60 protein-coding genes (1 of these 60 cut by a window edge) are annotated in these 54184 nt (G+C 63.4%); 34 read left to right on the top strand and 26 right to left on the bottom strand.

Features of this window, described 5'->3' with window-relative positions; all coding sequences use genetic code 11:
- From addA to NKI18_RS22350, 3 genes are all read left to right on the top strand, one after another.
- Window positions 1-1874: the 3' portion of a double-strand break repair helicase AddA gene (gene addA / locus NKI18_RS22360; RefSeq protein WP_352619368.1), read on the top strand. The gene continues 1639 nt to the left of window position 1, outside the view; only the last 1874 of its 3513 coding nucleotides appear in the window; its start codon lies beyond the left edge, outside the window; the stop codon is at window positions 1872-1874.
- Between the two features lie 74 nt (window positions 1875-1948).
- Window positions 1949-2272, top strand: coding sequence for a thioredoxin (trxA, locus tag NKI18_RS22355; RefSeq protein ID WP_023677558.1), 324 nt, complete (start codon window positions 1949-1951; stop codon window positions 2270-2272).
- A gap of 132 nt (window positions 2273-2404) precedes the next feature.
- Entirely contained in the window at window positions 2405-2686 is a 282-nt protein-coding gene (locus NKI18_RS22350) for a cupin domain-containing protein (RefSeq protein WP_254815949.1), read from the top strand.
- Between the two features lie 48 nt (window positions 2687-2734).
- On the opposite strand, the gene NKI18_RS22345 is transcribed toward NKI18_RS22350, so the two are convergent.
- The 6 genes from NKI18_RS22345 to NKI18_RS22320 form a co-directional block, all read right to left on the bottom strand.
- Complete coding sequence (locus NKI18_RS22345; RefSeq protein ID WP_352619369.1) at window positions 2735-3154, bottom strand: VOC family protein; 420 nt, start codon at window positions 3152-3154, stop codon at window positions 2735-2737.
- A 61-nt stretch (window positions 3155-3215) separates the two neighbouring features.
- Window positions 3216-4541, bottom strand: a complete 1326-nt coding sequence (locus NKI18_RS22340; protein WP_023677561.1) for a bifunctional folylpolyglutamate synthase/dihydrofolate synthase — start codon at window positions 4539-4541, stop codon at window positions 3216-3218.
- A 62-nt stretch (window positions 4542-4603) separates the two neighbouring features.
- Entirely contained in the window at window positions 4604-5530 is a 927-nt protein-coding gene (gene accD, locus NKI18_RS22335) for an acetyl-CoA carboxylase, carboxyltransferase subunit beta (RefSeq protein WP_023677562.1), read from the bottom strand.
- A 37-nt stretch (window positions 5531-5567) separates the two neighbouring features.
- Window positions 5568-6407: a tryptophan synthase subunit alpha gene (gene trpA / locus NKI18_RS22330; protein ID WP_023677563.1), complete on the bottom strand. Its 840-nt coding sequence runs from the start codon at window positions 6405-6407 to the stop codon at window positions 5568-5570.
- 2 nt (window positions 6408-6409) lie between these two features.
- Window positions 6410-7660, bottom strand: a complete 1251-nt coding sequence (gene trpB / locus NKI18_RS22325) for a tryptophan synthase subunit beta (RefSeq protein ID WP_352568477.1) — start codon at window positions 7658-7660, stop codon at window positions 6410-6412.
- A 33-nt stretch (window positions 7661-7693) separates the two neighbouring features.
- Window positions 7694-8353, bottom strand: coding sequence for a phosphoribosylanthranilate isomerase (locus NKI18_RS22320; protein ID WP_352619405.1), 660 nt, complete (start codon window positions 8351-8353; stop codon window positions 7694-7696).
- Window positions 8354-8520: 167 nt separating this feature from the next.
- On the opposite strand from NKI18_RS22320, the gene NKI18_RS22315 reads away from it, so the two are divergent.
- Together NKI18_RS22315 and NKI18_RS22310 are read left to right on the top strand one after the other, a co-directional pair.
- Complete coding sequence (locus NKI18_RS22315; protein WP_023677566.1) at window positions 8521-8739, top strand: hypothetical protein; 219 nt, start codon at window positions 8521-8523, stop codon at window positions 8737-8739.
- Window positions 8736-9131: a hypothetical protein gene (locus NKI18_RS22310; protein ID WP_352619370.1), complete on the top strand. Its 396-nt coding sequence runs from the start codon at window positions 8736-8738 to the stop codon at window positions 9129-9131. Before NKI18_RS22315 ends, NKI18_RS22310 begins: the two co-directional genes overlap by 4 nt.
- A 70-nt stretch (window positions 9132-9201) precedes the next feature.
- Here NKI18_RS22310 and NKI18_RS22305 read toward each other — a convergent pair whose 3' ends face one another.
- The 4 genes from NKI18_RS22305 to NKI18_RS22290 all read right to left on the bottom strand — a co-directional run bounded on the left by NKI18_RS22305 (window position 9202) and on the right by NKI18_RS22290 (window position 11268).
- Entirely contained in the window at window positions 9202-9960 is a 759-nt protein-coding gene (locus NKI18_RS22305) for a M48 family metallopeptidase (RefSeq protein WP_352451640.1), read from the bottom strand.
- 97 nt (window positions 9961-10057) lie between these two features.
- Window positions 10058-10546: a DUF2852 domain-containing protein gene (locus tag NKI18_RS22300; protein ID WP_023677569.1), complete on the bottom strand. Its 489-nt coding sequence runs from the start codon at window positions 10544-10546 to the stop codon at window positions 10058-10060.
- A gap of 13 nt (window positions 10547-10559) precedes the next feature.
- Window positions 10560-10823, bottom strand: coding sequence for a hypothetical protein (locus tag NKI18_RS22295; RefSeq protein WP_352568475.1), 264 nt, complete (start codon window positions 10821-10823; stop codon window positions 10560-10562).
- The gene (locus NKI18_RS22290) at window positions 10804-11268 is read right to left on the bottom strand and encodes an Lrp/AsnC ligand binding domain-containing protein (RefSeq protein WP_352619371.1); all 465 of its coding nucleotides are present in this window, start codon (window positions 11266-11268) and stop codon (window positions 10804-10806) included. The genes NKI18_RS22295 and NKI18_RS22290 overlap by 20 nt, the downstream gene beginning before the upstream one ends.
- Window positions 11269-11438: 170 nt before the next feature.
- On the opposite strand from NKI18_RS22290, the gene NKI18_RS22285 reads away from it, so the two are divergent.
- On the top strand, window positions 11439-12452 hold the full coding sequence (locus tag NKI18_RS22285) for a 1-aminocyclopropane-1-carboxylate deaminase (RefSeq protein ID WP_352568473.1): 1014 nt from the start codon (window positions 11439-11441) through the stop codon (window positions 12450-12452).
- A 2-nt stretch (window positions 12453-12454) separates the two neighbouring features.
- Here the strand turns inward: NKI18_RS22285 and NKI18_RS22280 are convergent, their stop codons facing one another.
- Window positions 12455-13222, bottom strand: coding sequence for an alpha/beta hydrolase (locus tag NKI18_RS22280; RefSeq protein ID WP_352619372.1), 768 nt, complete (start codon window positions 13220-13222; stop codon window positions 12455-12457).
- A gap of 215 nt (window positions 13223-13437) precedes the next feature.
- On the opposite strand from NKI18_RS22280, the gene infC reads away from it, so the two are divergent.
- The 7 genes from infC to NKI18_RS22245 all read left to right on the top strand — a co-directional run bounded on the left by infC (window position 13438) and on the right by NKI18_RS22245 (window position 20100).
- On the top strand, window positions 13438-13974 hold the full coding sequence (gene infC, locus NKI18_RS22275) for a translation initiation factor IF-3 (protein WP_023677573.1): 537 nt from the start codon (window positions 13438-13440) through the stop codon (window positions 13972-13974).
- A 202-nt stretch (window positions 13975-14176) separates the two neighbouring features.
- Entirely contained in the window at window positions 14177-14818 is a 642-nt protein-coding gene (locus NKI18_RS22270) for a methyltransferase family protein (protein WP_352619373.1), read from the top strand.
- A gap of 191 nt (window positions 14819-15009) precedes the next feature.
- Window positions 15010-15213, top strand: coding sequence for a 50S ribosomal protein L35 (gene rpmI / locus NKI18_RS22265; protein ID WP_006201248.1), 204 nt, complete (start codon window positions 15010-15012; stop codon window positions 15211-15213).
- Between the two features lie 148 nt (window positions 15214-15361).
- Window positions 15362-15763, top strand: coding sequence for a 50S ribosomal protein L20 (rplT, locus tag NKI18_RS22260; RefSeq protein WP_006201247.1), 402 nt, complete (start codon window positions 15362-15364; stop codon window positions 15761-15763).
- A 96-nt stretch (window positions 15764-15859) separates the two neighbouring features.
- Window positions 15860-16945 carry a phenylalanine--tRNA ligase subunit alpha gene (pheS, locus tag NKI18_RS22255; protein ID WP_353020477.1) on the top strand — a complete coding sequence of 362 codons (1086 nt, stop codon included), beginning with the start codon at window positions 15860-15862 and terminating at the stop codon, window positions 16943-16945.
- A gap of 106 nt (window positions 16946-17051) precedes the next feature.
- Window positions 17052-19460 carry a phenylalanine--tRNA ligase subunit beta gene (gene pheT / locus NKI18_RS22250; RefSeq protein ID WP_352619374.1) on the top strand — a complete coding sequence of 803 codons (2409 nt, stop codon included), beginning with the start codon at window positions 17052-17054 and terminating at the stop codon, window positions 19458-19460.
- A 37-nt stretch (window positions 19461-19497) separates the two neighbouring features.
- Window positions 19498-20100, top strand: coding sequence for a nucleotidyltransferase family protein (locus NKI18_RS22245; protein ID WP_352619375.1), 603 nt, complete (start codon window positions 19498-19500; stop codon window positions 20098-20100).
- Window positions 20101-20367: 267 nt separating this feature from the next.
- Here the strand turns inward: NKI18_RS22245 and NKI18_RS22240 are convergent, their stop codons facing one another.
- On the bottom strand, window positions 20368-21363 hold the full coding sequence (locus NKI18_RS22240; RefSeq protein ID WP_352619376.1) for an aldo/keto reductase: 996 nt from the start codon (window positions 21361-21363) through the stop codon (window positions 20368-20370).
- 105 nt (window positions 21364-21468) lie between these two features.
- Between NKI18_RS22240 and NKI18_RS22235 the strand changes: the two genes are divergently transcribed.
- The 5 genes from NKI18_RS22235 (at window position 21469) to NKI18_RS22215 (ending at window position 26524) form a co-directional block, all read left to right on the top strand.
- On the top strand, window positions 21469-22359 hold the full coding sequence (locus tag NKI18_RS22235) for a LysR family transcriptional regulator (RefSeq protein ID WP_352619377.1): 891 nt from the start codon (window positions 21469-21471) through the stop codon (window positions 22357-22359).
- Window positions 22360-22419: 60 nt separating this feature from the next.
- Window positions 22420-22998 (top strand): cytochrome b, encoded by a 579-nt coding sequence (locus tag NKI18_RS22230; protein WP_352619378.1) that lies wholly within the window; start codon window positions 22420-22422, stop codon window positions 22996-22998.
- Window positions 22999-23066: 68 nt separating this feature from the next.
- Window positions 23067-23642, top strand: a complete 576-nt coding sequence (locus NKI18_RS22225) for a YceI family protein (protein WP_352619379.1) — start codon at window positions 23067-23069, stop codon at window positions 23640-23642.
- 181 nt (window positions 23643-23823) lie between these two features.
- Window positions 23824-24810 (top strand): Gfo/Idh/MocA family protein, encoded by a 987-nt coding sequence (locus tag NKI18_RS22220; RefSeq protein ID WP_353020473.1) that lies wholly within the window; start codon window positions 23824-23826, stop codon window positions 24808-24810.
- Between the two features lie 55 nt (window positions 24811-24865).
- Window positions 24866-26524, top strand: coding sequence for an FAD-binding dehydrogenase (locus tag NKI18_RS22215; RefSeq protein ID WP_352619381.1), 1659 nt, complete (start codon window positions 24866-24868; stop codon window positions 26522-26524).
- Between the two features lie 165 nt (window positions 26525-26689).
- Here the strand turns inward: NKI18_RS22215 and NKI18_RS22210 are convergent, their stop codons facing one another.
- Window positions 26690-27436, bottom strand: coding sequence for a GntR family transcriptional regulator (locus NKI18_RS22210; protein WP_352619382.1), 747 nt, complete (start codon window positions 27434-27436; stop codon window positions 26690-26692).
- Window positions 27437-27535: 99 nt separating this feature from the next.
- Between NKI18_RS22210 and NKI18_RS22205 the strand changes: the two genes are divergently transcribed.
- The 3 genes from NKI18_RS22205 (at window position 27536) to NKI18_RS22195 (ending at window position 29394) form a co-directional block, all read left to right on the top strand.
- On the top strand, window positions 27536-28090 hold the full coding sequence (locus tag NKI18_RS22205; RefSeq protein WP_352576296.1) for an autotransporter: 555 nt from the start codon (window positions 27536-27538) through the stop codon (window positions 28088-28090).
- Window positions 28091-28247: 157 nt separating this feature from the next.
- A complete protein-coding gene (locus NKI18_RS22200; protein ID WP_023677589.1) occupies window positions 28248-29033 on the top strand; it encodes a DUF899 domain-containing protein in 786 nt (261 codons plus the stop codon).
- 94 nt (window positions 29034-29127) lie between these two features.
- Window positions 29128-29394, top strand: coding sequence for a hypothetical protein (locus NKI18_RS22195; protein WP_352619383.1), 267 nt, complete (start codon window positions 29128-29130; stop codon window positions 29392-29394).
- A gap of 46 nt (window positions 29395-29440) precedes the next feature.
- Here the strand turns inward: NKI18_RS22195 and NKI18_RS22190 are convergent, their stop codons facing one another.
- The 7 genes from NKI18_RS22190 to bcoG all read right to left on the bottom strand — a co-directional run bounded on the left by NKI18_RS22190 (window position 29441) and on the right by bcoG (window position 37447).
- Window positions 29441-30379 carry an alpha/beta hydrolase gene (locus NKI18_RS22190; protein WP_352619384.1) on the bottom strand — a complete coding sequence of 313 codons (939 nt, stop codon included), beginning with the start codon at window positions 30377-30379 and terminating at the stop codon, window positions 29441-29443.
- A gap of 217 nt (window positions 30380-30596) precedes the next feature.
- Window positions 30597-31379 (bottom strand): carnitinyl-CoA dehydratase, encoded by a 783-nt coding sequence (locus NKI18_RS22185; protein ID WP_352451620.1) that lies wholly within the window; start codon window positions 31377-31379, stop codon window positions 30597-30599.
- On the bottom strand, window positions 31372-33450 hold the full coding sequence (locus NKI18_RS22180) for an acetate--CoA ligase family protein (protein ID WP_352619385.1): 2079 nt from the start codon (window positions 33448-33450) through the stop codon (window positions 31372-31374). Before NKI18_RS22180 ends, NKI18_RS22185 begins: the two co-directional genes overlap by 8 nt.
- 186 nt (window positions 33451-33636) lie before the next feature.
- Window positions 33637-34800, bottom strand: coding sequence for an acyl-CoA dehydrogenase family protein (locus NKI18_RS22175; RefSeq protein ID WP_352619386.1), 1164 nt, complete (start codon window positions 34798-34800; stop codon window positions 33637-33639).
- Between the two features lie 4 nt (window positions 34801-34804).
- Window positions 34805-35878, bottom strand: coding sequence for a carnitine 3-dehydrogenase (locus tag NKI18_RS22170; protein WP_352619387.1), 1074 nt, complete (start codon window positions 35876-35878; stop codon window positions 34805-34807).
- Entirely contained in the window at window positions 35875-36504 is a 630-nt protein-coding gene (locus tag NKI18_RS22165; RefSeq protein ID WP_352619388.1) for an HD domain-containing protein, read from the bottom strand. Before NKI18_RS22165 ends, NKI18_RS22170 begins: the two co-directional genes overlap by 4 nt.
- A 31-nt stretch (window positions 36505-36535) precedes the next feature.
- Complete coding sequence (gene bcoG / locus NKI18_RS22160; protein ID WP_352619389.1) at window positions 36536-37447, bottom strand: 3-dehydrocarnitine:acetyl-CoA trimethylamine transferase BcoG; 912 nt, start codon at window positions 37445-37447, stop codon at window positions 36536-36538.
- A 76-nt stretch (window positions 37448-37523) separates the two neighbouring features.
- On the opposite strand from bcoG, the gene NKI18_RS22155 reads away from it, so the two are divergent.
- Window positions 37524-38504, top strand: coding sequence for a GlxA family transcriptional regulator (locus NKI18_RS22155; RefSeq protein ID WP_352619390.1), 981 nt, complete (start codon window positions 37524-37526; stop codon window positions 38502-38504).
- An 87-nt stretch (window positions 38505-38591) separates the two neighbouring features.
- Here NKI18_RS22155 and NKI18_RS22150 read toward each other — a convergent pair whose 3' ends face one another.
- Together NKI18_RS22150 and NKI18_RS22145 are read right to left on the bottom strand one after the other, a co-directional pair.
- The gene (locus tag NKI18_RS22150; RefSeq protein ID WP_023680243.1) at window positions 38592-38801 is read right to left on the bottom strand and encodes a hypothetical protein; all 210 of its coding nucleotides are present in this window, start codon (window positions 38799-38801) and stop codon (window positions 38592-38594) included.
- A gap of 166 nt (window positions 38802-38967) precedes the next feature.
- On the bottom strand, window positions 38968-39624 hold the full coding sequence (locus tag NKI18_RS22145) for an O-methyltransferase (RefSeq protein WP_352619391.1): 657 nt from the start codon (window positions 39622-39624) through the stop codon (window positions 38968-38970).
- A 93-nt stretch (window positions 39625-39717) separates the two neighbouring features.
- On the opposite strand from NKI18_RS22145, the gene NKI18_RS22140 reads away from it, so the two are divergent.
- Window positions 39718-40350: a TetR/AcrR family transcriptional regulator gene (locus NKI18_RS22140; RefSeq protein WP_352619392.1), complete on the top strand. Its 633-nt coding sequence runs from the start codon at window positions 39718-39720 to the stop codon at window positions 40348-40350.
- A gap of 131 nt (window positions 40351-40481) precedes the next feature.
- Here the strand turns inward: NKI18_RS22140 and xylA are convergent, their stop codons facing one another.
- A complete protein-coding gene (gene xylA, locus NKI18_RS22135) occupies window positions 40482-41807 on the bottom strand; it encodes a xylose isomerase (protein ID WP_352619393.1) in 1326 nt (441 codons plus the stop codon).
- Window positions 41808-41917: 110 nt separating this feature from the next.
- Here xylA and NKI18_RS22130 point away from each other — a divergent pair, with 110 nt between their 5' ends.
- The gene (locus tag NKI18_RS22130) at window positions 41918-42280 is read left to right on the top strand and encodes a nuclear transport factor 2 family protein (protein ID WP_352619394.1); all 363 of its coding nucleotides are present in this window, start codon (window positions 41918-41920) and stop codon (window positions 42278-42280) included.
- Window positions 42281-42318: 38 nt separating this feature from the next.
- Here the strand turns inward: NKI18_RS22130 and xylB are convergent, their stop codons facing one another.
- From xylB to NKI18_RS22115, 3 genes are all read right to left on the bottom strand, one after another.
- Window positions 42319-43773: a xylulokinase gene (gene xylB, locus NKI18_RS22125; protein ID WP_352619406.1), complete on the bottom strand. Its 1455-nt coding sequence runs from the start codon at window positions 43771-43773 to the stop codon at window positions 42319-42321.
- A gap of 191 nt (window positions 43774-43964) precedes the next feature.
- On the bottom strand, window positions 43965-45290 hold the full coding sequence (locus NKI18_RS22120) for a tetratricopeptide repeat protein (RefSeq protein ID WP_352619395.1): 1326 nt from the start codon (window positions 45288-45290) through the stop codon (window positions 43965-43967).
- Window positions 45291-45299: 9 nt separating this feature from the next.
- Window positions 45300-45923: a LysE family translocator gene (locus NKI18_RS22115; RefSeq protein WP_023718327.1), complete on the bottom strand. Its 624-nt coding sequence runs from the start codon at window positions 45921-45923 to the stop codon at window positions 45300-45302.
- Window positions 45924-46111: 188 nt separating this feature from the next.
- On the opposite strand from NKI18_RS22115, the gene NKI18_RS22110 reads away from it, so the two are divergent.
- The 10 genes from NKI18_RS22110 to NKI18_RS22065 all read left to right on the top strand — a co-directional run bounded on the left by NKI18_RS22110 (window position 46112) and on the right by NKI18_RS22065 (window position 54018).
- A complete protein-coding gene (locus NKI18_RS22110) occupies window positions 46112-46876 on the top strand; it encodes a L,D-transpeptidase (RefSeq protein ID WP_352619396.1) in 765 nt (254 codons plus the stop codon).
- 217 nt (window positions 46877-47093) lie between these two features.
- The gene (locus NKI18_RS22105) at window positions 47094-47414 is read left to right on the top strand and encodes a putative quinol monooxygenase (protein WP_023680233.1); all 321 of its coding nucleotides are present in this window, start codon (window positions 47094-47096) and stop codon (window positions 47412-47414) included.
- 79 nt (window positions 47415-47493) lie between these two features.
- Entirely contained in the window at window positions 47494-48660 is a 1167-nt protein-coding gene (locus tag NKI18_RS22100) for a diphosphate--fructose-6-phosphate 1-phosphotransferase (protein ID WP_352619397.1), read from the top strand.
- A gap of 16 nt (window positions 48661-48676) precedes the next feature.
- Window positions 48677-49417, top strand: a complete 741-nt coding sequence (locus NKI18_RS22095; RefSeq protein ID WP_353020463.1) for an MBL fold metallo-hydrolase — start codon at window positions 48677-48679, stop codon at window positions 49415-49417.
- Between the two features lie 343 nt (window positions 49418-49760).
- Window positions 49761-51299: a DegQ family serine endoprotease gene (locus tag NKI18_RS22090; RefSeq protein ID WP_353020461.1), complete on the top strand. Its 1539-nt coding sequence runs from the start codon at window positions 49761-49763 to the stop codon at window positions 51297-51299.
- 133 nt (window positions 51300-51432) lie between these two features.
- Window positions 51433-52044 (top strand): molybdopterin-dependent oxidoreductase, encoded by a 612-nt coding sequence (locus NKI18_RS22085; protein ID WP_023680229.1) that lies wholly within the window; start codon window positions 51433-51435, stop codon window positions 52042-52044.
- Entirely contained in the window at window positions 52041-52787 is a 747-nt protein-coding gene (locus NKI18_RS22080; protein ID WP_023680228.1) for an FAD-binding oxidoreductase, read from the top strand. The genes NKI18_RS22085 and NKI18_RS22080 overlap by 4 nt, the downstream gene beginning before the upstream one ends.
- A gap of 441 nt (window positions 52788-53228) precedes the next feature.
- On the top strand, window positions 53229-53432 hold the full coding sequence (locus tag NKI18_RS22075; protein WP_023680227.1) for a DUF680 domain-containing protein: 204 nt from the start codon (window positions 53229-53231) through the stop codon (window positions 53430-53432).
- A 71-nt stretch (window positions 53433-53503) separates the two neighbouring features.
- The gene (locus tag NKI18_RS22070; protein ID WP_352568421.1) at window positions 53504-53710 is read left to right on the top strand and encodes a DUF680 domain-containing protein; all 207 of its coding nucleotides are present in this window, start codon (window positions 53504-53506) and stop codon (window positions 53708-53710) included.
- A gap of 68 nt (window positions 53711-53778) precedes the next feature.
- The gene (locus NKI18_RS22065; RefSeq protein WP_352619400.1) at window positions 53779-54018 is read left to right on the top strand and encodes a DUF680 domain-containing protein; all 240 of its coding nucleotides are present in this window, start codon (window positions 53779-53781) and stop codon (window positions 54016-54018) included.
- The last annotated feature ends 166 nt before the right edge of the window (window positions 54019-54184 follow it).

Raw genomic sequence — 54184 nt, 5'->3', positions numbered from 1 at the left:
CAGACGATTGGACGCAAGCGGTCGACCATGCCCACGCGCCGGCAGTCCGCGTCGCTGAAAACGTCGCCGCAACGATTGCCGGCTGGATCGGCAACGGTGAGGTCATCGAAGGCCGCGGCAAGAAACTCCGCCCCGGCGACGTGCTGGTGCTGGTGCGCAAGCGCGATCGCTTCGTCCATGCGCTGACGCGGGCGCTGAAGCGCCGCGACATTCCGGTGGCCGGCGCCGACCGGCTCAGCCTGCCCGGCCACGTCGCGGTGAAAGACCTGATCGCACTTGGCCATTTTCTCATCCAGCCCGAGGACGATCTGTCGCTGGCCGCCGTGCTGCGCAGCCCGATCTTCGATGTTTCGGAAGAGCAGCTTTTCGCGCTTGCTGCCGAGAGGCCGTCGGGCGTCTCGCTGATCGCCTCGCTGCGCCGGCATGCCGGCGAAAGCGAGGCGTTGGCCGCCGTCGTCAGCCGGCTCGACAAATGGTCGAACGAGGCCGCATTCAAGCCGGTGTTCGAATTCTATGCCGCAGCTCTCGCCTGCGACGGCCTGCGCAAGAAGATGATCGCGCGGCTCGGTCCGGAGGCCGGCGATATCCTCGACGAATTCCTGAATTTCTGCCTGGCCGAGGAGCGAACCGGCCTGCCAGGGCTGGAATCCTTCCTGTCGACGCTGGAAAACGCCGGCCCCGAGATCAAGCGCGAAATGGACCAGACCCGCGACGAGGTTCGCGTCATGACCGTGCATGCCGCCAAAGGCCTGGAAGCGCCGGTGGTATTCCTTGTCGATGGCGGCTCCGCGCCGTTCAGCGACCAGCATCTGCCGAGATTGATGCCGTTCGAAGGCTCGGGCGACTACTGGGAGGGCAAGGGCTATCTCTGGCGTTCGGCCAGCGATGTCGCCAATGGGTTTTCACGCGCCGCATCGGCCCGCGCCCGCGAGCTCGCCGACGACGAATACCGCCGGCTGCTCTATGTCGGCATGACCCGCGCCGAGGATCGGCTGATCGTCTGCGGCTACCATGGCAAGCGGGCGCCGAATACCGGCACCTGGCATTCGATCGTCAGCCGCGCAATGGTCGGTGCCGCGGAGAGCGAAGAACGCCGGCATCCCGCCACTGGCGAGACCGTGCATCGTTTCCAGGTGACAAAACTGCCGCCCATGCCACTGGCGGCAGTGAATGAGGCACGACAGGCGGAACGCTTTGCACCACTGCCTGAAACCCTGTTCCGGCCTCTGCCGCCCTTCGAGGAATTGCCGCGGCCGCTCTCGCCGTCCGGCGCCTCGGTGCTGATCGATGAGGCGCGGCAAGCGGTGGCCGACACGCGTTCGTCGGTACTGGATGCCGACGCCGAGCCCGGCTTTGCCGTCATGCGCGGGCTGGCGCTGCACAAATTGCTGCAGATGCTGCCCGGCATCGCCGAGGGAAAACGCCGGGATGCCGCCGAACGCTATCTGGCAAGAGCCGGCGCGGAATGGCCCGACGACGAGCACGACAAGGCCTTGGCTGGCGTTTTCAGAATTCTTGCCGACAGCCGCTTCGCGCCGCTGTTTGCGCCAAACTCGCGCGCCGAAGTCGCCATCATGGGCAGCCTGGAGGTAAGGGGCAAACTGCGCTCGATTTCCGGCAAGATCGACCGGTTGGCAGTAACGCCGGACAAGGTTTCGATCGTCGACTACAAGACCAATCGGCCAGCGCCAGCTACGCTCGCCGAAGTGCCGCAAGCCTATGTTCTGCAGCTCGCACTTTATCGCGCGCTGCTTCAGCCGCTCTATCCGGGACGCGAGGTCTCGGCGGCGCTGCTGTTCACCGAGGCGCCACGGCTGATCGAGCTGCCGGCGGCGGCCATGGACGATGCGCTTGCTAGACTCACGGGAGCGTGACACAACACTTGCTTGAAGACGGACGCGATCACCACCACATTTGGTGCGACGAACAAAATCGAAAGGATCTCAGCATGGCCACCGTCAAGGTCGACAAGAGCAATTTCCAGGCCGACGTGCTCAACGCCAAGGAGCCGGTCGTGGTCGATTTCTGGGCGGAATGGTGCGGCCCGTGCAAGATGATCGCCCCGGCGCTCGAGGACATCGCCATCGAACTCGGCAGTAAGATAAAGATCGCCAAGCTCAACATCGACGAGAATCCTGAGCTGGCCGCGCAGTTCGGCGTACGCTCGATCCCGACGCTGATGATCTTCAAGGGCGGCGAAGTCGCCGACATGAAGGTCGGTGCTGCGCCGAAAACGGCATTGTCGCACTGGATCAACGGCAGCCTCGCCTGATCCGATCAAAATTTTGCAGAAAAGCCCGGCCTCGCGCCGGGCCTTCTTTTGCTGGCGTCATTGGTGGGCCGCTCTGGCACTCGCGGCTTGCCGCCCGGTATTCTTCTCTTCTGAATTCAAAGGAGAAGCGATATGACCGGATCCGCCAAGGCCACCGTCTTCATCGACAATGAGCGCGTCATCGTCACCGAATACCGCTTCGCCCCGGGAGACAACACCGGCTGGCACCGCCATGGCCACGACTATGTGATCGTGCCGTTGACCGACGGCAAGGTGAAGCTCCTGACCAAGGATGGGGAATCCTTTGCCGAAATGAAGAAGGGCTCGCCGTATTTCCGCAACGAGGGCGTCGAACATGACGTCATCAGCGCAAACGATGGCGAATTCGCCTTCATCGAGGTCGAGCTGAAGTAGTCCACCAACGCATCGGCTGCGCCGCCACAATTGTCCGGCGAGACGCGATCACCAATCCGCGATACGATCGCCGCCGACGAATTGTGCGCTTTTCTCAGTATATTCAAACAGTTCGATCTTCACGCCGTTGGGGTCGCGGATCCAAGCCTGGTAGGTGTCATCGCACGCGCGTTTCTTTGAAGTGACATCAACGCCCTTTGACCTCAGATGGGCGATCGCGGCATCGATGTTTTCCACTTCGAGGCAGAAGTGGTTGATCTGGTTCCAGTCGCTATAGCTCGCGCCGTCTTTCTGGAACACCTCGACATGGCTGCGGCTGCCGCAATTGAGGTAGAAGCCGAAAATCTTCCCGTCGCGCAGGAAATTGAACTGGGTGTCTATGCCGAGGACGTCCCGATAGAAGCTTCGCGTCATCTCCAGGTCATTCGCGAAAATGCAAACGTGAGCGAGCTGCTTTACCTTGATCATGATTGGCTCCTGGCGGTGGTCTGATAAGTGTGGCGTCACCGTGGCCCGGCTGAAGCACGCCTCAAGCCGGCGGAGTGCCGTTTTCGGCCAATACCGCGCCGGCCAGGTAAAGTGACCCGCCAATCAGGATGCGCGGCGGCGGTCCGTCCCATGTGTCGCGCAGCAGCATCAGTGCGTTTGCAACGGAACTAACCGGTTCGGCCGACAAGCCTGCCTCGATGGCGCGGGTCGCCAGTTCGTCGTTCGGCACGCCGGCGTCGCTCAGGCTCACCGGCACGGTGTAGACGTGCCGCACCAGCCCTTTGAAGGCGCGGAAATAGCCGCTTTGGTCCTTGGTGTTGATCATGCCCGAGATCAGGAACAGCGGCCGCGGGTTCTTTTCCTCCTGCTCGGCCAGGGCCTCAGCGACGACCACGCCGGCGCCGGGATTATGGCCGCCGTCGAGCCAGATGTCGGCGCCCTTCGGCGCCAGTTCGCTCAGCCGTCCTTGCGGCAGCTTTTGCATGCGGCCCGGCCAGGCAACATTCGCCATCGCCTTCTCGGCAGCGCGGTGGCTGATCTCGAAGCCCGCCGCCTTGACCGCCGCGATCGCCGCCGCCGCATTGGCGAATTGATGGCGCCCCGGCAGGCGCGGCGGCGGCAGGTCCATCAATCCGTCTTCGTCCTGATAGACCATGCGGCCGTTTTCCTCATAGGCAAGGAAATCCTGGCCATAGACGAAGGCGGGGCAGTCGAGCCGCTCGGCGGTTTCGATGAGCACCTGCTGGGCCGTCTCGCTTTCCTGCGCGCCGATGACGACCGGGCATCCGCGCTTGATGATGCCGGCCTTTTCGGCGGCGATCAGCTCGACGCGGTCGCCGAGATAGGCTTCGTGGTCGAGCGACACCGGCATGATCACCGACACGGCCGGCTCGGCGATGACATTGGTGGCGTCGAAGCGGCCGCCAAGGCCAACCTCGAGGATGACGGCATCGGCCGGATGTTCGGAAAACAGCAGGAAGGTGACGGCGGTGAGGATTTCGAAGACGGTGATCTTCTGGCCTTGATTGGCTTTGGCGACGCGGGCGATGGCTTCGGCGAAGACCTTGTCGTCCACCAGCCTGCCGCCGCCATCTGCGGCCAGCCGGTAGCGCTCGTGCCAGTTCACCAGATGTGGCGAGGTGTGGACGTGGACGCGGTAGCCGGCGGCTTCGAGCAGCGCCCGTGAAAAAGCAGCACAGGAGCCCTTGCCGTTGGTGCCGGCGATGTGGATGACCGGCGGCAACTGGTCTTGCGGATTGCCGAGGCGCTCGAGCAGCCGCGAAATGCGGTCGAGCGAAAGGTCGAAGCCCTTCGGGTGAAGCGCCATCAGGCTTTCGATTTCGCGGTCGGCGGCAAGCGTGGTCATGAAGGAATCCTACGCGCGCGCACAACGGCACACAACAGCCGCTCGCGCCGCGTGATGTCGCGTCAGGCTTGCGGCCGGGCTTCGGCCGGTATCGCCACCGGCGGCAGGATTTCCGGCTCCCGCGGGTTTTGCTCTTCCGGCAGCTTGAGCAGCATTCTCAGCAGCCGCGCAACCGTCTGGCGCATCTCCAGCCGCGACACCACCATGTCGACCATGCCGTGTTCCATCAGATATTCGGCGCGCTGGAAGCCGTCGGGCAGCTTTTCGCGGATGGTCTGCTCGATGACGCGCGGTCCGGCAAAGCCGATCAGCGCCCCGGGCTCGGCAATGTGCACGTCGCCCAGCATGGCGTAGGAGGCGGTGACGCCGCCGGTCGTCGGGTTGGTCAGGACGACGATGTAGGGAAGGCCGGCCTCCTTCAGCCTGTCGACGCCAATCGTGGTCCGCGGCAGCTGCATGAGCGACAGGATGCCTTCCTGCATGCGGGCGCCGCCGGAGGCCGCAAACAGGATCAGCGGCCGCTTGCGCTGCAAGGCGACCTCGAAACCATGCACGATGGCGTCGCCGGCCGCCATGCCGAGCGAGCCGCCCATGAAGGCAAAATCCTGCACCGTCACCACCACCGGCAGGCCCTCGACCGTGCCCAGCGCATTGATGATGGCATCTTCCATGCCGGTCTTGGCCTTGGCATCCTTCAGCCGGTCAATGTAGCGCTTTTCGTCGCGGAACTTGAGTGGATCCTGAACGACCTTGGGGTTTTCCAGCGTCTCGTATTTGCCGTCGTCGAGGAAGAATTTCAGCCGTTCCTTTGCCGATATCTTCATATGATGGCCGGAGGACGGAATGACGAACTGGTTCTGCTCCAGATCCTTATGGAACACCATTTCACCGGTCTCGGGATCCTTGATCCACAGGTTTTCCGGCATGTCGGTGCGGCGGCCGAGCATCGAATTGATCTTCGGACGGACGTAATTGGTGATCCAGTTCATCGCTTCGGCTCCTGTCCCTTAAGAAGACGTAGGAAGATTATTCGGCGGCAGCAAGGCGAGCCGCGCGAACCCCTTGCGAAAGCCCGCTGACCAGCGTGGCGACGGCCTCGGCCGGATCGGCGGTCTTTTCGCCCTTCGGCCCGAGCACGTTGGCGACGGCATTGACAATCGCGGTGCCGACAACGACGCCGTCGGCCGACGCGCCGATGGTGCGCGCCTGCTCGGCGGTCTTGACGCCGAAGCCGACGCAGACCGGCAGGTCGGTATGGCTCTTGATGCGCTTGACCGCTGCCGCCACCTTGCCGGTGTCGGCCAGCGCCGAACCGGTAATGCCGGTCATCGAGACGTAGTAGACGAAACCCGACGTGTTCTGCAGCACCTTGGGCAGGCGCTTGTCGTCGGTGGTCGGCGTCGCCAGCCGGATGAAATTGATGCCGGCCTTGAGTGCCGGGATGCAAAGCTCCTCGTCCATCTCAGGCGGCAGGTCGACGACGATCAGCCCGTCTATACCGCTGGCCAGCGCATCGCTCAGGAAGCGCTCGACGCCGTAGATGTAGATCGGATTGTAATAGCCCATCAAGACGATCGGGGTTTCACTGTCGCCGGCGCGGAATTCCGAGGCCATCTTCAGCGTTTTGACCAGTGTCTGGCCGCCCTTCAGCGCCCGCAGGCCGGCCGCCTGGATCGCCGGGCCGTCGGCCATTGGATCGGAAAACGGCATGCCGAGCTCGATGATGTCGCTGCCGGCGCCGGGCAGCGCCTTCATGATCGACAGGGAGGTGTCGTAGTCCGGGTCGCCGCCCATGAAATAGGTGACGAGTGCCGGTCGACCTTCGGCCTTCAGCTTTGCCATGCGGCGGTCGATGCGAGTGGCCATGATCAGATCTCCATGCCCAGCATATTGGCCACTGTGTGCACGTCCTTGTCGCCACGGCCGGACAGGTTGACGATGACGATCTGGTCCTTGTCCATATCAGGCACGATCTTCACCGCCTGCGCGATGGCATGGGCCGATTCCAGCGCCGGAATGATGCCCTCGACGCGTGTCGTCAGCTGGAACGCCTCCAGCGCCTCGTCGTCGAGGATCGGCACATAGTCGACGCGGCCGGAATCGCGCAGCCATGAGTGCTCCGGCCCGACGCCGGGATAGTCGAGGCCGGCCGAGATCGAGTGGCCGTCCATGATCTGGCCGTCGGCGTTCTGCAGGAGGTAGGTGCGGTTGCCATGCAGCACGCCGGGCGCGCCGGCACTCATCGAGGCGCAATGCTCGATGCCGTCGAGCCCGCGGCCGCCGGCTTCGACGCCGATGATGCGCACCTGCCTGTCATCCAGGAAGGGATGGAACAGGCCGATGGCGTTCGAGCCGCCGCCGACACAAGCGATGATGGTGTCCGGCAGCCGGCCTTCCTGCTCGAGGATCTGGGCACGCGCCTCGGTGCCGATCACCGACTGGAAGTCGCGCACCAGCTCCGGATAGGGGTGCGGGCCGGCGGCGGTGCCGATCAGGTAATAGGTATCCTCGACATTGGTCACCCAATCGCGCAGCGCCTCGTTCATGGCGTCCTTCAGCGTGCCGTGGCCGGCGGTCACCGGCCGCACCTCGGCGCCTAGAAGCTTCATGCGAAAGACGTTGGGGCTTTGCCGGGCGACATCGGTTGCACCCATATAGACGATACAAGGAAGCCCGAAGCGCGCCGCCACTGTAGCGGACGCGACGCCATGCTGGCCGGCGCCGGTCTCTGCGATGATCCGCGTCTTGCCCATGCGCTTGGCGAGCAGGATCTGGCCGAGGCAGTTGTTGATCTTGTGCGAGCCGGTGTGGTTCAGGTCCTCGCGCTTGAAATAGACTTTTGCGCCGCCCCGGAGGCCCTTCGCCGAGGAAACCTCGCGAAGATGCCTGGTCAGGCCTTCGGCGAAATAGAGCTTCGACGGTCGCCCGGCATAGTGCGTCGAGAGATCGGTCAGCTCGGCCTTGAAATCCGGGTCGTTCTTGACCTCGTTCCAGTGCCGCTCCAGCTCGAGGATCAGCGGCATCAGCGTTTCGGCAACGAAACGACCGCCAAAAATGCCGAACATGCCCTGCTCGTCGGGGCCGGTGCGGAAGGAATTCGGTATCGCCGGCTTATCCATCGCCGATCTCCTGGTCTGCGGTTTGAAGCGTGGTCAGGCGGCGCGGTTGTCGCGTGCTGCCCCGACGGCCCGGAAAAATTGTTCGATCAGCGCCGGTTCCTTGACGCCCGGCGCGCTTTCCACGCCCGAAGAAATATCTATTCCGGGCGGGTTCACGAGCCGAAGGGCGTCGCCGATATTGCCGGCATTGAGCCCACCGGAAAGCATGTAATCGACGCCGGCGTCAAGGCCGGCAAGAATGCGCCAGTCGAAGGCAAGACCGTTGCCGCCCGGCAATTCCGAACCCTTAGGCGGCTTGGCATCGAACAGGAAGCGGTCGGCAATGCCGATGAAGGCTTTGACCCGCCCGAGATCGGCGGCCTCGCTGACCGGCAGCGCCTTCATCACCGGCAAGCCGTAGCGCGACTTCACCTCGGCCACCCGCTCGGGGGTTTCGGCGCCGTGAAGCTGCAGCATGTCGGGCTGCATTTTTTCGACGATCTCATCCAGAAACGCGTCGCCGGCGTCGACCGTCACCGCAACCGCCTTGGCCCTGCCGCGCGCCGCTTCGCGCAGGCGGCCGGCTTCCGCCGGCTCGACATAGCGCGGGCTTTTGGCAAAGAAAATGAAGCCGACATGGCTGGCGCCGCCGGCCAATGCCGCGGCCAGTGCCTTGTCGGTCTTCAACCCGCATATCTTGATGTCGAGCGCCATGGCGCGGGATTGGCACGAAACGGCCAAAGAGTCGAGAAAAAGCATCCTGTTTGCCGCCAGCGCGGAACGCGCTACCTTGCTAATGTAAGAGCGCAACGCGCTACCTTGCTAATCTAAGAGCGCAACGCGCTGCCTTGCTCAGGCACTAAGGCGGGAGAACAAAGATCATGCCGGAAAAGACCGTCGCGGAACTCAGGCAAAAGCTGGCGCAGGCCCATGAGGTCATCGCTCATTTGATGGACAAGGCAGCCTTCAACGGCGCCGAGGCGCACCGGGCGCTGGCTTATTTCAGCAACGATGGCTTCGAGAAGGATTTCTTGCCCTGGCCGCGCCACGCCGACGAGGGGCTGCGGCCGGAGGAGTTGAACGCCGCGAATGACGATTGATCCTCACCGTCCAGGGCGAGTGTACCGACATGGCCAACGCTGCGATCAAATGTGAAGACATCGACTGCTCTCGATTGTTTGACGACTGGTCCTGGCTTGTGCCGGCCAGCCATACTCCACTGATTATAGGTCATTTCGGGGACACGGTTTTTGCAGCACCGGACGGATTGCATTGGCTGTTATCGACGCTGGACGGGGAGTATGAACGGATTGCCAAGGACAGCGCAGAGTTCAACAGGCTGAAAGGTGATCCAGAAAATGTCGATATCTGGTTTCAGTGGGGCTGGGCCAATATTGCGCTGCAAAGCGGGATCGTCCCCCCAAAGATGATGAGTGTCTGGGCTGGAAAATCGCCCCAATCTTTGGCGGGCGCTTCGGCGTGGAAGAAATAATGACTTTCCCAAGGTGGGCGCATCTAAGTATTCAAGGCCAGTTGCACCGGCAAATTCGTGGACAATAAACTCACTCGAACGCGATCGCCTGCAGCGCGCCGCCGTTGCGCTTGAGCCAGTCCTTGCAGCGCTCGGTATCCGGGCAAAGCTGCTCGCATAGTTTCCAGAATTTCGGGCCGTGGTTCATCTCCTTGAGATGCGCCACCTCATGCGCGACGAGGTAGTTTATCACCGGCCGCGGCGCCATCATGATGCGCCAGGAAAACGACAGATTGCCGTCCGACGTGCACGATCCCCAGCGGCTCGACGTATCCTTGAAGCGGATCGCCTTGGCGCGCTTGCCGACCGCAGCACTGTGCTTGGTCACCAGCGCTTCGATCTCGCGCTTGGCTTCGCGCTTGAGGAAATCGGCGATGCGGCGCGGCAGATGCACGCGTTCGCCATGCACGATCATCAGCGGCCCGCGCTCGTCGCGCGACAGCGTGACGGTGCCGCGTTTCGACGGTTCATGGACGATGCGATGCGGCACGCCGCGCACCGGCACCTTGATGCCGGGCCGCACCTGCGGCCGGTTGGGTACCTTGGCCAGCCTTTGCTCCAGCCAGTCCTGATGGCGGTCGAGGAATTTTTCCACCTCGCCGCGGCGCAGCCCCGGCGGCACGGTGATGCGCAAACCGCGGCCGCCGGAATCGATGCGCAGCGTCAGGCGGCGGGCGCGGTCGTTCTCGACGATCTTGAGCGGCAGCGTGCGGCCGGCAACGCAATGCTCGCGCTCCACGACGGGCGTGGGCTTGGGTTTCGTCGGGGTGCGAAAGAAGCCGAAGGACATTCCGGGACGATACGTGATTCGAGGGAAACGACTAGAACAAAAAAGAAACGGCGCCGCTGACGCGACGCCGTTGGATTATCTATCTGGGCACGGGACCTTACTCGTCGAGCAGGCCTGGCGTGGAGTTGCCGCCGCGTTTGTTGTTCGTCGTCGAGCCGGTTGACCCGCCGGTCGTGGGCGATGTCGACTTGTTGCGGTTGGCCATGAAGCGGTCGAACTCTTCCTGGTCCTTGGCGCGGCGCAATTCGCGGGCATATTCATCGAACTCGCTCAGCATCTCGTCGAGCTTGCGGCGTTCCTCGGCAAGCCGCTCGAGTTCCTTTTCGCGCCAGTCGTCGAAAGCGACGTTGCCGGTGCGGGCGGAGCCATGGCCCCAGCGCGCGGCCTTGTCGGAGCCGCGGCGGCAGCCGGCGAAGATGCCGTCGGTCGCGCGGTTGACGTCGCGCTTGAAGCCCTCGAGCCGGTCGCCCCAGATGATGTAGGCGAGCATGGCGAAGCCGAGCGGCCAGAACACCATGAACCCGATCACCATCAACGCGATGGTCGCCGGCGTCCAGGCCGGACGGATCAATGCAGATGTGTTCATTTCTCCCAATCCTTCAGTTGGAGACAGCCAATTCCGGCTGCGTGGAATCGAAATGGGATGAAGAAAACGGCGATTCAAGACAGCAACCGCCAAAACCGGACAAGCGGCTGAAATGATTATCGCTTTTTGAGCATTTCGAGGAAAAGAGCAGCCAAGCCCCGTAAGGGGGCAATGCCGCCGACGGTTCGTAGTGAAAATCCAGCGCCGATCGCGTCTGCTGGCTTAGTGCAATGGTTTGACGCTTCGAAGCCGTCCGTTCAAAAATCCAGAGGCGCATTGTCGACGACCTCTTTCATCACGAAGAAGGTTCTCGTCTGGCGAACGCCAGGCAGTGCGATCAATTGATCCCCGTGGATTCGGTTGAAATCCGCCATGTCACCAACCCTGATCTTCAGAAAATAATCGAAGTCGCCTGCCACCAGATGGCAGTCGAGGATGAATTTCAGTTTGGCGACGGCCTTTTCGAATTCCGCGAAACTCTCCGGGGTCGAACGGTCGAGTACGACGCCAACCATCACCAACGCGCCTCTGTCGACCTTCTGCGGGGTCACCATCGCCCTGACATGGCTGATGTAGCCGTCATCGATCAGGCGTTGCGTCCGGCGGTGGCACGTCGCCGGGCTAACAGCGACCGACTGCGCCAGCTCCGCGTTGGTCAGTCGCCCATTGCCCTGGAGCAGGCGCAACATTTTCAGGTCGATCCGGTCGAGCGCTGCGCGCATGAAAGATTCTTCCGTTATTCGGATTAAGAATCGAATATATATGACATTTCAACGCCATGAAGCGATATTTTGGATATTGTGGGCTCGATCTTTGAGAGCACATTTCAAGGCAGAGCTGATAGTGTTCATCGCACCACACCGCAATGAATGGAACAAGCGAGGGCACTCTCATGCTCGAGAAATTCGAACGTTATCCGCTCACATTCGGGCCGACCCATATCGAGAAACTGGAGCGGCTTGGTGGTCATCTCGGCGGGAAGGTCGATCTCTATGCCAAGCGGGAGGATTGCAATTCCGGCCTTGCCTTCGGTGGCAATAAACTGCGCAAGCTCGAATACATCGTCCCGGACGCGATCGCCTCAAACGCCGATACGCTGGTGTCGATCGGTGGCGTCCAATCCAACCATACGCGCATGGTGGCGGCCGTCGCGGCGAAGATCGGCATGAAATGCCGCCTCGTGCAGGAAAGCTGGGTGCCCCACGAGGACGCCGTCTACGATCGCGTCGGCAATATCCTTTTGAGCCGGATCATGGGCGCTGATGTCCAGATGGTCGATGAGGGTTTCGACATCGGGATTAGGGAAAGCTGGGAACAGGCAATCGCGGATGTGAAGGCCACGGGTGGCAAACCCTATCCAATTCCGGCCGGGGCTTCGGTACACAAATATGGCGGCCTGGGCTATGTCGGCTTTGCCGAGGAGGTCCGCGCGCAGGAGAAGGAGCTCGGCTTTGCCTTCGACTACATCGTCGTTTGTACCGTCACCGGTTCGACTCACGCCGGCATGCTGGTCGGCTTCGCCAAGGACGGCCGCGAGCGCAAGGTGATCGGCATCGACGCATCCTGCACCCCGGCGCAGACCAAGGCGCAAGTGCTCAAGATCGCGCAGAGCACCGCGACGCTGGTCGAACTCGGCAAGGAGCTCGATGAGAACGATGTCGTCCTGATCGAAGATTATGCCTATCCGGTCTACGGCGTCCCCTCGCAGGAGACGAAGGAAGCAATCCGTCTCTGCGCGCGTCTTGAAGGCATGATCACGGATCCGGTCTATGAGGGAAAATCCATGCAGGGCATGATCGATCTCGTGAGCAAGGGTTATTTTCCCAAGGGATCGAAAGTGCTCTACGCCCACCTTGGCGGCGCTCCGGCCATCAACGGATATGCTTATACGTTCCGCAACGGCTGAATCTATCCCGCCTGCAGCACTATCGCGTCCACTACCCGCACCAGCATGTCGAGATCTTGAGGCCGCGACAGGCGGTGGTCGCCGTCCGGAATGAGCGACAGCGTGACGTCGTCGGCCGGCAGCAGGCTGACCAGCTTCAGCGCATGGCTCGACGGCACGTCGGGATCGGCCAGGCCTTGCAGGATGTGGACCGGACAGTGCGTGTCGATCGGCCCGGTCATCACCCGGTTGTTGCGGCCGTCCTCGATCAGTGCGCGCGTGTAGATGTACGGTTCGGCGGAATAGTCCGACGGCTCCTCGAAAAAGCCCTTTTTCCTGAGGTTGCGCTTCTGCGCCCCGGTCAGCACCGGCTCCACCAGTTCGAATGTGAAATCGGGCGCCGGGGCCAGCAGCACAAGACCTGCGATGCTGTTTTCGCCCGCCTTGCGCAATTCCTGCACCATGCGCAGCGCGATCCAGGCGCCCATCGAGGAGCCGACCAGGATCTGCCTGCCCTGGGTGAAGCGGCGGAAAACCGCCAGGCTCTCGCCCAGCCATTTCGAGATGGTGCCGTCGGCAAAGGCGCCACCCGATTCGCCGTGGCCGGAATAATCGTGGCGCAGAAAGGCGCGACCTTCTTTGCGCGCCCATTCCGACAACGTTTCGGCCTTGGTGCCCAGCATGTCCGATTTGTAGCCGCCGAGCCAGACGATGCCGGGCTCGGCACCTGTCGCATGCCTGACGGCGATGCTCGTCCCGTCGACGTCCAGAAAGATCGGGGTGGTGGTCATGGTGTATTCCCTCTCGCCGGTCTTTTGACACAGCAAGGCATTCAACGAAAAGTGCTCCGCCACTTTCTTCGCTTGGTGCAGAGGAGCATTCCATCGAGCAGGTGATTTCCTGAGAATGCTGTGCTATTGACTCCGACCGCGCGCTCACCACATTGCGCGTTCGCAATTCTGAACTGAAGAACCCCTTAACGAAACGGCTCAAGGAGACCACGACCATTCGCAGACCTTTCAAAGCAGCGGCGCCCACCAAGGAAGGCCCGCGCTCCAACCGTGACATCCGGGTTCCCCGGGTCCAGCTAATCGACGCCGAAGGCCAGAACCGCGGCGATGTCTCCATCAACGATGCATTGCTGCTCGCCGAAGAGGCGGGGCTCGATCTGGTCGAGATATCGCCCAATGCAGTGCCGCCCGTCGTAAAGATCCTCGATCTCGGCAAGCTGAAATACGCCAATCAGAAGAAGGCGGCCGAGGCGCGCAAGAACCAGAAGGTCATCGAGATCAAGGAGATCAAGATGCGCCCGAACATCGACAGCCACGACTATGAGACCAAGATGAAGGCCGTCCGGCGCTTTTTCGAGGAAGGCGACAAGGTCAAGCTGACATTGCGCTTCCGCGGTCGCGAGATGGCGCATATGGAACTCGGCATGCAACTTCTGAACAAGGTTCGCGAGGAAGTGGCGCCCATCGCCAAGGTCGAAGCCGAACCGAAGCTCGAAGGCCGTCAGATGATGATGGTGCTGGCGCCCCGCTAAAGCGCGTTGCGCTTTAGTTCTGTTTTGTGCATGTCGTTGTCGCAAAACCGCTGCGCACTTTTGGGCGAGGTGCATAAAATCCGCCTGAATCATGTTGCAAGGCGTCCCGGCGATCGGCGGGGCGCCTGTTTTCTTGGCCACACGCTGCGATCGCCGGCGAGAGCAAAGACGCTCTGGTTCCCTCGACGATCGGATTCCCGACATGGTCAATGACGTCAAGCATTCGGAAGCCAAATATGGGCTGGGCAGCTACCAGCACACGCGCAGGATGGTGCTTGCCGTCGTCGTCGTCGTCCTTTTCGCGATGCTTTTGTTCGGGCAGTCGGTTTTTCCGCCCGATACGCCTGTGCATGAAACGATCGAAATGGTCGGCGTCGTGCTGATCTTTCTCGGCATCGTCGGACGCTTGTGGTCGACGCTCTATATTGGTGGACGCAAATCCTCCGAAGTGGTGACCGGCGGACCCTATTCGATCACCCGCAACCCGCTCTATGTCTTCTCGACTTTAGCTGCCGCCGGTGTCGGCGCACAGATCGGCTCCATCTCGGCCACGATCGGCTTTGGAGCGCTCTGCGCGGGTGCCTTTTACATCGTTATCCTGCGCGAGGAGAAATTCCTCAAAGAGGTTCTTGGCGCGCCATACCAGGCCTACCTGGCGAAAGTGCCGCGCTTCTTCCCGAAACTGTCGCTGTATCAGGAAGGCGACACCGGCAGCTTCAAGCCGCGCCTGCTGCGAACCACGCTGCTGGACGGTCTGGTCTTCCTGGTTGCCTTGCCGGCTTTCGAACTGATCGACGGCGCCCAGCAGTCCGGCATATTGCCGGTGCTGTTCCGTTTCCCCTGAGTGCAGTGTTGCTGAGTACAGTGTTGCTCGGCACGGGGTGTTGCGCGCCAGCCCGCTTTGACGTATAGGACCGCCGTTCCCAAAAAACCGCCCGGCAGGGCATGCCGTGGCGGTTTCATTTGCTTTTCGGGCTTTGGTCGGCCTGAAGCGAACAAAAGGCGCATTGGTGCGCATATAAACGGAGTAGCAAAATGCCCAAGATGAAGACCAAGTCGGCCGCCAAGAAGCGGTTCAAGATCACAGGTACGGGTAAAGTTCTGTCGGCTGCGGCCGGCAAGCGTCACGGCATGATCAAGCGTTCCAACAAGTTCATTCGAAATGCCCGCGGCACGATGGTTCTGGCTGAGCCGGATGGCAAGAAGGTCATCAAGAATTTTCTGCCGAACGGCCTCTAGGGCATGATGCCAAAAAGTTGCAGACTTTTTGGAAAACATCATGCGCCAAAATAAGGGCATTCGGTCTGGGCACGCATTTGTTTTACGCAATTCCGAACGGAAAACCGCCAGGCACTTTTCCTGGAATTGCTTTTAAGGAGATCATGACATGGCACGCGTAAAGAGAGGCGTCACCTCGCACGCCAAGCACAAGAAGGTCCTGAAAGCCGCCAAGGGTTTTTACGGCCGCCGCAAGAACACCATTCGCATCGCCAAGCAGGCGGTGGAAAAGTCGCTGCAGTACGCCTATCGCGACCGCAAGAATCGCAAGCGTTCGTTCCGCGCGCTGTGGATCCAGCGCATCAATGCGGCGACGCATGAGCATGGCCTGACCTATGGCCGTTTCATCGACGGTCTCAACAAGGCCGGGATCGAGATCGATCGCAAGATCCTGTCGGACATGGCCATCCACGAGCCGCAGGCCTTCGCCGCACTCGTGGCCAAGGCCAAGGTCGCGCTCGAATACCTGAAGAATACCACGCCGAATGCTTTTGAAAGCGCTGTCGCTTAAGACCAGCGCTTCCCAAGCTATTCGACACTTGATTTGGGAAACCCGCGCTGGCAGGGCTGGCGCGGGTTTTTCTTTGCTTCCAATCGGATCTGGAACATGAGTGACATGGAAACTCTCGAAAATTCCCTGATGGCCGAGATCGCCTCGGCCGCCGACGAGCAGGCGATCGAGGCGGTGCGTGTCTCTGCCCTTGGCAAGAAGGGCTCGGTTTCCGAGATGCTGAAGACACTCGGCTCGATGAGCGCCGAGGAGCGCCAGGTCAAGGGCCCGGCGATCAACGGCCTCAAGAACCGCGTCACCGAGGCACTTTCGGCGCGCCGCGCCGAGCTGAAAGATGTGGCGATCACGGCACGGCTTGCCGCCGAGAAGGTCGACGTCAGCTTGCCGGTCAGGCAATCGCCGGCCGAGCGCGGCCGCATCCATCCGATCAGCCAGGTTATCGACGAGATCGCGGCGATTTTCGGCGATCTCGGCTTTGCCATCGCCGAAGGTCCGGACATCGAGACCGACTATTACAATTTCACCTCGCTGAACTTCCCGGAAGGCCACCCGGCGCGCGAGATGCACGACACGTTCTTCTTCCAGCCGGACGAGCAGGGGGAGCGCAAGCTTTTGCGCACCCACACCTCGCCGGTGCAGATCCGCACCATGGAGATGCAGAAACCGCCGATCCGCATCGTCATCCCTGGCAAGACCTACCGGCAGGATTCCGATGCCACCCACTCGCCGATGTTCCATCAGGTCGAGGGGCTGGTGATCGACAAGTCGGCCAACGTCGCCAACATGAAATGGGTGCTGGAGGAGTTCTGCAAGGCCTTCTTCGAAGTGCCGAGCGTCAAGATGCGCTTCCGGCCGTCCTTCTTCCCGTTCACCGAGCCCAGCCTCGAGGTTGACATCCAGTGCGACCGTTCGCGGCCCGGCGAGGTGCGCTTCGGCGCGGGGTCGGACTGGATGGAGATTCTCGGCTGCGGCATGGTCCACCCCAATGTGCTCCGTTACGGCGGGCTCGATCCCGACGAATACCAGGGCTTCGCCTGGGGCATGGGCATCGACCGTATCGCCATGCTGAAATACGGCATGCCGGATCTGCGCGCCTTCTTCGACGCCGATGTGCGCTGGCTGTCGCATTACGGTTTTAGGCCGCTTGACATGCCGACGCTGTTCGGGGGCTTGAGCGCGTGACGACCGGGCCGCAGCAAATCCGCGGGCAGCTCGCCTTCCTGCACATGTCCGACGCGCGGCCGCATAGCTTCAAGTGCAGCGTGCCCAGACCAGACGGAACACAGTCATGAAACTCACCCTCTCCTGGCTCAAGGATCATCTCGAGACCGACGCCTCGCTGGCGGAAATCGTCGAGCGTCTCACCTCGATCGGCCTCGAGGTCGAGCATGTCGACGACCGGGCGAGGCTGGCTCCCTTCGTCATCGCCAAGGTGGTGACGGCGGTCCAGCATCCCGACGCCGACCGGCTTCGCGTGCTGACCGTCGACACCGGCGACGGCAAGCCGCCGGTGCAGGTCGTGTGTGGAGCGCCGAACGCCCGCGCGGGCCTGATCGGCGCCTTTGCAGCACCGGGCACCTATATTCCCGGCATCGACGTGACACTGACCGTCGGCAAGATCCGCGGCGTTGAAAGCCACGGCATGATGTGCTCCGAGCGCGAGCTCGAATTGTCCGAGGAGCATGACGGCATCATCGACCTTCCGGCCGATGCGCCGGTCGGTACCAGCTTCGCCGCCTATGCCCATCTCGACGACCCGCTGATCGAGATCAATCTGACGCCGAACCGGCCGGATGCGACCAGTGTCCATGGCATCGCCCGCGATCTGGCGGCGAGCGGGCTCGGCACGCTGAAGAGCGCGCCGATAGAGCCGATCCCCGGCAAGGGCGAGACGCCGGTCAAGGTGACGATCGAAGCGCCGGAGCTCTGTCCCGGCTTTGCGCTGCGCCTGGTGCGCGGCGTCAAGAACGGACCGTCGCCGAAATGGCTGCAGCAAAGGCTTCTCGCCATCGGCTTGAGGCCGATCAGCGCGCTGGTCGACATCACCAATTACGTCACCTTCGACCGCGGCCGGCCGCTGCACGTCTTCGACGCTGCGAAGGTCACCGGCAATCTCGCCGTGCGCCGGGCACGCGATGGCGAAAAGGTGCTGTCGCTCGACGGCCGCGAATACACGCTGACGACGGAGATGTGCGTCATCGCCGACCAGGACGGCATCGAATCGATTGCCGGCATCATGGGCGGCGAGCATTCCGGCTGCGACGAGAACACCACCGACGTGCTGATCGAGTCGGCGCTTTGGGATCCGATCGCGACTGCCCGCACCGGCCGCACGCTCGGCATCATCACCGATGCACGCTACCGCTTCGAGCGTGGCGTCGACCCGGAAATGATGATTCCCGGCTTGGAGCTGGCAACGAAGCTGGTGCTCGATTTCTGCGGCGGTACGCCGGCGCAACGCGAAGTCGTCGGCTATGCCGGCCATCAGCCGAAGATCGTCTCGTTCCCATTGTCGGAAGTGAAGCGGCTGACCGGCATCGAAGTGCCGCGCTCGACAAGCCTCGACATTCTTGCCCGCCTCGGCTTCAGGCCGGAGGGCACGGGCGATGTCGTCAATGTGGCGGTCCCGTCCTGGCGGCCGGATGTCGACGGCAAGGCCGACCTGGTCGAGGAGGTCATGCGCATCCACGGCGTCGACAACATCGCGCCGCAGCCGCTCGGTTCGCACGATGCGGTCAACGCCAGGATCCTGACTGTGCTGCAGATCCGCACCCGCGCCGCCAAGCGGGCACTTGCCGTGCGCGGCATGATGGAGGCCGTCACCTGGTCGTTCATTCCGGCAAAACACGCCGAATTGTTCGGCGGCGGCGAGCAGGCGCTGAAGCTTGCCAACCCGATCGCCGCCGATATGTCGGACATGCGGCCGTCGCTGCTGCCGGGGCTGATTGCGGCAGCACAGCGCAATGCCGACAGGGGCATCGGCGATGTCGCGCTGTTCGAAGTGTCGGGCACTTACGAGGGCGACGGCGCCGACCAGCAGCGGCGTGTTGCCGCCGGCGTGCGGCGCGGCACCGCCAGGCTCGAGGGCTCCGGCCGCCATTGGGCCGGCAATGCCGGCGCCGTCGGCGTCTTCGATGCCAAGGCCGATGCGATCGCAGCACTCGAAGCCTGCGGCGCGCCGGTCGAGCGGCTGCAGATCGAGGCCGGCGGTCCGGCCTGGTATCATCCCGGCCGCTCCGGCACGATCAAGCTTGGGCCGAAGGTAATCCTTGGCACGTTTGGCGAGTTCCACCCGAAGACGCTGGAGGGGCTGGACGTCTCCGGCCCGCTCTGCGGCTTCGAAGTGTTCATCGATGCGGTGCCCGAGCCGAAGGCCAAGCCGACGCGGACGAAGCCGAGGCTTGATCTGTCCGCCTTCCAGGCGGTCAAGCGCGATTTCGCCTTCGTCGTCGACAAGGCGGTCGAAGCCGGCACACTCGTTCGCGCCGCCCTTGCCGCCGACCGAAAGCTGATTTCCGGCGTCTCGGTGTTCGATGTTTTCGAGGGTGCAGCGCTCGGCGCGGCGAAAAAATCGATCGCCATTGAAGTGTCGATCCAGCCGGTCGAAAAGACGCTGACCGATGAGGATTTCGAGGCGCTGGCCAAGCGCATCGTCGAGAATGTCGGCAAGCAGACCGGCGGCGTGCTGCGCGGCTGAGCTTGCGGACATATGGCGAATCGCCGTCCAAAGGGCGATGGACCATTTGCGCTATTCAGGGCTGCCCTTTGAGGAACAGCGTGCAGCCTTTCTCGATATCGTCTCGGCCGATTCGCTGATTGGCGAGACGCTGTCGCGAGTGCGGGCGCTTGACCTGCGGGACTGGCTGGTCGTGTCCGGCGCGCTTTACAACAGCGTCTGGAATCATCTGACCGGAAAGCCCTCGGGGTACGGCATCCGGGATGTCGACCTGTTCTATTTCGATGAGAGCGATCTGTCCTATGAAGCCGAGGACACGGTCATCCGCCGGGCGGCGAAGCAGTTCGAAGGACTGACGCTGCCGGTCGAAGTGCGCAACCAGGCGCGGGTGCATCTGTGGTTTGAGGCGCGCTTTGGCGGTTCCTATCCCAGACTGTCGTCGTCCGCCGAGGCGCTGTCCTATTTCGCTTCGAAAACCCATGCGGTCGGCGTTAGATTTGGCACCGATGGGCAACTCGCGCTCGTGGCGCCGTTCGGGCTCGACGACATCTTCTCGTTTCGCGTTACCCCGAACCGTGCACTGGATAATCGGCAGACGCACGAGATGAAGGGCGCGCGTGCCAGGGAGAACTGGCCGGAGATCAGTGTCGTGCCTTGGTAGGAAATGTCGGCGCGAGGCACCCCCTCTGCCCTGCCGGGCATCTCCCCCTCAAGGGGGAAGATCGGATGTCGCCTCGGCTTTCGCCAATCACCGGCGCCGGAAGGGCGGGCAGGGCGCGGGAACAGCCAATCTCCCCCTTGAGGGGGAGATGTCCGGCAGGACAGAGGCGGGTATCTCGCGCCCACGTCTCGCAATTATTTTGCATGGCGCGGCGCACGAAAAAGGGGTGCCGAAACGCCCCGTTTCGATTACGCCGTCGATTGCCGTTCACCCGTTGACCAGCGCCAGCAGCTCCTCGGTATAGCGCTTGCCGACCACCTTTTCCGGCGACAGGGCGTCGCCGATGGATGCCACCTCGGCCTGGCTTAGCACGATATCGGCTGCCGCCGTATTCTGCTCCAGATGGCGCATTTTTCGCGCACCGGGGATCGGCACAATGAAGTCGCCCTGATGCAGCACCCAGGCGAGCGCCAGCTGCGCCGGCGTCACGCCCTTCCCGGCGGCCATCTTTTCCAGCACGGCGACGACCGCCGCATTGGCCGCCATGGCGTCGGCCTGGAAGCGCGGCAACCCGCGGCGCCAGTCGTCGGCGCCGAGAACGTCGGGCTTGGCGATCGTGCCGGTGAGCAGGCCGCGGCCGAGCGGGCTATAGGGGACAAAGCCGATGCCGAGCTCACGGCAGACAGCAAATATCCCTTCCTCCGGATCGCGGCTCCACAGTGAATACTCGCTCTGCACCGCGGCGATCGGATGCACGGCATGCGCCCGGCGGATGGTCGCCGCACTCGCCTCCGACAGGCCGAGCGCCCGCACCTTGCCCTCGCGCACCAGCTCGGCCATGGCGCCGACCGTATCCTCGATCGGCACGTTGGGGTCGACGCGGTGCTGGTAATAGAGATCGATCACCTCCGTATCCAACCGCTTCAATGACGCTTCGGCCACGGCCTTGACATGCTCCGGCCGGCTATCGACACCGGCCATGCGCTCCATGCCGCTGCCTTCTTCGAGGATCTTGAAGCCGAATTTGGTTGCGATCGTCACCTTGTCACGCACCGGCTTCAGCGCCTTGCCGACCAGGATCTCGTTCTCGTAAGGGCCATAGACCTCGGCCGTGTCGAAGAAATTGACCCCGATCTCGACGGCATGGCGCAGCGTGGCAATCGCCTCCGCCTCCGGCTGGCCACCATAGGCAAAGCTCATCCCCATGCAGCCGAGGCCGACCGGGTAGACGTCAAGTTCATTGCCAAGCTTGCGGGTTTGCATCACGTGTCTCCTTGTTGTGATGGTTGTGATGCCGCAGAGATAGCGTCTTGCCCTGCGTTCGATAATCGGCTCTCATTTGCACGGGCTGTTCCAAGAAATAGATCAATGAAGCGAACCCATCTTTCACAGCTCGCTGTGCTGGCAACGGTCGCCCAATGCGGCAGTTTTCGCGGCGCCGCCAAGGAACTGGCAATCGCGCCATCGGCGGTCAGCCACGCGGTGTCCAGCCTCGAAGCGCGCCTTGGCGTTCGCCTGCTGGCGCGCAGCACGCGCAGCGTCGCTCCGACCGAGGAGGGCGCGCAACTGCTCGAGCGCCTCAGGCCGGCGCTGTCGGAAATCGACCTAGCGCTGGAATCGGCGATCGAGGCGCGCCACCGGCCGGCCGGCAATCTCCGGCTGACCGTGCCGCGCACCGCGGCCCACCTGGCGCTGACGCCGAGGCTCAGCGCCTTTGCGGCTGCCTATCCCGACATCGTGCTGGAGATCGTCATCGAGGACCGCTTCACCGACGTCGTCGAGGGCGGCTTCGATGCCGGTGTGCGGCTGGGCGAGAGCCTGCAGCGCGACATGATCGCGGTGCGCATCGGACCAGACCTTCGCGGCGCCGTGGTCGGCGCGCCAGCCTACTTCGAGACCATGCCAAAACCGCAGCATCCGCGCGATCTCGCCGCTCACCGCTGCATCCGCTTCCGCTTCTCCAGCGGCATTCTCTACCGCTGGGAATTCGAGCAAAACGGCGAGGAGATCGAGATAGCGGTGCAGGGGCCGCTGATCCTCGACGAGGACCATCTGATCGCCAATGCGGCGGTCGACGGCGCCGGGCTCGCCTTCGTGTTTGAGGATTATGTCTGCGACGCAATTGCCGCCGGCAAGCTCATTCGCGTGCTGGAGGACTGGTGCCCGCGCTTCGACGGCTTCTTCGTCTATTACCCCAGCCGCCGCCAGATGCGGCCGGCGCTCAGGGCCTTTGTCGATTTTTTCAAGGTCGGCGAGTAAGCCAACCCTCCCCACAAGGGAGAGGTGGAAGAAAGCCGACCTGGCATTCGTTCACCGACCATGTCAGCACTGCCCAAAAACCAGACGGCCGGCTACGGCTGGACGGCGATCATCCTTCACTGGCTGATCGCGGCGCTCTTTATCGGCCAGTTCGTGCTCGGCTTCGTCATGGTGCGGCTGTCCAGCCAGCGCACCGCCTTCGAGCTGATCCAGCTGCATAAATCCTTCGGCTTCCTGCTGCTTGGACTGGTCATCCTGCGCATCGCCTGGCGCCTAGGCAGACCGGCCCCATCGCTGCCGCGCTCGGTCGGGCCTTTCGAGCGCCGTGCGGCGCCGCTGGTCCATCTCGCGCTTTATGCGTTTCAGCTCGCTCTGCCGTTGTCCGGCTGGGCGCTGGTCTCGGTCTCGGTGCTGGAGATCCCGAGCGTGCCGTTCAATCTGTTCGTCATGCCCAATCTGCCGCTCGGTGAATCGGACACGGCAGAAAGCTTCTGGGCAGCGACGCACTGGTATCTCGCCTATGCCGGCATCGGACTTGTCGCTTTGCATCTGGCCGCAGCGCTGCGTCATCATTTCTGGCTGAGGGATACCGTGCTGACGCGCATGATCACGGCTTCGTCACATCACGACAGGGAATAGAGCGGACGGCTCATTCGTTGATGGGGCGAGGACGCAAGAAGGCGTTGCCTGCCAAGAGGACCATTTCCATGTACGCGCGCATCTTCGGATTTGCGGCAGCCGCCGCTTGTTTTGCCATGCCTGTTTTCGCCGCCGTTGCCCTTGGCGAGGCGGCCGGCAGCTACACGATCAGCCCGGGGAGTTCCAGCATCCATTTCTCCATCGGCAAGCTCGGCGGCGGCGGGCTCGACGGTGCTTTCTCCCGCTTCAAGGGCAGTATCCTTATCGACAACAGCGACGTCGGCCGGTCCCAGGTCAATTTCACCATCTTCCCCGAAAGCGTCGGTACCGGCCAAAGTCGCATCGATGCCTTTCTCCGCTCGGACGCGGTCTTCGACGCCGCCGACAACCCGGAGATCCAGTTCCGTTCGACCAGCGTCAAACGCACCAGCGACACGTCAGCCCTGGTTACCGGCAGGCTGACGGCGCGCGGCAAGACCTTTCAGGAAAAGTTCACGGCCGAGCTCGGCGGCCTCAGGGCGGGCGCGATAAAATTCCACGTCACCGGCAAGGTGCTGCGGTCGCGCTACGGCATGGATGTCGGCACGCCGATTTACTCCAACGTCGTCGATTTCGACATGACGCTGACCGGCAAGCGGGGATAGTCTTTGCAGGACCGAGCCACCTCTCCCCACTTCGTGGGGCGAGGAACCCAGGTTCCGCAAGGGCAGCGCCGGCATCCGGACAAGCCGCAGATGATCGCCCTGTTCGCCGCCATGCTCCCGCATTGGCTTTTCTCCTGAATTAGGGCAAACCTCCAGGCCTGCAATCGAGAGGAGAAACCTGATGTTCCGATGGGGTGTTTTGTCGACGGCCAAGATCGGCCGCGAGCAGCTTTTGCCGGCAATCGTCGAGGCGGAGAAAGGCGTGCTGTCGGCGATTGCCAGCCGCGATCTGTCGAAAGCGCGGGCGCTGGGCGAACGCTTCGGTGCGCGCCACGCGTTCGGCTCCTATGAGGAGCTGCTCGCCTCCAGCGACATCGACGGCGTCTACATTCCGCTGCCGACCTCGCAGCATGTCGAATGGACAGCCAAGGCGATCGAGGCCGGCAAGCATGTTCTGGTCGAAAAGCCACTGGCGCTCGATGCCAGGGACATTCCGCCGCTGATCAAGCTGCGCGATGCCAGGAAGGTGCTGGTCTGCGAAGCCTTCATGGTCGTCTACCATCCGCAATGGATCAAGGTGCGCGAGCTGATCGCCAGCGGCGCCATCGGCCGGCTGCGCCATGTCCAGGGCGCATTCTCCTATTACAATGTCGACCCCAACAACATGCGCAACAAGCTCGATCTCGGCGGCGGCGCGCTGCCCGACATCGGCGTCTATCCGACGGTATCGACACGCTTTTCGACCGGCAAGGAGCCGCTGCGCGTCCAGGCGACGATCGAGCGCGACAAGACGTTCGGCACCGACATCTATTCCTCGATCCGCGCCGATTTCGGCGACTTCGAGCTGTCGTTTTACCTGTCGACGCAGATGGCGGCACGCCAGGTGATGGTCTTTCACGGCGAGAAGGGCTTCATCGAGGTGTTCTCACCGTTCAACGCCGGACTCTACGACCATCATCGCGTCGAACTGCACAACCAGAACCACAGCGAGGCGCAGGTGTTCCGCTTTCCCGGCACGCAGCAATACCGGCTGGAAGTCGAGGCCTTCGCGCGGGCTGCGCAGGGCGGCAAGGACCGCGTCTTCACCCTGGAAGAATCGGTGCTCAACCAGAAGGTCATCGATGCCATCTTCCGCGCCGGCGAGAAGGAAGGCTGGGAGGCAGTCTAGGCAGGCCGTGATCCCACAACTGGACCGGTTTTTGTACAAGATCATGGCCAAATAGATGTCCGACGATGCGGATGTGATCATTGTCGGCGCCGGTCTTGCCGGCCTTGTCGCGGCGGCCGAACTGTCTGCGGCCGGCAAGAAGACCATCATCGTCGAGCAGGAGTCGGAACAGTCGCTTGGCGGCCAGGCATTCTGGTCGCTCGGCGGCATCTTCCTTGTCGATTCGCCCGAACAACGGCGCATGCGCATCCGCGATTCGTATGAGCTGGCGCTCGAGGATTGGCTGGGCACCGCAGCCTTTGACCGCACGGAAGATCTCTGGCCGCGCCGCTGGGCCGAGGCCTATCTCGGCTTCGCCGCCGGCGAGAAGCGCTCCTGGCTCATGCAGCGCGGCCTGAAATTTTTTCCGGTGGTCGGCTGGGCCGAGCGCGGCGGCGGCAATGCCGTCGGCCACGGCAATTCGGTGCCGCGCTTCCACATCACCTGGGGCACCGGCCCTGGCGTGCTCGAGCCGTTCGTGCAGCGCGTGCGCGAGGCCGAGAAACGCGGGCTGATCCGCTTCAAATTCCGTCACCGGGTAAACGAATTGACGCGGACGGGCGGCGTCGTCGACGGCGTGCGCGGCGACCTATTGGCGGCGAGCGATGCCGAGCGCGGCCGCAAGAGCTCGCGCGAGATCACCGGCGATTTCGAGCTGAAGGCGCAGGCCGTCATCGTCGCCTCCGGCGGCATCGGCGCCAATCACCAGCTGGTCCGGGAGAATTGGCCGAAGCGGATGGGCGCGCCGCCGAAACGCATGATCACTGGCGTTCCCGATCATGTCGACGGCCGCATGCTGGCGATCGCCGAAGCCGCCGGCGGCCGGCTGATCAACCGCGACCGCATGTGGCACTATGTCGAGGGCGTCAGGAACTGGGCACCGATCTGGACCGATCATGCGATCCGCATCCTGCCCGGCCCGTCATCGCTGTGGCTCGATGCGCGCGGCAAGCGCCTGCCGGTCCCGCTCTATCCCGGCTTCGACACGTTGGCCACGCTCAGCCACATCATGAGCACCGGCTTCGATCATTCCTGGTTCATCCTGACCAAAAAGATCATCCAGAAGGAGTTCGCGCTGTCGGGCTCCGAGCAGAACCCCGATCTGACGGGGAAGAGCTGGCGCCAGGTGCTCGGCCGCGCCACCAGCGGCGTGCCCGCGCCGGTCAAGGCGTTCATGGAGAAGGGCGAGGATTTCATCGTCGAGCCTGATTTGCCGGCGCTGGTCGCCCGCATGAACGCAGCGGCCGGCGGCGAGCCGCTGCTCGAACTGGCGCAGGTTGAGCGCGAAATCCGCGCCCGCGACCGGCAGCTCGACAATCCGTTCTCCAAGGACATGCAGATTACTGCGTTGCGCGGTGCGCGAGCCTATCTCGGCGACCGGCTGATCCGCACCGCAAGACCGCACAAGCTGCTCGATCCCGCCAATGGCCCACTGATTGCCGTCAGGCTCAGCGTCCTGACCCGCAAGACGCTCGGTGGGCTGGAAACTGACCTCGACAGCCGCGTGCTGGGCGCCGGCGGCCAACCAGTCGAGGGGCTGTACGCGGCGGGCGAGACCGCCGGTTTCGGCGGCGGCGGCATGCACGGCTATGCAGCGCTCGAAGGCACGTTTCTCGGCGGCTGCATCTTTTCCGGCCGCAGTGCCGGACGGGCGGCGGCACGCGCGGTGGGGTGAAACAAGGCCCGCCGGCGGCCGTTGCGCCAAGGTGGCGGGTCGCACCGAGTGGCCAACTTCCCTTAGAGCATTTTGCAGCCAAATGGAATCATTTGGCGTCCGCATAAATGCGGCAAAACAGATAGTTAGAGCGGGTTACCGGTTCCAGGAGAACCGGAACCGGCTCTAGGCGAAGGGCTGCAAATTGACGTCTTGAAGCTTGGAACCGGCAAGCAAAGCCTCGAGCACCTGCTTCTTGAGAGACAGGCACTGCGAACGGGCAAGTTTGACGATGGCGGAAACCTCGCCTGCCTCGCAGGCAAGGACCAGCTCCTTTTGCTGGGCGATGATCAGCTGGGTGAAGTCGCGGGATTTGAAGCCGAGGTGGAGAACCCGCGCCGACTGGTCGAGTATCTGGTCCAGGAGATGCGCCAGTCGTAAATTTCCCGAGAGCTCCGCAAGGGCCAGACGAAAGGCACGGTCGGCCGCAAGGAAGGCGACGTGGCTGCGTAGCGTCTCCGGCTTCAGCACTTTTTGCGCTGCCAGCCTGACATCCTCGAGCCCGCGCTCGGTCATGTTCGATGCCGCCACCCTGAACACTTCCGGCTCGATCAAGCTGCGGACATCGAAGATCTCGTGGACATCCCGCAGGCTGAGCGTAGCAACGACGTAGCCGCGGCGCGGCTCGCTCCTGACCAGCCCTTCCTGCATCAGGCGGGCCAAGGCCGCGCGGATCGTCGCCTTTTTGATCTGGTATCGATCGCCGATCTGCTTCTCCGTCAGCGCTTCACCAGGGCGCAGAACGCAGGCAATGATGTCGTTCCTCAGCTGCTCATATGCCTGTTCCCTGCGAAGGACGTCGGCGGCCGACAGTGCTGTCGCCTCGACCGTGGCCGATCTTGCCGGTTCGGCGGTCAACTTCGTCGTTTTCATATTTTGTCCGTCTGGCTGTCCGATTGACGCTGGCCTCAGCATTCGCTAGCGTGAGCATCTCAGATAAGCAATCTGAGCATCTCAGGGAGGATAACTGATATGCCTTTACCCGCCAACTCGCCTCTCTACGCCGTTGCCGATGATATCGTCAATGCCGCGAAGGGGCCAGATCCCCTCGAAGCGGTAAGGACGGTCCTGGGCGACTACACCAACCGCTTTCACGCATCGGGAACACTCGCTCACGAAGAAGACGACGACGAGGTGCTTCTGCATGCGAGTCCGAACCTGACGATCTATCACATCACTCTGTCGCCCGGCCTGCAGTACCCGCCTCACAACCACCTGATGGATGCCTTGATCGGCATCTACAAGGGCAGCGAGACGAACTTCATCTATCCCGTTGCCGGCAGCGAACTCGATGTTCCCGAAAGGCAGGACATCGCAGCGCCTGCCGTGGTGCACATGGCGTCAAATACCGTTCATGCGGTTGCGAATACGGGCGGTGCGCGATCGGGTGCGCTGCATGTCTACCTCGGCGATCTCACACGAACCCACCGGCAGCTGTGGAGTCCGGATAGCAACCAGGCCGAGCCGTTTGACAATGACCGCTATCTGGCCGGCGCTCGGCCCATTCAGCAGTCCGGGCACGAATGAGCGCAGGGGCGTCGCGGGCGGCGAAATTGGCCGTGATCAGCGAACCCGTCGGAATCGCGTCACACTTGTCACTCTCGCCAATCCGCTATCGCCCCTATCCTGGCTCACGACCCAACACGTCGCGCCTGCGGCGACAAACCAGCAAGGGAGATGCACAATGACGGCACATCAGAATGGCACAGGCGAGCAGACGACGCGGCTCGCGATGAAGACACCACCGGTCGTTTCGCCTGACGCGTGGGAGGCCGCGCGCCAGCAGCTGCTCGTGAAAGAGAAGACCGTGACCCGCGCTCGCGACGCACTGGCCGCCGAGCGTCGGCGGATGCCGTGGATGGCGGTGGAGAAGACCTATACGTTCGAGGGCCCCGACGGAAAGGTGAGCCTGCTCGACCTGTTCGAGGGCCGCCGTCAGCTGATCGTCTACCGCGCCTTCTTCGAGCCCGGCGTATTCGGCTGGCCCGACCACGCTTGCCGCGGCTGCTCGCTGGGGGCAGACCAGGTCGGCAATCTTGCCCATCTGAACGCCCGCGATACCACGCTTGCCTACGCCTCGCGCGCACCGCAGGCCGACATTGCGCGGCTGAAGGCGCGGATGGACTGGAAGATGCCCTGGTACACCATCACCGACAGCTTCGATGCCGATTTCGGCGTTGACGAATGGCACGGCCACAACGTGTTCATCCGCGACGGTGATCGCGTGTTCCGTACCTACTTCATCAACAACCGCGGCGACGAGGCGATGGGGACCGTATGGAGCTATCTCGACCTGTCGCCGCTCGGCCGCCAGGAGGTTTGGGAGGATTCGCCCGAGGGCTATCCGCAGACGCCGACGTACAAGTGGTGGAACTGGCACGACAATTACGGCGCCGAAGCCGTTCCCGACAAAAAGTGGGTCGAGGTGTCGGACGCCGGAGAGGCCGCGTTCCGGAACCGCACCGAATAGAACGTCTTTGGCGTCGCGCAAATGCGGCCAGGACAATTGGAGGAGCGGGATGCACGGTTCGACCGCATCCCGCTCGCTATGTAGGACTACGGACATGAGTGAGATTCATGCAGGCGGATCCACCGGCGATGCGAGCCCGGCCGCCCTTGGCGCAGCCGACTGGCTGTCCTTAGCGGCCGCGCCGACCTTCGCAACCATGGCGCTGCTGACGCTTCTCGGCGGAGCGCCGGACATGATGTGCTCGACCGGGCAAGAGGCGTCACCGCTGGGCGGCATGGTCCCGATGTACCTGCTGATGAGCGGCTTTCATTTAGGACCTTGGCTGAAGCAGGTTTCCGGCCGGCGACGCCGCCGCAAATAGAGCTGTACCGGCCGACAAAGGCCCGTTCTGGTCGGGAAGACATCCCTCACCAGATCCACTCGCCCCTTCCCAAAACCGCTACCGCATCGACAATCCGGGTAAAGCTCGAGCGGGCGCGGCCGGCCGTGTGCCTGGCGCGCAAATAGCCATGCACCAGCCCCGGCTCCTCGAGCCACCAGGCGCGCCCGCCCGCGGCAACGATGCGGTCGCGATAGGCTTCGCCGTCCGACGACAGCGGGTCGCATTCAGCGGTGATCACGACGGTGGGCGGCAGATTGGCGAACTCGGCGTCGGCGAGCGGCCACAGAGTGAGATCGCCGGTGCGATCCTCGCCACCGGTCCTGATGTCCCTGTAGAAAACGAGGTCGCGCGCGGTAAGCATCGGCGCTTCCGCGTGGGTGACGTAGGAACCGGCGGAGCTGTCGCCGCCAAGGCCGGGATAGACCAGAATCTGGCCGATCGGCTTGCGCGCATGGCCGCGCGTTGCGTGACTGACGGCGGCGGCGAGATTGCCGCCGGCACTGTCGCCGCAGAGCAGGACAGGACGCTCGTAAGTCGCCGCCGCCCATTCGAAGGCGCTGATGGCGTCGTCGAAGGCGGCCGGATGAAGGTGCTCAGGCGCCAGCCGGTAGTCGACCGAAACCACTTCGTAGCCAGTGCGGCTGCAAAGCTCGGCGCAGAGGTCGTCATGGCTGTCGAGCCCGCCGAGGATAAAACCGCCGCCATGGAAATAAAGCACCATCGCCGAAGCTTCCGGCGCCGGGGCGCGGTAGACGCGGATCGGAATGTGCCAGGGTGTGGCAATGGCGGTGGTTTCCGCCGTGACGCCTTGGGGATAGCCGGCAAAGAACTCGCGGCACATCCGGTTGTAGATCTGGCGCTGCTCGGCGACGGTGTAGTCGATCGTATCGGGCGGATAATAAGAATTAGTCCGCTCGATGAAGGCCCAGGTCTCGGCGTCGATGAGGGTTTTGTAGTCGGTCATGGGCGCTGAATGGATCGCAATGAATCCGCCTGAACACCCCCCTCTGGCCTGCCGGCCATCTCCCCCTCAAGTGGGGGAGATCGGCAGCTTCGGCGAAACCGCCTTTTCTCCGGCGTCGACAATTCGCGAAAGCGATGATGACATCCAATCTCCCCCCTTGAGGGGGAGATGTCCGGCAGGACAGAGGGGGGTGAGCGCCATCATTCCTGCAATACCACTACTTCCCCTTCCACACCGGATCGCGCTTCTCGGCAAAGGCGCGAAAGCCCTCGAGATTGTCCTCCGAGCCGTAGAGTGCGTCAACCGTCGACAGTTGCCGGCGCGTCACCCGGTTCATCGCGTCCTGGAAAGTCAGCGATTCTGCGACCCGGGCCGTCTCCTTGATCGCCGCGAAGACCAGCGGCGGGCCGCTGGCGAGCAGCCGCGCGATCTCCCAGACGCGGTCCTCCAGTCTTTCCTTGGGCAGCACCTCGTTGACCAGCCCCCATCGATGCGCCTCGGCGACATCCATCCAGCGGCCGGTGAGCAGAAGGTCCATGGCGACATGGTAGGGGATGCGCTTCGGCAGCTTGATCGTCGCCGCATCGGCAAGCGTGCCGGCGCGGATTTCGGGCAGCGCGAAGGAGGAGTGATCCGATGCATAGATGAGATCGCAGGATAGCGCCAGTTCGAAGCCGCCGCCGACCGCCATGCCGTTGACGCAGGCGATCACCGGCTTGTTGAGGTCGCGCAGTTCCTGCAGCCCGCCGAAGCCGCCGACGCCGTAGTCGCCGTCGACCGCGTCGCCGCCGGCCGCGGCCTTCAGGTCCCAGCCGGCGCAGAAGAACTTGTCACCGGCGGTCTTGACGATGGCGACGCGCAAGTCGGGATCGTCGCGAAACGCCTTGAAAGTCTCGCCCATCAGCCGCGACGTCTTCAGGTCGATGGCATTGGCCTTGGGCCGGTCGAGCGTGACTTCGAGGACAGCGCCTTCGCGGCGGGTCGAAATGATTTCAGACATTCTTCTTGTCTCCAAGCACCAGCAGCGCATCGGCGATCCAGGCGCCCTTGCCTTCGGTGCAGACGATCAGCGGATTGATGTCGAGTTCCTCGATCTCGCCGGCGTTTTGCTGCACGAAAGCGGCAATGCCCGATATCGCATCGATTGCCGCTGCGACATCGGCCTTCGGCCGACCGCGATAGCCGTCGAGCAGCGGGAACAGTTTCAGCCCGCGCAAAGCGGCCTCGATATCGTCGCGGGTCGCCGGCAGCATCAGCGTGACGCTGTCGCGCAACAGCTCGACCAGCACGCCGCCGGTGCCGAGCGTCATCACCGCGCCGAACATCGGGTCGCGGGTGAAGCCGACGAGCAGCTCGGCGACGCCGTCGCGCACCATGCGCTCGACATAAAGGCCCGTGCCGAGCGGGCCGAGATCGTGGGCGGCGGTGCTGACGGATTCGGCATCCCTCAAATTGAGCCGGACCGCGTCGAGCTCGGACTTGTGGATGACGCCAAGGGCCTTCAGCGCCACCGGGAAGCCGAGCGCCATCGAGGAGATGACAGCTTCGACCGCGTTGCCGGCGCGCTCGCCCTTCGGCACGGGGAGCCCGGCCTCGATGAGCCGCGCCTTCGCCTCGGCCTCGTCCGGCGTGACATGGTCGCCGGCCGGCGCGCCGGACGCCGAAGTGTCGATCGGCTGCGCCTGCGGCTCGCGCCAGGCCCAGCCGATGAAGGCCGCCGCCTGGGCGGCGTCCATGGCTTCGGAGATGCCGAACAGCGGCACCATGCCCCGCGCCATCAGGCCGGCAGTGTATTCCTCGGGCAGGTTCTCCGGCAGCGAGGAGACGATCGCGCCTTGCGCGCTGTTGGTCTTCAGCGCCACTTCGAAGGCGCGCAGCGTCGCCCACCAGTCGGTGTCCGAGCAGCGGTCGGGGCGCGGGAAATCGAGCACCAGCATGTTGAGGTCGAAGCCGCCCGACACCATCGCGGTGAAGGTGGCGGTCATCGCCGGCTCGTTGTTCCAGATGAAGGTGTGGTAGTCGAGCGGGTTGGCCACCGCGACCAGCGGCCCGAGCGTCGATTTGACATGCGCGCGGTGCTCGGGGGTGAGTGGCGGAAACGTCACCCAGCGGTCTTCGGCGCTGTCGGCCATCACCGACGCCTCGCCGCCCGAACAGCTCATCGACGACAGCCGGTAGCCGGGCAGGGGGCCGGTGACGTGCAGCAGCTTGAGCGCCTCGATGAAGGCCGGGATCGAATCGATGCGGGCGATGCCGAGCCGCTTCAGGAAGGCGCCGGACGCTGCGTCCGAGCCGGCCAGCGACGCGGTATGGGAAACGGTCGCCTGCCGCGCCTGCTCGGAGCGGCCGACCTTCATGGCGATGACAGGCTTTTTCAGCTCGCGCGCCCGTGCCGCCAGCCTTTCGAAGCCGGCTACCGAATCGAAAGCCTCGATATGCAAGCCTAGCGCGGTGACACGGTCGTCCTCGATCAGGCCGAGCGCCATTTCGGAAAGCCCGGTCTGCGCCTGGTTGCCGGCGGTCATCAGAAAGGCGATCGGCAGGCCGCGCTTCTGCATCGTCATATTGATGGCGATGTTCGACGACTGGGTGATGATGGCAACGCCGCGACCGCCTTCTGGCAGCCTGATGCCGCCATGCTGGTCGGGCCACAAAAGCGCGCCGTCGGCATAGTTGATGAGCCCGTAGCAGTTCGGCCCGATGATTGGCATTTGGCCCGCCGCCGCGACCAGCTCGGCCTGCAGCCGCTCGCCGTCCTCGTCATAGGCCTCGGTTTCGAGGAAGCCGGCGGCGAAGCAGACCGCACCGCCGGCGCCGCGCTCGGCCAGTGCCTTGACCACTTCGATGGTCAAGTGCCGGTTGACGCCGACGAAAGCGGCATCCGGCGCACCGGGCAATTCGGCCACCGAGCGATAGGCCTTGCGGCCGGCGACCTCGGCCTTGCTCGGATGCACCGGCCAGATCTCGCCGGCAAAGCCCATCTTGATCGATTGCGCGACGACGGCGGCAGCCTGCGCGCCACCGAAGACCGCGATCGTTCGTGGGCGCAAAAGACGTTCAAGTTTGTGCATGAAGACCCCCCTCTGCCCTGCCGGGCATCTCCCCCTCAAGGGGGGAGATTGGCAGTTGGGCCGCCGGCCCGAGGCATGCAACGGTAATAACCGGCGAAATCAGGAATGGCGGCCGATCTCTCCCCTTGAGGGGGAGATGTCCGATAGGACAGAGGGGGGCGCGAAGGAATGCAAACATTGCGCTGTTCAGCCCCCGAACGGGCGCAGCAGCGCCCGCGAGATGATGTGGCGCTGGATTTCCGAGGTGCCTTCCCAGATGCGCTCGACGCGGGCGTCGCGCCAGATGCGCTCGAGCGGCAAATCGTCCATCAGCCCCATGCCGCCATGGATCTGGATCGCCTCGTCGGCGACGAAGGCAAGCATCTCGGTGGCCTTCAGCTTGGCCATGGCCATGTCCTGGTCGGTGACGGTACCCTGATCGTACTTCCAGCCGGCTTCGAACACCATCAGGTCGGCGGCCTTCAGCTCGGTCGCCATGTCGGCGAGCTTGAACGACACGCCCTGGAACTTGCCGATCGGCTGGCCGAACTGCTGGCGCTGCGCGGCGTATTCGATGGCGTGGCCAAGCGCCCGCTCGGCGCGGCCGAGGCAGGTGGCGCCGACCTGCAGGCGCGTCGCGCCAAGCCATGAATTGGCGACGTCGAAGCCTTTGTGGACCTCGCCCAGAACCTGACTGGCCGGCAACCGGCAATCGTCGAATTCGAGGATGGCATTGGTGTAGCCGCGATGTGAGACGTTGCGGTAGCCGTCGCGCACCGTAAAACCCGTGGTGCCCTTGTCGACAAAGAAGGCGGTGATCTTCTTGCGTTTTCCACGTGAAGACTCTTCCTCACCCGAGGCCATGAAGACGATGGCGAAATCGGCGAGGTCCGCATGGCTGATGAAATGCTTGGTGCCGTTCAGCACCCAGTCGTCGCCGTCTTGCACGGCGGTTGCCTTCATGCCGCGCAGATCGGAGCCGGCGCCCGGCTCGGTCATTGCCAGGCAATCCCATTTCTCGCCGCGAATGCAGGGAAACAGATATTTTTCGCGCTGCTCCGGCGTGCCGGCAAGAAGGATGTTGGAGGGCCGCGCCACGCAGGTCCAGTGCAGCGCGTAATTGGCGCGGCCGAGTTCCTTTTCATAGAGCAGCCAGGTCACCGTATCGAGCCCGGCGCCGCCGACATCGGCCGGCATGTTGGCGGCATAGAGGCCGGCTTCGATCGCCTTGGCCTTGATCTCCTCGATCAGCTCGCGGCGCAGCACGCCGGTACGTTCCACTTCGCGCTCGTGTGGGTAAAGTTCGTTCTCTACGAAGGCCCGCGTCGTCTCGACGATGAGCTTCTGCTCCTCCGAAAGACCAAAATCCATAATATCAGCCTTTCTTCTTTTTCTTCGGCTTTTCAGCCTTGGCCTTTTCGGCCGCCGTGGAGGTGGTGGGCTTCTTCGCCGCAAGCTTGGCCAGCTGCCTGGTGTAGTCCTTATGCAGGGCGCCGGCACCCCAGCCTTTGCCTTTGTTCTGCTTCGACAGTGCCTCCATGATGGCGACCAGATTGTCGTCGCGGATCTTTTCAAGCTCGCGGATCGACAGACCGTGCGCCTGGTCGTCCGACTGCGTGGCGATCAGCTCGACCAGCTCATCGTTGAACTCCGGCACGTCCATCAGCTTGGTCCACGGCCATTTCAGGCACGGGCCGAACTGCGCCATGAAGTGGCGCATGCCGGCCTCGCCGCCGGCGACGCGATAGACCTGGAACATGCCCATCTGCGCCCAGCGCAGGCCGAAGCCGTAGCGCATGATGTCGTCGAGCTCCTCGACCGTGCAGATGCCGTCCTTGACCAGCCACAGCGCCTCGCGCCAGGCCGCTTCGAGCAGCCGGTCGCCGACGAATGCTTCGATCTCCTTGCGGATCACCACCGGCTTCATGCCGATCGAGGCATATATCTCCTTGGCGACTTCGATCGCCTCGGGAAAGGTCTGTTCGCCGCCGACGATTTCGACCAGCGGCAGCAGATAGACGGGGTTGAACGGATGGCCGACGACCAGGCGCTCCGGGTGCTTCTTCATCGCCACCTGCATGTCGGTCGGTTTGATGCCGGAGGTGGAGGAGCCGACAATGGCGTTGGCCGGTGCATAAAGGTCGATCTCGGCCAGCACGCGGTGCTTCAGGTCGAGCCGCTCAGGCACGCTTTCCTGGATGAAGTCGGCGTCGGCCACCGCCTCGGTGATCGTCTTGGCGAAGGTAAGCTTGCCCTCTTTCGGCAGGCCGCCGGGCAGCATCTGCTTGTAGGCGCGGCGTGCGCCCTTCATCACCTCGCCGACCTTGCGTGACGCCTCGGGATCGGGATCGAAGATCGACACGTCGATGCCGTTGAGCAGCAGCCGCGCCACCCAGCCGGCGCCGATGACGCCGCCGCCGATGGCGGCCGCCTTGTTAATGATGCTCATGCGGAAGCTCCGGTTCTTGTGCTGGCTGTTGCGGGGTCGGTGAGGGCGACGCGTTCGCCGGCACGGATCACGGATGCGTCATAGGCCTTGCGCGCGAACACTTCGAGCACGAAGGGCCGGAAGAAATCGATCGGCAATGTCTCGTAGTCGGGATCGAAGCTCGACTGATCCCAGCGTTCGCAAAACTCATCGCAATCGTCGAAGTAGATGTGCCCGGCGAAACGGTCGCGGGCGTGCGGATTGCCGCCGAGGTGGTGGGCGTAATAGAGGCGCTGGAAATCGCCGTGCTTTTCCACCACCCAGGTGCATTGCTCGCGCACAAAAGGCTTCAGGATGGCGGCTGCATACTCGTCGTGGTTATAGGGCGCGTAGATGTCGCCGATATCGTGCAGCAAGGCGCAGGCAATCCAGTCGGTGTCGGCGCCGTCGCGCCAGGCCCGGGTTGCCGCTTGCAGTGAATGGCCGAGCCGGGTGATCTTGTAGCCCGAGAGGCCCGCATCAAGCTGGACGAGCGCGTCGAGCAGCCGCTCGCCGGTCTTTGCCGCATAGTCGATCTCGTGCTCGGTGAGGAAGGCATAGTCCTCGCGGTCGCCGTCCTTCATGGCGGTGAATTTCACGGTCTTCATCGGCGGCTCCTCCCAACCGGCTACCGGCTTTTCAAAGCGGTGCGCGCTTCGTCAGGTTCAGCTTCTTGCGGACTTCGTCCGGGCCGATGACCCTGGCGCCCATATTCGACACGATGCTGACCGCCCGCTCGACCAGCTGCGCATTGGTCGCCAGCACGCCCTTGTCGAGCCAGAGATTATCCTCCAGTCCGACGCGGACATTGCCGCCGGCCAGCACCGCGGCCGCGACATAGGCCATCTGGTTGCGGCCAATGGCAAAGGCCGACCAGTTCCAGGTCGGCGGTACATTGTTGACCATGGCCATGAAGGTGTTGAGGTCGTCCGGCGCGCCCCACGGCACGCCCATGCACAATTGCACCAGCGCGTCCGGCTTCAGCACTTCTTCCTCGACCAATTGCTTGGCGAACCACAGATGCCCGGTGTCGAAGGCCTCGATCTCCGGCTTGACGCCGAGCGCCGTCATCATGCCGCCCATGGCACGCAGCATGCCGGGCGTATTGGTCATGACATAATCGGCCTCGGCGAAATTCATGGTGCCGCAATCGAGCGTGCAGATTTCCGGCAGGCACTGGCGCACATGTTCCATGCGGTTGCTCGCGCCGCCCATGTCCGTGCCTTTTTCGTTCAGCGGCAGCGGCTTCTCCGGCGGGCCGAATACCATGTCACCCCCCATGCCGGCGGTCAGGTTCAGCACCACGTCGACGTCTGCCGCGCGGATGCGCTCGGTTACTTCGCGATAGAGATGCACGTCGCGCCTAGGCTTGCCGGTCTCGGGATGGCGCACATGGCAGTGCACGATTGCAGCCCCTGCCTTTGCCGCCTCGATGGCCGAATCGGCGATCTCTCTGGGCGAGCGCGGCACATGCGGGCTGCGGTCCTGCGAACCGCCGGACCCGGTCACGGCACAGGTAATGAAAACCTCACGGTTCATCGCTAACGGCATCGGACTCTCTCCCAATAGAACGTAGGGCAAGAATGCCTGACTTGCCGGAAACTGTTTTGCGTTTTACGAAGATCGTGTGACAAAAAACGAAAAATCGACGATCTTTCGGGCCGAGCGTTTGCCGCTCAAGGTGACGCTGCTGGTATTCTCCGGCTCGTCGATCATGTGCGTCGCGTCGGCCGTCGATCCGTTGCGCGCCGCCAACCGCATTGCCGGTGAGACGCTGTTCGATTTCAGGCTGGTCTCGGTGACAGGCGAGGCGCCGGTCACCACATGCGGCCTGCCGGTGGCGGTCGGCGGCCGCTTCGATGCGGCTGACACAACCGACATGCTGGTCGTCGTCGCCGGCTTCGGCACGCAGAACTATGCCACATCGGCCCTGCTGTCCGGACTGCGCCGGGCGGCGCGCGCGGCACGCGCCTGCGGCGGCGTCGAGGCCGGCACCTGGCTGGTTGCCCGCGCGGGTCTGCTGGAGGGGCGCAGCGCCACCACCCACTGGGAGGACATGGAGGATTTCTCGTCGGCTTTTCCCGGCGTCGACGTGCGGCCCGACCGCTACGTCATCGATGGCCCGGTGTTCACCACCGGCGGCGCCTCGCCGACCTTCGACCTGATGCTGCATCTGATCCGCACGCGGCTCGGCATGGCCGTGGCGCTCGATGTCGCGAGCGTCTTCATCTACGACCAGGCGCGCGCCGCGACGGACGCGCAACCGCTGGTCTCGCTCGGCCGTCTCGACGGCTACGATCCCAGGCTGGCGCAAGCCATTCGGCTGATGGAAGCGCATGTCGACCAGCCGCTGACTATCGCCGCCGTGGCAAAGCGCGCCGGGGTGACGGCACGGACGCTGGAAAGCATCTTTCGCAAGTCGATCGGCGAAACGCCCGGCGCTTATTACCTCAGGCTGCGCCTCGGCGCCGCGCGCCGGCTGGTGGTCGACACGCGCATCGCCATGGCGGACATTGCCGGGCGAACGGGGTTTTCGTCCGCCGCGGCATTTTCCAGAGCGTTTTCAAGAGCGTTCGGCGAAGCGCCGGTCAGGCTGCGTCGGGGATAATGCATGTCGCCCAAAAGCTTGGCCACGGGCTTGACCCGAGGGTGCGTAGCGGTTTTGGGATCACGACATGCATAGGCAAAGGTAGAATCAGGCAGCGTCCTGGCGGTCGCTGCTGCCGTCGATCTGCGAGCGCATCTGTCTCGCAAGATGGGTCTCGAAGCGGCTGGCGACCGCGCGATCCCATTCGTTTGCACTCAGCGCACCTTGTTTCGGGTGCGGCAGCGCCATCAGCCGGTCGATGATCGATCCAGCCTCGCCAGATGAGAGCAGGGCGTCGATTTCGCGTTCGTGCTGCATATCGTTTCGCCTCCTTCTTACTGAATCCCGCCACGAACCACACTATAGGAGGTTCGTGACGGCTGTTTGAAGGCAAGAGCGGGGCGATTGATGGGCGATGCCGGGCAAAGTTTTGTCCGCCGCCGCCCATCTTGGGCACGATCGTTCCGGCAGGTCAGGCAGTGCTTCAGCCAAGCCGCATCGACAGTTCAACATCCTCGCCGAACGGCGTGGACATGTAGCCACTCCCGGTCGAGCGCACCCGCTCGAGGTATTCGGGGCAAAGATCTGCGTTGTCGGCAACGACGAAGGCGCCCGGCCTGAGGCGGCTTTCAACCAGACTCAAGACCTCGGGATAGAGCGCTTTGGCGCCGTCGAGCAGAAGCAGGTCGACCGTTTCGGGAAGATCGACGCTTAATGTTTGCAGCGCGTCTCCTTCGCGGATTTCCACCATGTCGATGAGACCGCCTGCTGTCAGGTTACTCCTCGCGCGCGCCACCTTGGATGGCTCGAACTCGCTGGTTATCAGGCGGCCGCCGCCATTGTCCCGCAAGGCTGCGGCAAGGTGCAGGGTCGAGATGCCGAACGAGGTTCCAAATTCAACGATCGTCCGTGCATCGCTGCCTCGTGCCAGCATGTAGAGCAGCGTGCCGGTCTCTCGCGAGACGGGAAGCCAGAGGTCCTTTAGCCGCCCATAGAAATCGAGGTATTCGGTCTTGCTCCGAACTAGGCGGCTCCGCTCCTCGGCGGAGAGTTCCGCCACCGCGGGGCTCGTTGCCGCAGCGGCTTCCTCGAACAGGCGGTCCAGCAGGGGCCCGAGCGGCGTTGTCGTCAGTATGGTCATATCGGTCTCCAGTCGGAATGGAATGCGTTCTTGTGCGGCATTCAAAATACGACTAATCATTCGCATTCACTAATCGCATTGGCGCGGCTCTCAATGAGCGATCACCGAAATCCGCGGATTTCCTCGCGAAAACAGCCCAAGCAGGCCCGCTCGGCGGAGCTCGTCGCTGCGATTTTGCAGGCTGCTGTTCAGGTTTTGGTGAGGGAAGGCGCGCAGCGCTTCACCACGGCGCGGGTGGCCGAGAAGGCCGGCGTCAGCGTCGGATCGCTGTATCAGTATTTTCCGAACAAGGCGGCGATCCTGTTCCGGCTCCAAAGCGACGAATGGCGGCAGACGACCGATTTGCTGCGCGATATCCTCGAGGATATCAGGAAACCGCCGCTTGAACGGCTGCGCGCCTTGGTCCACGCCTTTCTCCGCTCGGAGTGTGAGGAGGCCGCGGTGCGTGTGGCGCTCGACGACGCCGCACCGCTTTACCGCGACGCGCCCGAGGCGCAGACGGCAAGGGCGTCCGGAGACCGCACCATCCAGCTCTTCATGCAGGAGGCGTTGCCAAACGCCGCGCAAGTGACTCGCGAATTGGCCGGCGACCTGGTCATGACGACGCTCAGCACGGTGGGGAAGCAGTTCTCGGAGACGCCTCGAACGCCCAAGGAGATTGAAGTCTACGCCAACGCCATGGCCGACATGTTTTGCGCCTACCTGAGAGGCCTCGATCACGGCTAAGACGCGCCAGACCCAGTCAGCGAACAGGCCACGCGAGTTTCACACGGGGCAAACCTTGTTGGTTTCAGCCCCGCGGAAAGCCGCCTTTATCCGCGGCCGTTCGAACAATGCGGCCGCGAACCGGGTACGCCTCAGACGTACCGGTTGACGATGTTCTCGAGTAGCTCTTGGCGGCCGGATCTGGGCTGCGGCTCGATCTTCTCGTTGACGACGCGCTCGGCGATTTCCTCCAGCGTGCGCTTGCCGGCAAGCATCGCCTTGGCCTCGGCCGAATCCCAGCCGGCATAGCGCTCGGCGAGCGGGGCGGACAGCGCCTTGTCCTCGACCATGCGCGCTGCCGCCTTGAGGCCGCGGGCGCAACAATCCATGCCCCCGATATGGCCGATCAGCAGATCCTGCGGATCGAGCGACTGGCGCCTGAGCTTGGCGTCGAAATTGGTGCCGCCGGTCTTGAAGCCGCCGGCCTGCAGCACCTGGTAGTAGGCCAGAGCCATCTCCGGCACATTATTGGGGAACTGGTCGGTGTCCCAGCCCGACTGGTAGTCGTTGCGGTTCATGTCGATCGAACCGAAAATGCCGAGCGCGTTGGCCAGCGCCAGTTCATGCTCGAACGAATGGCCGGCCAGGATGGCGTGGCCCTGCTCGATGTTGAGCTTGACCTCGTTCTCCAGTCCGAAACGCTTGAGGAAGCCATAGACGGTGGCGACGTCGTAATCATACTGGTGCTTGGTTGGCTCCTGCGGCTTCGGCTCGATCAGGATGGTGCCTTCGAAGCCGATCCTGTGCTTGTAATCGACGACCAGATTGAGGAAACGGCCGGCCTGTTCCTGCTCGCGGGCAAGGTCGGTGTTGAGCAGCGTCTCATAGCCCTCGCGGCCGCCCCACAGCACGTAGTTCTCGCCGTTCAGACGCTTGGTGACGTCGATGCAGTGTTTCACCGTCGCCGCCGAATAGGCAAAGACGTCCGGATCGGGATTGGTGGCGGCGCCCGACATGAAGCGGCGGTTGGAGAACAGGTTGGCCGTGCCCCACAGCAGCTTGACGCCGGTCTGCTTCATCTTTCCCGAGAAGTAATCGGCGATCTCGTCGAGCCGCGCCGCACTTTCGGAAAAGTCCCGGCCCTCCGGCCGCACGTCGGCATCGTGGAAGCAGAAATAAGGCGCGCCCAGCAACGAAAACATCTCGAAGGCGACGTCGGCCTTGAGTTTGGCCAGCTCCATGGTGTCGGTACCGCCGGCCTTGGGGAACCATGGCCGGTCGAACGTCTGGCCGCCGAACGGATCGCCGCCCGGCCAGGCGAAGGAATGCCAATAAGCGACGGCAAAGCGCAGATGGTCTTCCAGCCGCTTGCCGGCGACGATCTCGTCGGGATTGTAGAACCGGTAGGCCAGCGGATTGGTCGAATCCGGTCCCTCGTATTTGATCTGTTGGATGTCGCCGAAAAAACCGCTGCTCATGTTCTTTTCCTCTCGCATGGTTCGGCCTGATTACCTCAGGCGTAATTGGTTTCGCGCTGAAGCTGGTCGAAAAGCCTCATGTCAAAGCCACCCAACGAAGGAGACAGACCATGACCGACCTCAACACCATTGCCGAAAACTACATCGCCGCCTGGAACGAGAGCGACGACGCGCGCAGAAAAGCCTTGCTCGAGGCAACCTTCACCGAGGACGTCGGCTATCGCGATCCGATCATGCAGGGCGACGGCCATGACGGCATCGCGGCGCTGATCGACGGCGTGCAGCAGCGCTTTGCCGGCTTCAGGTTCTCGCTGAAAGGCAAGCCGGACGGCTTCGCCGATACCATCCGCTTTTCGTGGAATCTTGGGCCGGACGGCATCGAATCCGTCATCGAAGGCACGGATATCGGCGTCATCGAAAATGGCCGGCTGAAAAGCGTCACCGGCTTTCTCGACAAAGTGCCGGCACAATGAGGCCTTCTCGGCAGGCCGCGGCGTGGGCGGGAAACCGTTCACGCCGTGGCGCCTCTGATCGCCGGATAAAGCTGGCGATAGCGCTGATAGGCTTGCGCATAGGCGTCACCGAGGGCGGCGACCGGCTCGACCGTGGCGTCGGTCGCCGGCGCCGCGCAGACGGCGCGCGGATCGGCACCGGTCGCCGCGATCAGGCCAAGTCGGGCCGCGCCAAAGGCAGCGCCGAAATCGCCGTCGGCTGGAATATCGACTGGCAGGCCAAGCGCTGTGGCGATGGCCTTCAGCCAATAGCGCGAGCGCGAGCCGCCGCCGATCGCCGTCACCCGGGTCAGCGTCGTGCCGGCTTTGGCCAGAGCTTCGAGGCTGTCGCGGAAAGCGAAAGCGACGCCTTCGAGCACGGCCTGGGTCAGTGCCGCGCGGCCGGATTCGTGGGCAAGCCCGGTAAACGCGCCACGAATGGCGGAATCATTGTGAGGCGTCCGCTCGCCCGAGAGATAGGGCAGGAAGGAGACGCCGGTCGGCGCCTTCAGCGCTTCGCCGAGTTCGGCGATCAACTCGCCGGCGCTTTTTCCAGCGATCCCCGACAGCCAGTTGAGCGAATCGGTTGCCGACAGGATGACGCCCATCTGGTGCCAGGTACCGGGCAAGGCATGGCAGAATGTGTGCACGGCGCTTTCCGGGTTGGGCAGATAGGACGCGTTGGCGGCAAAAAGCACGCCCGACGTGCCGAGCGAGACGAACGCCTGGCCGGCACCGACCGTGCCCATGCCGCAGGCCGAAGCCGCATTGTCGCCGGCACCGCCGGCGATCGGGATGCCCGCCTGCATGCCCCATTTCGCGGCCAGTTCGGCGCGCAAGGCACCGGCCTTGGCCGTGCCTTCGACCAACGATGGCATCTGGCTTTCGTCGAGCGATGTGGCGGCGAGCAGTTCGGCGGACCAGGCTCGTCTGCCGACATCGAGCCACGACGTGCCAGCCGAATCCGACATTTCCGAAATATGCTCGCCGGCGAGCCAGAGCCGCAAAAAGTCCTTCGGCAGCAGGATCCTTGCCACCTTGGCGAAAACAGCCGGTTCGTTGTTCTTGACCCAGGCCAGCTTCGGCGCGGTGAAACCGGGAAAGACGATGTTGCCGGTCAGCTTGCGAAAGCGCGGGTCGGCATCGAGCGCGGCCGCCTCGGCGTGGCTGCGTGTGTCGTTCCATAGAATGCAGGGGCGCAGCACCTGGTCGGCGGCATCGAGCAGAGTGGCGCCATGCATATGGCCGGAAAGGCCGATGCCTTTGACCGCCGCGAGTTCCTTCGCATGCATTGACCGCAGCTCGCCGACCGCCGCTTCGCAGGCGCGGATCCAGTCGGCCGGATTCTGCTCGGACCAGCCGGGATGCGGGCGCGACACGTCGAGCGGCGCATGGCCGGAACCGACGATGCTCTGCCTTGCATCGATCAGCAGCGCCTTGACGCCCGACGTGCCGAGATCGAGGCCGAGATACATGTTTCCTCCCATGTCCGTCATGCCTGGCGGCGACGGTCTTTCTTGCTTCCCCGCCCAGTCCTGTGACACGGGCGGCGAAGATATCCCGGCAATCGTGCCGCCGGAAACGCACCCCGGTCAACACGCGAAGATTTTTTCGACGCTCGAAAAAATCTGGCCGGGGCAGTTTTTAAGGCAAGATGTGGCCTTGGTCAATTCGCCGCGAGAGCGGTTGCACGCCGTGAAAACAGTGCCGACAACGGGCTGTCCGGCCGTGCCAGCGCGCGTTCCGCCGCAAGCGCCCTCGCCAGCGCGCCATCACCGGAACGCAATGCCGCTTCGATCAGCGTCAGGTCGATGACGTCGCGTTGTGCGTGGCTGCCGCCGAAGCGATGGGCGATTGCCCGGATCGGCCGGATCAGGCGTATCGTCCCGGCATAATCGCCCTCGCCGAATGCCTTGATGGCGAGCGTCAGGGGATGGCCGACATCCCTGGTGAAAGCAGCGTTGTCGTCCTTGCCGCGCATCGCCTCGCGCTGCGCCTCGAGCAAGCCGCGGGCCGGCGCTTCGAGGCCGGCGCCGACAAACGCCATCATCGCGTGGGCGTCATTGAAGGCATAATGGCCGGCGCTCGCCTTGGGCAACCAGTTGGCGGCGAGTGCCGTCCAGCGCTCGCCGACATCGACGCCGCCGAGATGCAGCCGCCACAGGATCGCCGAGGCATCGACCATGTTGAGCGCCAGCGTCGAGCGCTCGCCATAGATCGGCCCGTCGTAGAGCGCCAGCACCTCGTCGGTCTCGCCGAGATCATAATGGAACAGCGCCAGATGCCACCAATTATGCACCTGCAGGAAGCTTTCCCGCGTCCACGCTTCGGGATTGGCGCGCATCCACAGAATGCCGTCCTTCTGCCGGCTCTGCATCTCCATGACATGGGCCACCGCATGCTGGGCCCAGCCGTCGCGCGGCTCGAGATCCACCGCCGTGCGGCCAAGGTTTTCGGCGCGCGCGTAGTCGCCCATCTCTTCCAGGCCGAAGGCTTGCATGCCGAGTATGGCATGGTAGCCCGGCATGCCGCTCTGCCAGGACGGCAGCGCGCGGCCGATGCGGTCGCGCAGCATGCGCGCATTGCCGGTGAAGAAGTCGATCTGGTGGCCGGTCTGCAGCGCCAGCGCATCGAGCGGAAACTCGATGGCGATATCCTCCAGCACGCGGGCGGCCTCGTGCCAGCGTCCCTCCGCAAGGTGGCCAAGGGCGGCGACATGCGCCTGCTCGCGCGCCGTCGCGGCAAGTGGCAGCGCTGCCTCGTGACATGCCTTGGCCACCGCCGTCGCTTCGCGCTCTGTGGCAAGGCCAAAGAGATAACCCTTGAACACCTGCGCCATGACGAAGCCGGGATCTTCGGCGATTGCCCGGTCAATGGAACCGACCGGATCGCCGATGAAGCACTGCAATTCGCGAACAGCCCGGCTGTAGGACGAGAGCCCGGCCTCCGTCGCGCCAGACAGCGTCAGGCCAAATGCGTCGCTCACCGCCATGGTCTGTCCTCAGTTGCCCGAGCGCATCGCCACTGTCGCGATGCCGGCGCCGACCAGCAGCGTGCCGCCGGTGCGGTTGAAGATGCGGATCGCCTTTGGATTGCGCACGACGTTGCGCGCCCTTGCGGCGATCAGCGCATAACCGAAGGCATTGGCGAAGGCGAGCGCCAGGAAGGTCGTCTCGAAGATCAGCATCTGTGTCCAGAAATCCGCATGCCGGTCGAGGAACTGCGGCAGGAAGGCGACGAAAAAGGTGATGCTTTTCGGATTGAGCGCGGTAACCAGCCAGGCGTGCGCCGTCATTTTCGCCGACGACACCGCATCGGTGCGCGGTTCGGCCCGGAGCGCGCCGCCGGCGCGAAACAGCTTGATGCCGAGATAGATCAGATAGCCGGCGCCGATCACCTTCAGCACGGTAAACACGGTGGCCGACGCCGCCAGCAGCGCGCCGATGCCCAGCATCGACAATGTCATCGCGGTGAAGTCGCCGAGCGCCACGCCGACTGCCATCGGCAGCGCGGTGCGCCAGCCCTGGCCGAGCGCATAGGAAACCACCAGCAGGATGGTCGGGCCCGGAATGACCAGAAGGACTGCCGAGGCGGCGGCAAAGGCGGCCCAGTTTTCGAAGGACATTTTCTTCTCCTTGAGCTCAAAGAAGAGGATAAATCCTTGGCCTCGCGCAGATGTAAAGAGGCAAAAATCGAAAAAGCCCCTCGTTAACGCCAGGCGGCCGGCCTTCACGCTTTTTCAACCATGATTGGTGAAAATGCCTGCTATCCGGCCGGAGCGTGTTTCCCGCCGACAGCGTAGGGTTTGGGTAAATGCGTGAGTTGCCGCACGGTCTGTCGCTGCCGCACAATGGCGACGCAATCGAAACCGAAATACAGCTTTCCCGCCGCACGGTGCTGTCCGGCGCCGGTGCGCTGGCGCTGCTCGGCATCGCCGGCTGCAGCCAGACGCTGGATCTGCCGTCGCTGCAGCTCGACGACGTCACCACCGGCTCGATCCGGCCCATCCGTCCGAGTATCAGCGTCGACAAGAACATCACCAGCCCCGACGTGATGTACGCTTCGCTCACCGACGGTGGCTTCAATGTGCCGGAAGTGCCCTATCTCAAGGTCAAGCCGGAGTTCCGCCGCCAGATCGTCGTCGATCCGACCGGCGAGCAACCCGGCACCATCGTCGTTCACTCGCAGGAACGGCTGCTCTACCTGGTGCAGCCCGGCGGCGATGCGATCCGTTACGGCGTCGGCATCGGCAAGGACGGGTTCCGCTGGTCCGGCCGCGCCAACATCCAGTACGGCAAGGAATGGCCGGTCTGGACCCCGCCGCCCGAGATGATCGCCCGCAGGCCGGAACTGGTGAAATGGCAAAGCGGACAGCCGGGCGGCCTCGACAATCCGCTCGGCGCGCGTGCCCTCTACATCTATCAGAACGGCAGCGACACCGGCTATCGCATCCACGGCTCGCCCGAATGGTGGAGCATCGGCCAGGCGATGTCGTCGGGCTGCGTGCGCCTGATCAACCAGGACATCATCGACCTCTACAGCCGCGTCTCCAAGAAGAATCCGGTCGTCGTCGTCTGACCGGCGGCCAAGGCTCGAGCGATTACTCTGCCGGCTAGCGCTGCACACCCATGTACTACATTTTGTGCGAATTCATGCGACGCTTCGCCTTGCCCAGCCATGTCCACTCGTGTGACTGACAAGTTTTGGGAGATCGCGACATCGTTGCACTGATCGAGGCGAGCGAAGCGGAGAAGCCGACCATGCGTGGGCCCTGCAAGAAGCAAGAAAGCAATTGATGCCGATTGTCAGGATAGCCGAACTGGAAATCGATCCTAAGCAGATCGGCAGCTACAGGGCCCTGCTTGCCGAAGAGATTGAGGCTTCTGTACGCGTCGAGCCGGGCGTGCTTTTCCTTCATGCGGTGGCAGTAAAAGGCACGCCTGAAAAGGTGCGCGTGATCGAATGCTACGCCGATCAGGCGGCCTATGAGGCCCACCTGACCACGTCGCACTTTCTCAAATACAAGGCGCAGACGGCGAGTATGGTCAGGTCACTTCGGCTCATCGAAACGGATCCTATCGCGCTGCAGGCGAAGAGTGGCCCGATTTCAAACTGACCCACTGCCTCTGCCGTTGCGCGATGCCGCAAGACAGGCGAATGTGCCTGCGATTTTCACCGCCCTGGAGACGTGAACAATGGCCGGAACTTTTGTCATCGCGCAAGGCGGCGGCCCGACCGCCGTCATCAACCAGACCGTGGTGGGCGCCACGCTCGAAATCCGCAAGCGGCATCTCGGCGCCAAGGTGCTTGGTTCCATCCACGGCGTGCGCGGAATTCGTGACGGCAATTACATCGATCTTTCCGCCATCCCCGAGGACCGCCTGCGGCTGATCGCGGCGACACCGAGCGCCGCGCTTGGTTCGACGCGCGACAAGCCGGATGCCGCCTATTGCGACCTCATCCTCAACGGCTTGAAGAACGCCGGCGCCGATGCCTTCATCTATATCGGCGGCAACGACACCTCGGGCACGCAGCAGATCCTCACCGACGCCGCCGGCGGCAAGATCGCCTTCGTCCACGCGCCGAAAACCATCGACAACGATCTCGAGGAGAACGATCACACGCCCGGCTTCATGTCGGCGGCCGAGTTCGTCGCTGGAGCATTCCTTTCGGTCGATCTCGATTTCCGCGCTCTGCCGGGCATCTATGTCGGCATCGTCATGGGGCGGCATGCCGGTTTCCTGACGGCCGCGTCCGCGGCCTGGCAGCTCGATCAGGACAGCGGCCCGCATCTCGTCTACGTGCCGGAGCGGCCGTTCTCCGCGGCGGGCTTCATCGACGACGTTCGTGCAACGCTCGACCGCCACAAGCGCTGCATCGTTGCCGTCTCCGAAGGCGTCAGCACCGCCGACGGCAAAGCGCTGGTCGAAAGCCTGGTGCCGCCGGAAAGGCTGGAGCGCGACCAGCACGGCAACGTCAAGCTGTCGGGCAGCGACCTGCCGGCAGCCTTGGAGCGCGCGCTCGCCGAAGGATTGCCGGGCAAGCGGGCGCGCGTCGATGCGCTCGGCTATATGCCGCGCGGCTATGTCGGCGCCATCAGCGCGGTGGACGCGCAGGAGGCCTTCGATGCCGGTGCCTTCGCGGTCACGGTGGCCGACGAGGGGGGCGGTTCGGTGGCGCTGCAATATGACGGCAAGAAAACGCTGCTGAAGAAGGTGCCGCTGAAGAACGTCGCCGGCAAGACGCGCCATATGCCGGATGATTTCATGCTGCCGGATGTCAACCGGCTGTCCGATGCGGGGATGGCCTATCTGAAGCGGCTGGTCCCGCAAAAGTACAAGGTCGGCAAGCCGTTCGTCTGATGCCGGCCTTGATCTGATGGACAGCTGGTTCAGCAAAACCATCGTCGACGCCAAGACGACGATGCTGACCGAGCCCTTCGTGCACGACTTCGTGCGCGCCAACATCTGGCATCTGCGCGGCCGCGATGTCGACCTGCTGGTCGACACCGGCATGGGGATCTGCCCGCTGGCGCCGCAGATCGACACGCCGTCCGGCAAGCCGCTGCTCGTCGTCGCCACGCATATCCATCTCGATCATGTCGGCTCGCTCCACGAGTTTCCGTTGCGGGCAGGGCCGCGCCACAGCGCCGCGCAGTTCGACAGCATGGATGAAGCGGTGACCTACGCCTACATGTTCCATGATCTGGAAGGCGCCGTCTCCAGGCTGCCGGCAAAGGGCTGGAAGGCGGCCGATTACAGGATTCAGCCGGCGCCTCTGGCCCGGACCCTGGACGAGGGCGATAGGATCGACCTCGGCGACCGCCAATTCCGCGTCCTGCATCTGCCCGGCCACTCTCCGGATTCGATCGCGCTGTTCGACGAGGCTGACGGCCTGTTCTTCGCCGGCGACGCCATCTACGACGCCATGCTGATCGACGACCTGCCGGATTCGGATCGTGCCGCCTATCGCCGCACGATGCAGCGCCTGCTCGAGCTGCCGATCCGGATCGGCCATGGCGGCCATGGACCGAGCTTCGACGGCAGGCGGATGCGCGAGATCGCCCACCACCTATCTCAGCCGGACGGACCGGAAAGGCGAATAGGAGGCCTCGGCTGAGGCGGCGCAAATCTGAAGCGATTTGTCTTGCGCAGCTATTTTGTTCTTGCTTTGTGCCGGCAGCTATGCTAGTAATTTGGGTATGGTGCTGATTCGCCCCAACGACCCGCCGCAAGGCGGGTTTTTGTTTTCGGGTTTCGGCGCCAGCCCGGCAAGGCGGCTGCCAGCCGGAAATTAAATCTTCGTAATATTATCTGGAAACCATGATCGGCGCCCTAGATGCGGGGCTGTCGATCCGGTCGGCCGCCGTGCAAGGCGAGACAGGCAAGGCCGACACGCCGATAGTGCGTTCCGGTGACGGAACGCTGCGGCGCCCGATCAATCTCTCGCCCGGACAACGGCCATGTCACCAATCCAGACCCTTCGCAGACATCGCGTCGCCGCTCTGCTGGGCGCCGCGCTGATCGTCAGCCCCTTCGCCCTGCCCCTCGCTCCCAGGCTGAATGATGTCCTGGCGGCAACAGTGACCCCACCTGTCACCGGAATGACGGCGCCCAGCGGTTCGTTCGCTCCGGTCGTGGCGGCCGACAAACCGGCGGTGGTGACCATCGAGACGGTCATGAAAGTACAACAGCCGGACACCATGAGCGACGCCTCTCCCTTTGGCGGAACCTCGCCTTTCGACGACTATTTCCGCCATTTCTTCGATGACCACGGACAGCCCGCCCCCAAGACACCGCCGGAACAGGCGCCGCGCACCGAGGCCCTCGGCTCAGGCTTCATCGTCGGCGCCGACGGCACCATCGTCACCAACAATCACGTCGTCGACGGCGCCCAGTCGATCAAGGTGACGCTCGACGACGGCACCGAGCTTCCCGCCAAATTGATCGGTCATGACGCCAAGAACGATCTTGCCGTGCTCATGGTCAAAGCAGGCAAGCCCTTGCCGATCATCAAATGGGGCGATTCCGACAAGCTCATGCCGGGCGACCAGGTGCTCGCCTTCGGCAATCCTTTCGGCCTTGGCACCACGATCACGGCCGGCATCGTCTCGGCGCGCGGCCGCGACCTGCATAGCGGGCCGTTTGACGACTTCATCCAGATCGACGCACCGATCAACCGGGGCAATTCCGGCGGCCCGCTGACGGATGTGAACGGCAATGTCGTCGGCATCAACACGGCGATCTTTTCGCCGAATGGCGGCAGCGTCGGTGTCGGCTTCGCCATCCCCTCGGACCAGGCGCAAAAGGTCGTCGCCAAGCTGATGAAGGGCGGCTCGATTCAGTACGGTTATCTCGGCGTCCAGATCCAGCCGGTGACGCCTGACATGGCGAGCGCCATCGGCCTCGATCGCCCCGCCGGCGTCCTGGTCGCGCAGGTCAGCGACGGATCGCCGGCCGCCAAGGCCGGCATCGAGACAGGCGATGTCATTACCAGCTTCGCCGGCCAAGACATAAAAGATCCAAGGGATCTGTCGCGCGCCGTCGCCGACATTGCGCCTGGCACGAGGGAAGCCCTCAATGTCTGGCGCCAGGGGAAAAGCCTGCAGATCTCCGTCGAGGTCGGGCGCAACGAAGACGACATGGCAACGGGATCGGTGACCGGCGATCGGGGTCAGCCGTCGACGGAGTCGGGCCTTCGCGCACCGGCGCTCGGTCTTGGCCTGATGGACGTCACCCCGGATGTGCGCCAGGCAATGAACCTGGCAGGCAACCAGCACGGCGCGCTGGTCGAGCGCGTCGACCCGAACAAGGCGGCATCGGCTTCCGGCATCCAGCCCGGCGACATCATCGTCGCCGTCGACCAGCATCCGGTGAGGAACGCCAGGCAGGCTAACCAGGCGATTGTGCAGGCTGCCAAATCCGGCAAGAAATCGGTGCTGCTGCTTGTCGAGCGTGGCGACGCCCAGATGTTCGTCGCCGTCCCCTTCGCCAGTGGCTGAAGCGGGCGCCGCGCTGCCAAGATCGATGTAGAGCATTGCCGCCAGGCCGGGGCCAAGATTTCGGTTGCCCGCGCTCGCGTCTTCGAGAAAACTGACAAAGGTCGATCGGACCTTGCGCAAACGGATATTCTCGATGGTTACCCGAGGCTTCTCTTCCGGACGAAAGCCGCCGACGGATACGGATGCACGTATCCCGCCGGGGCAATATCTCGAGCAAGGTTTCCCGGTCCTGTCGGCCGGCCCGACGCCGCATGTCCGCACCGAGGATTGGTCGTTTACGCTTAAGCACGGGCCGCGGCCGATCAAGAAGTGGAACTGGGCCGAGTTCAACGCGCTGCCCTTGACCAAGATGACGCGCGACATCCATTGCGTCACCGCATGGACCAAGTTCGACACCGCGTGGCAGGGCGTGCTGGTCGACGACATCCTTGCCGACGCCGGCATCGAGCCGCCCACCGCCTTCACGCTGGCGCTGGGTTTCGACGGCTATTCCACCAATGTGCCAACGAAGGATCTCACCGGCGGCAAGGCGATGGTGGCACTGCTTTACGAGGGCAAGCCGATCACCCCCGATCATGGCGGCCCGGCCCGGCTGCTCGTTCCGCACCTCTATTTCTGGAAATCGGCCAAATGGCTGAACGGGTTGCAGTTCACCGAGCGTGACGAGCCGGGTTTCTGGGAATTGCGAGGTTATCATATCTACGGCGATCCGTGGCGCGAGCAGCGCTACACGAACGATCCATGAGCGACGCACCGGCGGCGCAGTCGCCCTGGCAGACGGTCACCATCACCCGCATCCAAAAGCGCACGCCGCGCGTCACCAGCTTTTTCCTGCAGCCGTCGCGGCCCTTCGTCTACCATGCCGGACAGCATGTCGATGTCAGGTTGACAGCGCCGGACGGCTATCAGGCGCGCCGCTCCTACTCCATCGCCTCGGCGCCGGAGACCGGCGAGACCATCGAACTGGCGATTGAAAAACTCGAGGACGGCGAGGTCTCGCCGTTCTTTCACGAGATCGCGGCGGTGGGCGACGAGGTCGAATTGCGCGGGCCGCTCGGCGGCCATTTCGTCTGGTCCGACGGCGATGGCGGACCGCTCCTGCTCGTCGGCGGCGGGTCGGGCGTGGTGCCGCTGATGTCGATGGTCCGTCACCGGGCGATGCGGGGATCGCTGGTCGCCGCCACCTTGGTGTTTTCGGCGCGGGTCTGGGACGAGGTGATCTTTCGCGACGAGTTGATCGACCTCGCCGAGCGCCGGGATGGCTTCGACCTGGTGCTGACGCTGACGCGCGAGCCGGCCCGCCGTCCGGCAGATCATGCGCGGCGGGTCGACGCCGCGATGATGGTGCAAGCCATGACGAGGCTGCCCGCGCCGCCGAAGCTCGCCTTTGTCTGCGGCTCGAACGCATTCGTGACGGCCGCCGCCGAGGCACTGATCGATGCCGGGGTGCCTGCGGCACTCATCCGCACCGAACGCTACGGGGTCTGACCGGTTCTGCTTGCCCGGTTGCTGCCTTTGTTGGGCGGCATAAAGCAGGCCAAAAGCAGCCGCAACGCCGACGCCGCGTTTGGCCGAAATGGTTAACGATTCGACAAAGAGCCTCGGCTGCGACTTTTATCGGTTTAAAAAATCGAACCGAACGGTTCGTTTCTGTTGACAATGCGTGCAGGACGCTGTGAACGCTGCCTCCCCAAGTCACCTTGCAGCCAGACCGATACTATGGGCTATCTACTTGATATTTAGCAATAAAATTGTGGCGAAGGGAATCTCTGGCACAATTTCAAGGTGTAGATTCTTGGTCCACACCAAACAACTTCGTGATTGGAAACTGGCCATCGCCTTTCCCACATCGGGGCTGTCCGAACGACGCGAATTCCTCCCAAGACACGCCGCTGGACGGACGGAAAACTGAGATACTGGAGTACTAAAATGAAAAAGATCGCTCTTGCCGCCGTCGCCGTTTTGGCCATCACCGGCAGCGCCTTCTCTGGCAGCGACAACTTTGGTTCCAAGGGTGCGAACCAGCCTGCCGCTTCGGTCGACAGCTCGTATACGGCTTCCATTCAGAAGCCGGCTCATGCTGACCAGCAGCCTGTCCAGGGCGCCGACCGTAACCTCTTCGGCAACAACTAACAGCCGATCCCGGCATCAGGGCGGCGGGCATATCCGCCGTCCGGGGATCTGAAAAATTCAGGAGTATTAAGATGAAAAAGATCGTTCTTGCTGCCGCCGCCGTTTTGGCCATCACCGGCAGCGCCTTCGCGGGCAGCGACAACTTTGGTTCCAACGGAGCCAACCAGCCCGCTGTCTCGGTCGACAGCTCCTACACGGCTTCCGTCAAGACGTCGGACCAGGCTGAAAAGCAGCCGGTTGTCCAGGGCACCGACCGTAACCTCTTCGGCAACAACTAACAGCCGATCCCACCATCAAGGCGGCGGCATGCCCGCCGCTTGATTTCGAAAATCCAGGAGTTCCCAAAATGAAAAAGATTGTTCTTACTGCCGCCGCTCTCTTGATTGCCGCCGGCAGCGCTTATGCCCGCAACGACAATGTTGGCGGGACCGACATCAACAAGCAGTCGACCGTCAACGTCGACAAGACGCAGACGTATTCGGTGCGTGACGGCAACTCGCCGATCTACAAGCTGCTGAATTCGTCTGGCGATGTGCCCAAGTCCGCGCCTCAGGGCGCCGACCGCAACCTCTTCGGCAACAACTAGAGCAATTCCAGGAAAAGTGTGAAACGGTTTTCCCGGGAAAAGCGCGTAGCGCTTTCCCTTGGGAATTGCGTCAAAACAAAGAGATAGAGCGGTTCGGCGTTCCGTGAAACGATGAACCGCTCTAACGGCCGAACTGGAATTCCAGACAAGAGCGGCGGGCCATGCC

The sequence above is a fragment of the Mesorhizobium sp. M0800 genome, from assembly GCF_040320095.1.
Classification (GTDB): Bacteria; Pseudomonadota; Alphaproteobacteria; order Rhizobiales; family Rhizobiaceae; genus Mesorhizobium.
The sequence above is the reverse complement of the archived record's forward strand: the minus strand, read 5'-3'. Positions and strand labels throughout refer to the sequence as shown.

What these genes read in the sequence shown, in the direction of transcription:
- trxA (WP_023677558.1), top strand. Translation starts at nt 1,949, where the DNA reads ATGGCCACCGTCAAGGTCGACAAGAGCAATTTCCAGGCCGACGTGCTC.
- NKI18_RS22350 (WP_254815949.1), top strand. Translation starts at nt 2,405, where the DNA reads ATGACCGGATCCGCCAAGGCCACCGTCTTCATCGACAATGAGCGCGTC.
- NKI18_RS22345 (WP_352619369.1), bottom strand. Translation starts at nt 3,154, where the DNA reads ATGATCAAGGTAAAGCAGCTCGCTCACGTTTGCATTTTCGCGAATGAC.
- NKI18_RS22340 (WP_023677561.1), bottom strand. Translation starts at nt 4,541, where the DNA reads ATGACCACGCTTGCCGCCGACCGCGAAATCGAAAGCCTGATGGCGCTT.
- accD (WP_023677562.1), bottom strand. Translation starts at nt 5,530, where the DNA reads ATGAACTGGATCACCAATTACGTCCGTCCGAAGATCAATTCGATGCTC.
- trpA (WP_023677563.1), bottom strand. Translation starts at nt 6,407, where the DNA reads ATGGCCACTCGCATCGACCGCCGCATGGCAAAGCTGAAGGCCGAAGGT.
- trpB (WP_352568477.1), bottom strand. Translation starts at nt 7,660, where the DNA reads ATGGATAAGCCGGCGATACCGAATTCCTTCCGCACCGGCCCCGACGAG.
- NKI18_RS22320 (WP_352619405.1), bottom strand. Translation starts at nt 8,353, where the DNA reads ATGGCGCTCGACATCAAGATATGCGGGTTGAAGACCGACAAGGCACTG.
- NKI18_RS22315 (WP_023677566.1), top strand. Translation starts at nt 8,521, where the DNA reads ATGCCGGAAAAGACCGTCGCGGAACTCAGGCAAAAGCTGGCGCAGGCC.
- NKI18_RS22305 (WP_352451640.1), bottom strand. Translation starts at nt 9,960, where the DNA reads ATGTCCTTCGGCTTCTTTCGCACCCCGACGAAACCCAAGCCCACGCCC.
- NKI18_RS22300 (WP_023677569.1), bottom strand. Translation starts at nt 10,546, where the DNA reads ATGAACACATCTGCATTGATCCGTCCGGCCTGGACGCCGGCGACCATC.
- NKI18_RS22295 (WP_352568475.1), bottom strand. Translation starts at nt 10,823, where the DNA reads ATGCGCCTCTGGATTTTTGAACGGACGGCTTCGAAGCGTCAAACCATT.
- NKI18_RS22290 (WP_352619371.1), bottom strand. Translation starts at nt 11,268, where the DNA reads ATGCGCGCAGCGCTCGACCGGATCGACCTGAAAATGTTGCGCCTGCTC.
- NKI18_RS22285 (WP_352568473.1), top strand. Translation starts at nt 11,439, where the DNA reads ATGCTCGAGAAATTCGAACGTTATCCGCTCACATTCGGGCCGACCCAT.
- NKI18_RS22280 (WP_352619372.1), bottom strand. Translation starts at nt 13,222, where the DNA reads ATGACCACCACCCCGATCTTTCTGGACGTCGACGGGACGAGCATCGCC.
- NKI18_RS22270 (WP_352619373.1), top strand. Translation starts at nt 14,177, where the DNA reads ATGGTCAATGACGTCAAGCATTCGGAAGCCAAATATGGGCTGGGCAGC.
- rpmI (WP_006201248.1), top strand. Translation starts at nt 15,010, where the DNA reads ATGCCCAAGATGAAGACCAAGTCGGCCGCCAAGAAGCGGTTCAAGATC.
- rplT (WP_006201247.1), top strand. Translation starts at nt 15,362, where the DNA reads ATGGCACGCGTAAAGAGAGGCGTCACCTCGCACGCCAAGCACAAGAAG.
- pheS (WP_353020477.1), top strand. Translation starts at nt 15,860, where the DNA reads ATGAGTGACATGGAAACTCTCGAAAATTCCCTGATGGCCGAGATCGCC.
- pheT (WP_352619374.1), top strand. Translation starts at nt 17,052, where the DNA reads ATGAAACTCACCCTCTCCTGGCTCAAGGATCATCTCGAGACCGACGCC.
- NKI18_RS22245 (WP_352619375.1), top strand. Translation starts at nt 19,498, where the DNA reads ATGGACCATTTGCGCTATTCAGGGCTGCCCTTTGAGGAACAGCGTGCA.
- NKI18_RS22240 (WP_352619376.1), bottom strand. Translation starts at nt 21,363, where the DNA reads ATGCAAACCCGCAAGCTTGGCAATGAACTTGACGTCTACCCGGTCGGC.
- NKI18_RS22235 (WP_352619377.1), top strand. Translation starts at nt 21,469, where the DNA reads ATGAAGCGAACCCATCTTTCACAGCTCGCTGTGCTGGCAACGGTCGCC.
- NKI18_RS22230 (WP_352619378.1), top strand. Translation starts at nt 22,420, where the DNA reads ATGTCAGCACTGCCCAAAAACCAGACGGCCGGCTACGGCTGGACGGCG.
- NKI18_RS22225 (WP_352619379.1), top strand. Translation starts at nt 23,067, where the DNA reads ATGTACGCGCGCATCTTCGGATTTGCGGCAGCCGCCGCTTGTTTTGCC.
- NKI18_RS22220 (WP_353020473.1), top strand. Translation starts at nt 23,824, where the DNA reads ATGTTCCGATGGGGTGTTTTGTCGACGGCCAAGATCGGCCGCGAGCAG.
- NKI18_RS22215 (WP_352619381.1), top strand. Translation starts at nt 24,866, where the DNA reads ATGTCCGACGATGCGGATGTGATCATTGTCGGCGCCGGTCTTGCCGGC.
- NKI18_RS22210 (WP_352619382.1), bottom strand. Translation starts at nt 27,436, where the DNA reads ATGAAAACGACGAAGTTGACCGCCGAACCGGCAAGATCGGCCACGGTC.
- NKI18_RS22205 (WP_352576296.1), top strand. Translation starts at nt 27,536, where the DNA reads ATGCCTTTACCCGCCAACTCGCCTCTCTACGCCGTTGCCGATGATATC.
- NKI18_RS22200 (WP_023677589.1), top strand. Translation starts at nt 28,248, where the DNA reads ATGACGGCACATCAGAATGGCACAGGCGAGCAGACGACGCGGCTCGCG.
- NKI18_RS22195 (WP_352619383.1), top strand. Translation starts at nt 29,128, where the DNA reads ATGAGTGAGATTCATGCAGGCGGATCCACCGGCGATGCGAGCCCGGCC.
- NKI18_RS22190 (WP_352619384.1), bottom strand. Translation starts at nt 30,379, where the DNA reads ATGACCGACTACAAAACCCTCATCGACGCCGAGACCTGGGCCTTCATC.
- NKI18_RS22185 (WP_352451620.1), bottom strand. Translation starts at nt 31,379, where the DNA reads ATGTCTGAAATCATTTCGACCCGCCGCGAAGGCGCTGTCCTCGAAGTC.
- NKI18_RS22180 (WP_352619385.1), bottom strand. Translation starts at nt 33,450, where the DNA reads ATGCACAAACTTGAACGTCTTTTGCGCCCACGAACGATCGCGGTCTTC.
- NKI18_RS22175 (WP_352619386.1), bottom strand. Translation starts at nt 34,800, where the DNA reads ATGGATTTTGGTCTTTCGGAGGAGCAGAAGCTCATCGTCGAGACGACG.
- NKI18_RS22170 (WP_352619387.1), bottom strand. Translation starts at nt 35,878, where the DNA reads ATGAGCATCATTAACAAGGCGGCCGCCATCGGCGGCGGCGTCATCGGC.
- NKI18_RS22165 (WP_352619388.1), bottom strand. Translation starts at nt 36,504, where the DNA reads ATGAAGACCGTGAAATTCACCGCCATGAAGGACGGCGACCGCGAGGAC.
- bcoG (WP_352619389.1), bottom strand. Translation starts at nt 37,447, where the DNA reads ATGCCGTTAGCGATGAACCGTGAGGTTTTCATTACCTGTGCCGTGACC.
- NKI18_RS22150 (WP_023680243.1), bottom strand. Translation starts at nt 38,801, where the DNA reads ATGCAGCACGAACGCGAAATCGACGCCCTGCTCTCATCTGGCGAGGCT.
- NKI18_RS22145 (WP_352619391.1), bottom strand. Translation starts at nt 39,624, where the DNA reads ATGACCATACTGACGACAACGCCGCTCGGGCCCCTGCTGGACCGCCTG.
- NKI18_RS22140 (WP_352619392.1), top strand. Translation starts at nt 39,718, where the DNA reads ATGAGCGATCACCGAAATCCGCGGATTTCCTCGCGAAAACAGCCCAAG.
- xylA (WP_352619393.1), bottom strand. Translation starts at nt 41,807, where the DNA reads ATGAGCAGCGGTTTTTTCGGCGACATCCAACAGATCAAATACGAGGGA.
- NKI18_RS22130 (WP_352619394.1), top strand. Translation starts at nt 41,918, where the DNA reads ATGACCGACCTCAACACCATTGCCGAAAACTACATCGCCGCCTGGAAC.
- xylB (WP_352619406.1), bottom strand. Translation starts at nt 43,773, where the DNA reads ATGTATCTCGGCCTCGATCTCGGCACGTCGGGCGTCAAGGCGCTGCTG.
- NKI18_RS22120 (WP_352619395.1), bottom strand. Translation starts at nt 45,290, where the DNA reads ATGGCGGTGAGCGACGCATTTGGCCTGACGCTGTCTGGCGCGACGGAG.
- NKI18_RS22115 (WP_023718327.1), bottom strand. Translation starts at nt 45,923, where the DNA reads ATGTCCTTCGAAAACTGGGCCGCCTTTGCCGCCGCCTCGGCAGTCCTT.
- NKI18_RS22110 (WP_352619396.1), top strand. Translation starts at nt 46,112, where the DNA reads ATGCGTGAGTTGCCGCACGGTCTGTCGCTGCCGCACAATGGCGACGCA.
- NKI18_RS22105 (WP_023680233.1), top strand. Translation starts at nt 47,094, where the DNA reads ATGCCGATTGTCAGGATAGCCGAACTGGAAATCGATCCTAAGCAGATC.
- NKI18_RS22100 (WP_352619397.1), top strand. Translation starts at nt 47,494, where the DNA reads ATGGCCGGAACTTTTGTCATCGCGCAAGGCGGCGGCCCGACCGCCGTC.
- NKI18_RS22095 (WP_353020463.1), top strand. Translation starts at nt 48,677, where the DNA reads ATGGACAGCTGGTTCAGCAAAACCATCGTCGACGCCAAGACGACGATG.
- NKI18_RS22090 (WP_353020461.1), top strand. Translation starts at nt 49,761, where the DNA reads ATGTCACCAATCCAGACCCTTCGCAGACATCGCGTCGCCGCTCTGCTG.
- NKI18_RS22085 (WP_023680229.1), top strand. Translation starts at nt 51,433, where the DNA reads ATGGTTACCCGAGGCTTCTCTTCCGGACGAAAGCCGCCGACGGATACG.
- NKI18_RS22080 (WP_023680228.1), top strand. Translation starts at nt 52,041, where the DNA reads ATGAGCGACGCACCGGCGGCGCAGTCGCCCTGGCAGACGGTCACCATC.
- NKI18_RS22075 (WP_023680227.1), top strand. Translation starts at nt 53,229, where the DNA reads ATGAAAAAGATCGCTCTTGCCGCCGTCGCCGTTTTGGCCATCACCGGC.
- NKI18_RS22070 (WP_352568421.1), top strand. Translation starts at nt 53,504, where the DNA reads ATGAAAAAGATCGTTCTTGCTGCCGCCGCCGTTTTGGCCATCACCGGC.
- NKI18_RS22065 (WP_352619400.1), top strand. Translation starts at nt 53,779, where the DNA reads ATGAAAAAGATTGTTCTTACTGCCGCCGCTCTCTTGATTGCCGCCGGC.